Here is a 57,671-nt window from a genome sequence, read left to right on the forward strand (position 1 = left end):
GCGACCGGCTCCCTCGTCGCACCCCCGCGACGAGGACCGATACTCGACTTCACCGGGAACGCGCTTGGGGCGGTGGCGGGAACAGCGATCTCAGCGCTCCTCAATCTCACCGGCCTGATGCACTTCCGCCGGACGATCGCCCATCGGGCAGCCTGCTCGGGAGAGCGCGAGGCTAGCTGAGCGGGACGTCGGCGACGGCCTTGAGGTGGCTGAACGTCTCCAGGGAGTACCGGCCGTGGTAGCGGCCCAAGCCGCTTTCGCCGACGCCGCCGAAGGGCAGGCCGGGCATGAGCAGTTGCATCACCGGCTGGCCCCAGGCGACGCCGCCGGAGGACGTCTCCTTCACGAGGCGCGACTTGGTGGCCTCGGAGGTGGTGAAGGCGTAGAGGGCGAGGGGCTTGTCGCGTTCGTTGATGAAGGCGATGGCGGCATCGAGGTCTTCGACTTCGACGACGGGGAGGATCGGACCGAAGATCTCCTCCTGCATGACCGGTGATGCGGGGTCGACGTCGGTGAGCACCGTCGGGGCGATGTACAGGTCGTCGCGGTCGTGCCGGCCTCCCACCGCCGCCCGGCCGGAATCCAGCAGGCGGGTGAGCCGGTCGAAGTGCCGCTCATTGATGATCCGGCCGAAGCCGGCCGCGGTCTGCGGGGTGGAGCCGAACTGGGCGTCTACCGCCGCACGGAGGGCGGGGACCAGTGCGGCGGCGGTGGCCGGATCGGCCAGAACGTAGTCGGGGGCTATGCACTGCTGCCCCGCGTTGCCGAACTTGGCGCCGACCAGCCGCTTCGCGGTCTCGTCCACGTCGGCGTCGGGCGCCACGAAGACCGGCGACTTGCCCCCGAGCTCTAGCGTGACCGGGGTGAGGTTCTTGGCTGCCGCGGCCATGACGATCCGGCCGACCGTGCCATTGCCCGTGTAGAAGATCTGGTCGAAACGCTGCGCCAGCAGGGCCGTGGTCTCCTCGGCGCCTCCCTCGACCACGGTGAGCACATCGGCGTCGAAGTACTTACGCAGCAGGCGTGAAGCGAGGGCCGAGGTGTGCACCGACATCTCGCTCGGCTTGGCCACCACGGTGTTCCCGGCGGCCAGCGCGCCGATGATGGGGTCGATGAGAAGGTGCAGCGGGAAATTCCACGGGGCGATCACCAGGACGACGCCGAGCGGGTCGTACGTGGTGTAGGCCGTGGTCGTGGGACCGAAGTGGGCAGGAACCTGCACCGGGCGAGGCTGAAGCCAGTTCTCGAGGTTCGCCAGTGCCTCGTCGATGTCGGCGACGGTGAAGTCGATCTCCTGCGTTTTCGCCTCGGCGGCGTTCTTCCTCAGGTCCGCCCAGAGCGCATCGAGCAGCTCCTGCTCGTTCTCCACCAGCAGCGCCCGCAGCCGCTGCAACTGGTCGACTCGCCAGTCCAATGGGCGGGTGACACCGGTGTTGAACGTCGCACGAAGGCGGCCCACCACCTCCGCAGCCGTCTCACTCCGGTGCGTCCTCGACTCGATCCCCTGTGTCGCGCTCATGGGATGTACTCCGTTCCTGATCCAGGCCACGCCCCGGCCGTCTTCCGGTCGGGCACAGTGGCCAGCGTGCTGGACGATCCGGCATCCACCCAGGTCACGGCTTTGCGTACGCGCGCGATGCCTACCACTGGTTGGGTCAGGAAGGTGTGCGTGCGACCGTGGATACTCGAGACATGGACGAATACCCCGAACCGGTGCACGAGCTGGCCGCCGGCGCTCTGGACCCGCGTGCCGAGCTCAGTGAGTTCCTGCGCACCCGACGCGCCCGGCTGAAGCCGGAAGACGTGGGACTGCCGGACTACGGGCGGTACCGGCGGGTGCCGGGGCTGCGCCGCGAGGAGCTGGCGCAGCTGGCCGGGGTGTCGGTGGCCTACTACACACGGCTGGAACAGGGCAACGGACGGACCGTGTCGGCGGAGGTCCTCGACGCCATCGCCCGCGCGCTCAGGCTGAGCGACGCCGAGCACGCCCACCTCACGCACCTGGCGAAGCCGAAGCAGCAGAAGAAGAAGCCGGCCGGCCGCGCCCAGCAGGTGCGGGGCCCCCTGCGGACGCTGCTGGACACCATGGACGGCGTCCCGGCGATCCTCGTGGGGCGGCGCTCGGACATCCTCGTCTGGAACCGGATGGCCGCGGCGGTCTTCGGCGACTGGGCCGAGCTGCCGGCGAGGGAGCAGAACTGGGCACGGCTGGTGTTCCTGCGGCCCGATTACCGCGACCTGTTCGTGGACTGGGAGCGCAAAGCGAGCGACGTCGTCTCTCAGCTGCGCATGGACGCCGGCTCCCATCCGGACGACCCCCTGCTGTCCGCGCTGGTGGGCGAACTCTCCGTGAAGAGCGAGGAGTTCAGGCGGCTGTGGGCCACCCACGACGTCAAGGAGAGGTGCCACGGCATCCAGCGCCTGCACCACCCGCTCGTCGGCGAACTCGACCTCCGCCTCGAGTCGTTCCACCAGGCCGACGCCCACGAACAGATGCTGGTGACCTACCACGCCGAACCGAACTCCCCGTCGGCGGAGGCTCTGCGACTGCTGGCCAGCTGGGGCGCGGACGCCACCCGGGCGGGAACGGGCACGTCGTCGGCACGCACGGCTTGATCAACTCCCCCCCCTGATCACCGGTAGCCGGCTGGGCGCCACGACCAGCGACCTCATCCACACCAGGCACCTGCGAGGGGGTGTCCGATTCAGGACGGCCCGGCCGGCGCGAGCCTGCTGCGGTGGGGGCAGTAGAGGACCCCAGCGGTCAGGAACCCGAATGCATGCGATGACGAATAGATGATCAATAGACGAGTGCACTTGCCACGCCCCGCACAAGTGCTGAGCACCGGTCCTCCAGCAGCCGGGCGGTCTCCGACAGCAGACGGTCGGCCACCGCGTCGACGGTGCGGGCCTGCCAGGGTTCGAGGCTGGTGCCCTTGACCCACTGGTTGAAGGCTCCCATCGCCGGTCCGCAGTACACCAGGTAGTCCACCTTCCGGTCGGAGACGCCGGTGCGGGCCAGTTCGAATCCCTGGTTGAGGTAGGACCGGAAGGCGAGGGCGAGCCTGTCCTTGGTAGGCGCCTCCCGCTCTCCCTCCCCCGTCCTGGCCGCGGTATCACGCCATGCCTCTTCGAAGGAGCGTCGCATGAAAGTGTTCTCGATCTGACTCCGCGTCGCCGCGTCGATGTCGTCGAACGTGTCGTACATCCGCCACAGCTGGTAGAGCCGGTCGGCGCGGGCCGGGAAGAAGACGCCGCGCCGGACCACCCTGGCGCGGACTCCGAGTTCGAACCGCTCCTCCCACGGCGCCGGCTCGGTGTCGTGAATGTCGAGCCGCTGCAGCATGTCCTTGGCATCTGCGCTGGTCGCCGCCTCCACGGTGCACTGGTTCACCGACCCGGTGACCAGGAACTCCGCGCCGAGTACAAGGGCTGCCACCGCCGCCTCGGGCGTCCCCATACCACCTGCGGCGCCCACGTGAACCCGCGGCCAGGGTCCGGCGAGGGCGTCCCGTAGGCGCAGCACGGCGGGCAGCAGCATCGCCAGATCCGCAGTGTCCGTGTGCCAGCCACCGCCGGCCTCGACGCACAGGTCGTCCGCCATCGACAGGTCGGCGGCGCGCGCGGCCTCGTGCGGCGTCAGCTCACCGTTTTCAAGGAGGGCGCGCACCATGTCGTCCGGGGCGGGACGCAGGAACATCTCGGCCGCGTCCGTACGGGACACCTTGGCGATGACGCGCCCGCCTTTGAGGCGGTACTTCACCAGAGCCGGTGTGATCCGCAGGAAGCCCGAGGCCTCCACGGTATGCACGCCCAGGCTCAACAACAGGTCGACCAGTGCTCGTTCCGCCTCCGGGTGCGCGTGCCTGTGCAACAGGTTCACCCCGAACGGCCCGCTGGCGCCGAGCACGTTCTGGATGGCCCGCACCCTGGTCTCAACGTCCGTGAGCGACAGGCCCCCGGCACCGAGAATGCCCATCCCGCCGGCTTTGCCGAGCGCGATGACCAGGGCCTCGGAGGAGATGCCGCCGTACATCCCGCCTGCCAGGTAGGCGAGGCTCAGCCCGTAGCGGCTGCGGAAGCCCGGAGCGCCCAGGTCCCGGGGGGACAGTGCCTGACGTGCCATCAATGTCGGCGCAGGCGAGCGCGGCATGTCCCCTTCCGGCTCCGGCTCCTGTTCCCGCGCCGGTATCCGCGCTGATGTCCACTCCGGTATGCGCTGCGTCTCCGGCTCGGCCATGGGCCGCGAGTCCGTGAGTTCACGGATCTTCTCGACCGTCTTGGTCAGAGTCCGGCCGGGGCCCAGTTCCTCGAAATCCACTTCGCCCCGGGTCAGGAGGTAGCGGACGATGTCCACCCACCGCACGGGTCCGGCGATCTGACCGGCCAACGTCTCCCGCACGCGTTCCGGCCGGTACGGGAGTGCGTCCAGGTTCGCGATCACCGGGATCAGCGGCGGCCGGAACTCGGTGGCTTCCAGCAGTGGCCGGAAGTCCTCGGCCGCGTTCCGCATGTAGCGGGAATGGAAGGGGGCGCTGACGTTGAGGACCGCGACCCGTGCGCCCCGGTCCTCGAACACCGCGCGCGCCCGGTCGATGTCCGCCGTGGGACCGGCCAGTACGACCTGCTCCGGGGTGTTGTGGTTGGCGACGTCGACCGCGTCCAGCCGCGCCTGTGACAGCACAGACTCCACCGTGTCCAGGTCCAGGCCCAGCACGGCGGCCATGCCCCCTCCGGAGGCCTGTCCCATCAGCTCGCCCCGGCGCCGGACCAGCCGGAGCCCGGTGTCGAAGTCGAAGACGCCCGCGGCGAACAGCGCCGTGTACTCGCCGAGGCTGTGCCCGACGAGGAAGTCCGGTGGCCGCGGATCCTGCCGGTTGCGCCGCAGGTAGGTGAGGGCCTCGACCACGTACAGCGCGGGCTGGGTGAACTCGGTGCGCCGCAGGCGCCCTTCGGGGTTGTTCAGGCACAGGTCACGGATGGAGTACCCGAGGATCTCGTCCGCCTGCGACACCTGTTCGGGGAAATCGTCGAAGAGATCCGCGCCCATGCCCTTGGCCTGGGAGCCCTGACCGGGGAAACCGTAGACCTTCATGCGGGCGCCTTTCGCGACGGTCGGCGGGAGCTGCGGGTCGGCCCGGACGGCCGCCGCGTCGGAGGGGGTGGGTGGACCGCCAGCGCCCGCGCGGTCCCGTACCCGGGTGAACAGCCGGGTGTCCCGGGAGAACTGGTTGAGCAGCGGCATGGACCGCGAACGGGAGCCCGGCACGGTGGTCAGGAGAGCGCGGGCGAAGCTGTGCAGGGTGCCGGACGGCCCCGCGTCGAGGTAGAGGTGGGGGCCCTCCGCCTCCAGCGCCCTGACGGTCGCGCCGAACTCCATCGGCTGCCGCACGACCCGCCACAGGTGCTCCACGGTCACCGGTTCCACCCGGCCGGCGGTGACGCTGGAGACCAGCGGGATCTGTGGCGCTCGCAGGTCGACGTCGCTCCACAGTGCCTCGAAGGCCGGCCGGGAGGCGTCCATCAGCCGGGAGTGGAAGCCGTGGGAGACGGGGATCCGCTGGAACGGCACCTGTCGTCCGGACAGGAGAGCCTCGGCGCGGGCCAGGGCTTCGAGCGGGCCCGCGACCACGAAGTGGTCGTCGTAGTAGCGCGCCGCCAGGTCCAGGTCCCGGTGCAGGGCCGGTTCGCCGAGATACAGGGCGGGAGGGGCGAGTACGGCGAGCATGCCTCCGGGGACGTGCTCGGCGACCGATCGTGCCATCCCGACGAGGCGGCGCAGGCAGTCACCCTCGTCCACCACGCCGGCCAGCACCGACGCCGTGAACTCGCCCAGGCTCACGCCCAGCAGGAGATCGGGGGTGACGCCGTGGGAGATCAGCGTCTCGGCCAGCGCCAGCTCGACCATCACGATCGCCGGATTGGTGAAGAGGGTGTCGGTGAACGGCTGTGAGACAGGTCGCCCGGGATCGTACATGCGGGCGATGACGGAGTCGCCGGTCTCCGGCTCCACGAGGGCGTCCAGCCGGTGCAGCGTTTCCCGGAACACCGGTTCGGAATCGTAGAGTTCGCGGCCCATCTGGTGGTACTGGGAGCCCTGACCGGAGAACATGAAGACGGTTCTGGGCGTGTTCACCGTGCACCCTCCCCGGAGTCTCCAGCCGTCTCCCCGGAGTCGCCCGCCGTCTCGCCGGGTTCGCGCAGCTCGGCGAGGGTGGCGTCGGGATGCCGCACGATCCTCGCGAGGAGGCGTTCGTAGTCGCGGGCCATGCGCTCGGCAGTGGCCAGGGTGAACAGGTCGGTGCTGTACTCCAGGTAGCCGACGATGCCGTCGTCGGTCTCCCGGACCACCAGGCTCAGGTCGAAGCGAGCCGTGCCCGCGCCGTTCGGCAACTGGCTCACCGCAAGCTCGTCCGGACCGTCGCCGGGCGCCGTCTCCCGGACGGGGAGCAGGTTGAACGTCGTCTGGAACAGCGGGGAGTGAGCCGGGTCGGGCCGGGGCGTCAGAGTCCGTACGAGGTCCAGCAGGGGCACGTCCTTGTGGGCGTGGGCCTCGCTGGTGACATCCTTGGCCTGCGCCAGCAGTTCGGCGAAGGTCCGCTGCGGGGCCGCATCGAGGCGTATCGGCAGCGTGTTCACGAAGTAGCCGACGACGTCCTCGAGTTCGGTGCGGGGACGGTTGGCGATCGGGGTGCCGATGACCAGGTCGTGAGTGTCGGTGTGTGCGCCGAGCAGCACGGCGAAGGCGGACAGCAGAACCATGTAGGAGGTGGCCCGGCGGTCCTGACCGAGCCGCTGGAGTGCGGTGGCCACGTCGGCAGAGACGCTGATCTCCACCGAGGAGCCCTGATAGGTCTTCACCGGGCACCGTTCGTAGTCGGTGCGCAGTGGCAGACAGGCCGGCAGTCCACCGAGCTGTCGTTCCCAGTAGCCGCGCTGGCGGTCGATTTCGGCCGGCGGGACGGCTGTGCGCTGCCAGCGGGCGAAGTCGGCGTAGCTCATCGGCGGCGGCGTCAGTTCCGGTTCGCCGCCCGTGGCGAACGCCCGGTACAGGGCCATCTGTTCGGACAGGACGATGTTCACCGACCAGCCGTCGAAGACACCCCACGGACGGGTAAGGACAAAGATGTTCCGGCCGTCGGCCTGGTTGAGCAGGTGGGCGCGCAGAGCGCAGTGGTCCTCGGGGGCGAAGGGGCGCAGCCGTTCGGCACGCAGCCACGCGGCGAGACCCGTGTCGTCCTGCGGGGCCGGTGCGAGGGTCACCGTGAAGCCGGCGCTGTCGTTCACACGTTGGGTGACGGTGCCGCCGGGGCTGCGGTGGTAGCTGGTGCGGACGATGGGATGACGCTCCACCAGGGTGCGCAGGCCACGGGCGAAGGCGTCGATGTCGAGCGGCCCGTCGAGCAGGAAGGCGAGCTGGACGTTGTCGTGTGTGACGGCCAGGTGTTCGGGGCGGTCGAGGAACCACAGGTCACGCTGCTGGAGGGAGAGCGGTGCCTCCTCGCCGTCGGACGCGGCGGCCGGATCCGCGGGCTGGGTCGGGCTCTCCTGGGCGGTGGCCAGGTCGTCCACCGCTGCGGCGAGCTCGGCCAGACCGGGCGCCGTGAAGATGGCCTGGAGCGGCAGGTCCGCGTTCAGTTCCTTCTTCACGCGCAGCGAGAGCCGGGTGGCGAGCAGGGAGTGGCCGCCGAGGTCGAAGAAACTGTCGCTCAGGCCGACCCGGGTCACCCCGAGGACCTCTTCCACGATGCGGCACAGCACGCGCTGGGTGGAGGTACGTGGCGCGGTGTACTCCGCACGTGCCAGGTCGGCCTCGCTGGGCGTGGGCAGGGCGCCCCGGTCGACCTTGCCATTGCGGTTGACGGGCAGCTCGTCGAGGACGACGTACACGGTCGGCACCATGTAGTCGGGCAGCCGCGCGGACAGGTGCTCCTTCAGCGCACCGGCCGGCGAGGCGCCCGGGGCGGCCGTCTCGCGCCATCGCCGGGTCGGGCTGACGTAGGCGACGAGAACGCGCTCGGCGCCGGAGCCGTGCGGCAGGACGACGGCGCGGTGGACGGCCGGGTGACCGTGCAGGACGTTCTCGATCTCCCCGGGCTCGACCCGGAAGCCGCGGATCTTCACCTGGTCGTCGACGCGGCCGAGGTGTTCCATCTGCCCGTCGGGACGCCACCGGACCTGGTCGCCGGTGCGGTACATGCGCGTTCCGGGCTCGAAGGGGTTGGCCACGAACCGCTCCGCGGTCAGCCCCGGCCGGCCGAGGAAGCCGCGGGCCAGCTGGGACCCGGCGATGTACAGCTCGCCGGCCACGCCGACCGGCAGCGGGCGCAGCGCCGGGTCGAGGACGTACGCCTGGGTGTTGTACACGGGAGCACCGACGGGAACGCCGGTGGCGCCGGGCTCGGTGACGTACGGCGTGTACATGCCTAGGGCGCCGCCGACCTCGGTGGGACCGCACACGTTGTAGAGCCGTGTGTCGGGCAGGAGGCGTGTCATGCGTTCGGCCAGTTCCACGGGCAGCGGTTCGCCGGCGGCCTCCAGCCGGACCAGACCGGTGCACCGGGCGGCGGCCGGTTCGGAGAGGAACTCGGCGAGCATGGAGGGCACGAAGTCGATGTCGGTGACACCCTGTTCGCGGATCACGGAGGCCAGGTACTCGGGGTCCTTGTGGCCGCCGGGGTCGGCGATGACGATCGTGGCACCGACCTGGAGGGGCCAGAACAGTTCCTTGACGGAGACGTCGAAGCCGATCGAGGTCTTGAGCAGGACCCTGTCGCCCTCCTTGCCGCGGTAGACGCCCTGGTCCCAGGCGAGCCAGTTCAGGCCGGCACGGTGGGTGATGACGACGCCTTTGGGGCGCCCTGTGGTGCCGGAGGTGTACAGCACGTACGCCGGATTGTCCGGCAGCACCTCGACACCGGGATCGGTGGCGGGCAGGCCGGAGACGTCGGGCAGTTCCGTCAGGACGAGCAGCGGCCGGCCGTCGGAGACCATCTGCTCGCGGCGCTCGTCGGGCAGGTCGGGGTCCAGAGGCAGGTAGGCGGCGCCGGACCTGAGGATGCCGTAGATCGCGACGAGCAGGTCGAAGGAGCGCCTCATGCTGACGCCGACCAGTTGTTCTGGCCCGGCGCCGCGGTCGGCCAGCCAGTGCGCGAGCCGGGCGGCACGGGCGTCGAGTTCCGCGTACGACATGGTCTCGTCGCCGTGCACCAGCGCGGTCAGGTCGGGGGTCCGGGCGGCCTGGGCGGCGAAGGCGGCGGTGAGAGTGGGCGCCGGCATCTCGGTGTCCGTGTCGTTCCACTCGGTCAGCAGGCGCCGGCGCTCCGGTTCCGGCAGGACGTCGATGTCCAGGGCCTGTGTGCCCCTGCCGTCGTCGGCGGCGAGGGCGTCGCTCAGGCCGGCGAGGGCGGTGATGAGGTAGTCGGCGACGGCGTCCGCGGACAGGGTGTCGTCGACCTGGAGGTCCAGCGACAGTTCGCTGCCGAAGTCGTCGACGGACACGGACACCGGGTAGTTGATGCCGTCCACGGCGGCGAGGAACCGCACTCCGGCGTCGTCGATGCGGACTCCGGCCGCCTCGTCGTGGCCGGGTTCGAAGTGGCGGAAATTCCCGACCGCGCTGAACAGCGGCACGTTGCCGTCCACACCACCGCACCGCTGGGCGAGGCCGATGGGTGTGTGCTCGCGGGCGACCAGGCCCCGCAGTCCGGTGTCGACCTCGTCGATCAGCTCCCGGACCGTGCGGCCGGCCAGCCGGACCCGCAACGGGAGGGTGTTGATGAAGTTGCCGAGCATCCGCTCGACGCCGGGCACGTCCTGCAGCCGCCCGGACATCACGGAGCCGAGGACGATGTCGTCGCGGTTGCTGCACGCGGCCACCACCCGTGCCCAGGCTGCGTGGAACAGGCAGGCGGGGCTCAGCCGCAGCCGCTTGGCGTGGTCGCGCAGCCGCCGGGTGAGTTCCTCGGGCAGGGGGCGGCGCAGCTGGACCACCCGGCGGGCGTCACCGTGCACGTCGGCCAGTCCGAACGGGAGGGTCGGCTCGGTGACGTCGCCGAGGACGGCGCTGAAGTACTCCTCCGCGTCCCCCGAGGCCTGCGCGTGCAGGGTGTGGGCGACGAAGTCCCGGTACGGCGCCGGGGCCGGCAGCAGGTCGGCGCGGTCGGCCAGGTGCAGGGCCAGCTCCCCCACGGTCAGCCGCAGGGAGGTGGCGTCCTCGATGAGGTGGTGGGCGGTGAGGACGAGATAGCGGCGCTCGGACTGCGGATCCTCGGCGACGGTCAGCCGAAGGAGCGGGGCCCGGTCGAGGGGCAGGCGGGCGGGCCGGGACAGCAGCGCCCGTGCCTGCTGCTCGGCGTCGGAATCGGCGGACAGGAGGACGCGGTCCACCGGCAGGCGGGCGGCGCGGTGCACGACCTGTACGGGGTCGGGCAGGCCGGTGGTCAGGACGGCGGTGCGCATCGCGTCGTGGCGGTCGACGACACGCTGGAGCGCTGCGGTGAACCGGGCGCACGCCTCCTCGTCGTCGGCCACGTACAGGGTGGAGACGAGGTAGGGGTCGTGATCGGGGTCCATCAGGTGGTGGAAGAGGATGCCGTCCTGGGTGGACAGCAGTGGGTAGACGTCCTGGATGTTGGGCGCACCGCCGGGCACGGCGGCCGTGACGGTGTCGATCTGCTCCTGGTCGAGGCCGATCAGGGGCAGCATCCGCGGAGTGATGCGGGTGCATCCCTCGGGGATCAGGTTGGGCGGGACGCGGTACCTGTCCGTTCTGTCGGCGCCGTCGATCCGGGCGGCGAGGGCGGTGAGGCCGGGGGCGGTGAAGACGTCCTGCACGGTGACCGGCAGGCCGTGGTCCTTCAGCCGGGCCACCAGCACGGTGATCATCAGGGAGTGTCCGCCGAGGGCGAAGAAGTTGGCCTCGGCGCTGACACGGTCCGCGTCGAAACCCAGCAGTTCGGCCCACACCTCGGCCAGCAGCCGTTCGGTGTCCGTGCGCGGAGCGACATAGGCGCGCTGGCTGAACGCGTCGATGCCTGGGGCGGGCAGGGCCTTGCGGTCCAGCTTGCCGTGGGCGCTCACGGGCAGGACGTCCAGGGCGACGAAGGCGCTGGGCACCATGTACTCGGGCAGGACGCCCTCAAGGTGCCGGATGAGGTCGGGCCGGTGATCCTCCAGGGTGTGTTCCGGGGACAGGACCGTGTAGGCGACGAGCAGTTGACCGCCCGGTGGGTCCTCGCGGACGACGACGGCGCACGAGCGGACTGCGGGGTGCTCGACGAGGCGCTGCTCGATCTCCCCCGGCTCGATGCGGAAGCCGCGCAGCTTGACCTGGTCGTCGGCGCGGCCGATGAACTCCAGGTTGCCGTCGGGCAGCCACCGTACGAGGTCGCCGGTGCGGTACATGCTGGTGCCCGGCCCGGTGAACGGGTTCGGCACGAACCGCTCCCGGGTCAGCTCCGGCTGGTGCAGATAGCCTCGGGCGAGACCGGCGCCGGCGATGTACAGCTCGCCGACGCAGCCGACGCCCTGCGGCCGGTGGGCGCCGTCGAGGACGTACAGCCGGATGTTCTGGATGGGCCGGCCGATGGGCACCGTGCGTGGGGCGGGTCCGGCGGGGCAGGTCCAGTGGCTGACGTCGACGGCGGCCTCGGTGGGCCCGTAGAGGTTGTGCAGGGGTGCGGAGTGACGCTCGTAGTGGCGGGCGCAGAGGTCCGGGGGCAGGGCCTCGCCGCTGCAGAAGACCTGACGGACGCCGGTGCAGTCCGCCCAGCCGGGCTCCTCCACCATGCTGCGCAGCATGGACGGCACGAAGTGCAGGGTGGTCACACCGAGCTCGCGGATCGCCGAGACCAGGTAGGCCGGGTCGCGGTGGCCGTCGGGCCGGGCGACGGCGAGGCGGGCGCCGAACAGCAGGGGCCAGAAGAACTCCCACACCGACACGTCGAAGCTGTACGGGGTCTTCTGCAGGACGACGTCGTCCTCGGTGAGCCGGTACTCGTTCTGCATCCACTCGATGCGGTTGACGGCCGCCCGGTGTTCGATCATGACGCCCTTGGGGCGTCCGGTGGAGCCGGAGGTGTGGATGACGTAGGCGAGATGGTCGGCGCGCAGCCCGAGTTCACCGGTCGGCAGGTTCTCCTCACGGCCGCCCGTGACGTCCTGCCCGGTGCTGTCGCGGAGCGTGCCGTCGGGATGCAGTCGGAGCACATGGGCGGCGGCGCCGAGGGGTTCGGTGTCCAGCTGCGGCTGGGTGAGGACCACCTGGACTCCGGAGCCGGTGACCAGGTCGGTGCGGCGGGCGGCCGGGTGGGTCGGCTCGATGGGCATGTAGGCGCCGCCGGCCTTCAGGATGCCCAGGATGCCGGCGACCATCTCGGCGGAGCGCCGCAAGTGCAGGCCGACGACCGTGTCCGGTGCGACGCCGTGGTGGCGCAGGCCGTGGGCGATCCGGTTGGCCCAGGCGTTCAGCTCCGCGTACGTCCAGGAGCGGCCGGCGTCGACGAGGGCGGTGCGCCGCGGGTGCCGGGAGACCTCGTCCTCGAAGAGCTGGTGCAGACAGCGGTCGGCGGAGTAGGGCCGCTCCGTGTCGTTCCACACCTCGACCACCTGGCGCCGCTCGTCGGCGTCCACCATGGCCAGCGCGGACACGGGCAGGGACGGATCCGTCGCGACGGCCCGCAGCAGCCGTGTGTAGTGGCCGATGAAGCGGCCCACCGTGGCCCGGTCGTAGAGGTCGGTGTTGTACTCCACGGTGCCGGCCAGTCCGTCCGGGGTCTCCCGGAGGTCGACCGTGAGGTCGAACTTGGTGAATCCGAGCTGGACGGGGATCGGGGAGACGTCGAGGTCGCCGAGGGTGGCCGTGCGCTCCGTCTGCTCCTCCTGCAGCACGAACAGGGTCTGGAAGACGGACGAGTGGCTGAGGCTGCGCTCGCTGTCCAGGGCGTCCACCACGGCGTCGAAGGGGACCTCCTGGTGGTCGTAGGCCTCCAGAGCCGTTCTCTTCACCCGGGTGAGCAGCTCCGGGAAGGTGGGGTCGCCGGAAAGATCGGTGCGCATGACGAGTGTGTTGGCGAAGAAGCCGACCAGATCCTCCGCCTCGCGCCGGCCCCGGCCCGCGACGACCGTGCCCACGGCGATGTCGGTCTCGTGGGTGTAGCGGTTGAGGACGACCGTGTAGGCCGCCAGCAGGAGCATGTACAGGGTGACGTCGTGGAACTTGGCGACCTCGCGCAGCTCGCCGAGCAGATCGGCCGGGCAGTGGAAGGTCTCACCGGCTCCCGCGTAGGTCTTCACCCGGGGGCGTTCCCGGTCGGTGGGCAGGGTCATCCGGGGGTCGACCCCGGCCAGCTGCCGCTTCCAGTAGTCGAGCTGACGCTCCTGCACCTCGTCGGCGAGCCGCTGCCGCTGCCAGTGCGCGTAGTCGGCGTACTGGACGGGCAGTGGCTTCAGCGGCGTGGGCAGGCCCGCGCGGAACGCCTCGTAGAAGGCGACCAGGTCGCGGAAGAAGACGCCGACCGACCAGCCGTCGAAGACACTGTGGTGGGCCGTGACGAGCAGGTGGTGTTCCTGCTCGGCCTGTCGCAGCAGACGCATCCGGATGAGCGGGCCGCGTGCCAGGTCGAAGGGTGCGGCGGCCTCCGCGCGGCAGACCTCCGGCAGCAGCGAGGGGTCGGCGAGGTCCTCCTGCGCGACGGTGAAGTCTCCGATGTCCCCGACGATCTGGTGCGGTACGCCGTCGTGGTCGGCGAAGCGGGTGCGCAGCACCTCGTGCCGCTGGACGACGGCCCGCAGGGCACGCAGCAGCGCGGGCCGGTCCAGACGTCCGCGCAACCGCATCGCCATGGGGATGTTGTAGGCGGCGCCGGTGCCGTCGAGCTGGTCCAGGAACCACAGGCGCTGCTGGGTGAACGACAGCGGCAACGGCGAGCCATCGTCCCGGGGCAGGCGCGGGACGGTCCGCAGCTCGGCGAAGTCGATGCCCTGTTTGCGCAGAAGCGCGGTCAGCGCTCGCTGCCGTTGCGGCGGCAGTGAGCGGATCCTCCGCAGGAGATCCTGGTTGATGTCCTGGCTGTCGGTGCTCATCGCGTCCCCTCTGTCTCGGCTGCCGATGTCCGGGAGCCGGTCTTTCTTCCACTCGGCCTTTTCCTGGGTTTCACCTCGGCGGGCGCGCGTCGGAGCCGGACTCCATGGCCGTGCGGAGACTGCGCGGTCGCATGTCGGTCCAGTTCTTCTCGATGTAGTCGAGACATTCCATGCGGCTCGCACCGTCCAGTACGACGTCCCATCCCGGCGCCACGTCGAGATGTCCGGGCCACAGCGAGTGCTGCTCCTCGTCGTTGCGGAGCACTTTGTAGGCGCCGTCGGCCTCTTCGAAGGGATTGGACATACCGCACCTCGTTACGTCGAGTGGAATGCGAGCAGAATTTGAGTGGAATGACGAAGCTCAGTGGAATTCAGAATTCTCGTCCGCCAGCTTGTTCAGCTCTTCGTCGGTCAGGCCTTCGATGAAGCCGATGCTTTCCAGGATTGCGTCCACTTCGCTCGCGCCGGCGGCCACCGGTGCGCGGCGGTCGAGCGCGGCGGCCAGCTCACCGAGCCGCGGCGCGTCGAAGACGGCCTGGACGGTCAGTTCCACACCGGTGTACTGGCGCAGCAGGTTGATCAGGCGGGTCGCCAGCAGCGAGTTGCCGCCGAGCGAGAGGAAGCTGCTCGTCGCGTCCAGCCTGCCCGCGTCGACCCCCAGCAGCTCGGCCCAGACGGCCACCATCGTCCGCTCGGAGTCGGTGAGCCGAGCGTCCGGCGATAGGCCGGCGGCGGACATGGCCCGTCCCGGGGATGCTCCGGTCCCGGCCGGGACCGTGCCCCGTGCCCTGCGGCCGATCCAGTAGCTCCCCCGGTCGAAGGCGGTCGCCGGAAGCGGGACCAGTCGGCGGGATCCGCTGTGGAGCCCGCTCCACGGCACTCGGGCGCCCCGGACCCACAGCTCGGCGAGGCGTTCCAGGTCCCGGTCGGCGACGAGGGTGGCCAGGAACTCCTCCCCACGGGCGCCGGAGAGCACCGCGTCCATCACGCCGGCGTCGGTCTCGGCGTTGCCGAGATGGACGGGCACGACCGCGCCGGAACCGTGATCCGTCCCGAAACCGCTGTCGGGGCCGTGCGCTCGCAGGTAGTGGGTGAGGGCCTGGGTGAGCTCCTCCCGGGAGCCCGCCACCACGGCGAGTCGCTCGGGCAGTGCGTCACGCCCCAGCTGGGTGCTGTACGCCAGGTCCGCGAGCTCCGCCCGGTCGTCGCGCTCCAGGAAGTCGCGCAGTTGTCGCGCGGCCGTGACCAGCCGCTCGGAGTCCCCGGCGGACAGCACCACCAGCGAGGAGCCGGTGTCCTCGGCACTCGGCGCGACGGGTTCCGCGGCCGGGGGTGCCTCGACGACCAGGCTGACGTGACTTCCGCCGGCGGCAACCGAGTTGATGAGCGCGCGGCGCGGCACCGGCAGGCCTTCCGCGTCGGCCGTGGCCCGGGGTTCCCAGGCCGTCAGCCGTTCGCAGAGGCCGAGCGCCGTGCCGTCGAGGTCCAGGTTGGGATTGGGGGAACCGGCGTCGACCAGAGGCGCGAGTTCCTGGTGGCGCAGTTGCAGGACGACCTTGGTGAGCTGGGCGATGCCGGAGGCCGGTTCGGGGTGCCCGAGGTTCGACTTCACGGTGCCGACCGCCACCGGTTCGGCCACTGAGCCGAACACCTCGCGCAGGGCCCTGACCTCGACCTCGTCGGAGAGCGTCGTGCCGTTGGCCGCGGCCTCGACGTATCCGATGGAGCCCGCTTCGACGCCCGCGTGTTCCAGCGCCCGCCGCATGACGCGCACCTGGGCACGATGACTCGGTGTCATGAATCCGTTGGCCCGGCCGCCGTGCAGTGAGGCGGTGCCCTTGATGACGGCGTGGACCGTGTCGCCGTCGCGGACCGCCGCGCTCAGCGGCTTCAGCAGCACGGCGCCGACGGCTTCGGCGGGCAGGTAACCGTCCCCGTCACGGAAGCTGCGGCTGCCCGGGTGGCTGCCGAGAAGCCGCATCTCGGACAGTGCCACGTATTTTTCCGGGTGGACGGTCAGGTTCACCCCGCCGGCGATGGCCAGTTCGCTCTCCCCGCGCAGCAGGTCGGCGCAGGCGAGGTGGACAGCGGTGGCGGACGACGCGCACATGTTGTCCAGGGCCAGGCTGGGGCCTTCGAGGCCGAAGAAGTGGGAGACGCGGTTGGCGATCAGGTTGTAGGAGGCCGCCGAGGTCAGCGCCGCCAGGACGGGGTCCGACTCGTCCGCCCGGTACATCTGGTAGGCCGCTCCCACGTACACGCCCACGCGACGTCCGTAGCGCCGCTCGATGACGTCCTGGGTCACTCCGCTGTCCTCCAGCAGGTGCCACACGGTCTCCAGGAACAGCCGCTGCTGCGGGTCCATCGCCTCGGCCTCGCGGGGCGAGATACCGAAGTGCAGCGGGTCGAACCGGTCGATCCCGTCGAGGAACGCGCCCCACATGCCGCGCCTCGCGCCGTCCTCACCCGGTTCCGCGCCGTACAGGCGTTCCCAGCGGTCGGCGGGGATCTCGGTGACGCAGTCCTTGCCGGACCGGAGGTTGCTCCACAGTGCGTCGAGGTCATCGGCCTGCGGGTAGCGCCCGCCGATGCCGATGATCGCGATCTCCTCGCCACGGCCGGGTGGGGGCGTCCCCGGCTCGGTGCCCAGGTCGCGGATCGGCGTACGGAGGCTCGCGGCGGCCTCGCCGCCGGAGTCCGGGCGGGGTCGCTCGGGCATCGGGGCGTCGGCCGGGGTGGGCCGGGACGGGCCGTCGTCGGGCACGGGCGAGGGTGGCGCCTGCTGAGGCGCGGCGGGCTCACCGAGCAGGGCGCGCAGGGCCGGCGCGTGTTCCGTCGCGAAGTACCGTGCGAGTTCGCGCACCGTCTGCACCTCGAACAGCAGTGTCCGGGACAGCGGGCCGAAGGCGTCCTCCAACTCGGCGGTGACGCCGACCGCGATGACGGAGTCCATGCCATAGCGCTCCAGCGGCGTGTCGGGTCCCAGCCGCTCGGGGCCCAGCTTGAGTGCCGCCGCCAGTCGGCGCCGCAGGTGGCCCACAGCCCGGTCCTCCAGGCCACGCTCATCCTGACCGCGGTTCTCCTGACCGCGTTCCGCTGCGGCCTGGGACTGCGCCGTGCCGGGGCGCGAAGCCGCGTCCGCACCGGGATCCGCGTCGGTGGCCCCGGGTGCGGTGGGCGTGTTCTGGGCGAGGCCGGTGAGCCGGGGAAGCAGCGCGTCGCGCCGGCCCGCGAGGACGACGAGGCGGCCGTCCGACAGCCCGTTCTCCTCGGCGGCCCGGGCGCAGCGCAGTGCCCGCACTCCGCGGACGGTGTCCAGCGGCACGACCCCGGTGGCGCGCAGTCGTTCCCTGAGGGCGCCGTCCGTTCCCATGCCGCCCTCGTCCCACAGCGGCCAGCCGACGGACACCGTGGCGCCGCTGCGAAGACCGGCGGCGACGAGGCGGTTGCGGTAGGCGGCGTAGGCGTCCATGAACGCGTTGGCGGCGGCGTAGTCGGCCTGCCCGGGGTTACCGAAGGCTCCGCTGGTCGAGGAGAAGCACAGGAACGTCTCCAGCGGCTGGTCCCGGCTCAGTTCGTCGAGGTGGACGAGCCCGGCGACCTTGGGCGCCAGGACGCGTTCCAGCTCCTGGGGCGACTTGCGGACGATGAGCTTGTCGTCGGTGACTCCGGCGCTGTGCAGGATGCCCGTCAACGGCCCGTGCGTGCGCCGGACATGGTCCAGCAGGCGAGCGACGGCGACCCGGTCGGCCACGTCGGCACGCTGGTGGTCCACCGTCAGGCCGGTCGAGCGCAGCGCTTCGAGCGCCTCCTCCTGCGCCGGGTCCAGCGCCGACCGTCCGGTGAGGACGACGGTGGCCCGTTCCACGGAGGCGGCGATCTCCCTCGCCATGATCAGGCCGAGGCCGCCGGCGCCGCCGGTGATGAGGTAGACCCCGCTCTCCTTCCAGGGCCGGTCGGCGGGCCTGGCGGAGGCGATCTCCGCCAGCCGCGCCACGTACCGCCGGCCGTCGCGGTGCCGTACTTCCGGCTCCGGGTCGGCGGCGGCTTCGGCCACGAGACGAGCGGCGACCGTGGCCGGTGCGGCGCCGTCGAGGCACTCCAGGTAACGCGTGTGCAGGAGCGGGTTCTCCAGGCCTGCCGTCCTCAGCAGACCGGCGAGGCCGCCGAAGCAGGCGAGGCGCTCCCGCTCGGCAACCGTGGCCGGATCGCCGGCCAGCACGGCCTGGAGCAACGTCGGACGCCGCACACCGGCCGTGAGGAGGTCGCGCACCAGGGTGAACACCTGCCGGGTCACCTCGGTGTACTGGTGGTCCAGCGGGCCGTCCGGAATCTCTACGAACCGGCATACCGCGTTGGTGGACAGTCCGGTCCGAAGGGCCTCGCGCTCCTCGGGTGTGAGCCGGCCGACGACCACCACGTGGTGCTCGGCGAACCGCTCCGCCGGGGCCGCGTCGCGGGGCCGCGCGTCCTGGGCCGTCCATACGGGGCGCAGCAGCAGCACCTCGCCCGGTGCCGCCGTGCCCTCGGCCGGCCGGAGCGGCTGCGGCTGTGCCACCTGTGCGGCGGGCGGGACGAGCGGCTCGGGCGACACGACGCCCGAGCCGAGGTCCGGCCAGCAGCGTTCGCGGGCGAAGGGATAACCGGGCAGGCTGATCCGGCGCGCGGGCGGCCCGGCCGGGTGCAGCGTCTCCCAGTCCACTTCGGCTCCCACGGCCCACAGGCCCAGCAGCCTGTCGTACGTGCCTCGCGCGGACCATTCCGCCACGGCGGACGCCAGTTCGTCGTCGGTCCGTCGGCCGGCCGTCGCCTCCCGGTCGGGCTGGACGGCGCCCCGGACCCAGCCACCGGGCCGCCGCGGGCCGGCGGCGAACGACTCCAGTCGAGCCCTGGCGTCCGCCACCGAGGCAGCGGCGAAGGCCAGTCGCTCCTCCAGCGCGGTCCGCCCCGTCTGGAGCGTCCACGCGACGTCGGGGAGTTCGCTGTCGCTCAGCTCCGCCAGCCGGGCGTGGAGTCTGCGGGCCTGGTCCACGAGCTGCTCCTCGCTCCCCGCGGAGAGCACGAGCAGCGCCGGCCTGCCGTCGGCCGGGGTCCGGGCGGGGCGCGGGAGCGCGGGCTCGTACTCGGGGTCGTACTCGGAGATGACGATGTGCGCGTTCGAGCCGCCGGCGCCGAAACTGGAGACACCGGCGATCCTGGGCATCGTGCGGCGCTCTCCGTCCACCTCCAGCTCCGGGCGCCGCCACGGCTCCAGGTGCCGCTGCACCCGCAGCGGGATCCGGTCGAAGTCGATGTGCGGATTGAGGGTCTCGGCGTGCAGGGTCGGTACGAGCTCCCCGTGCCGCATCTGCAACAGCACCTTGGTGATGCCCGCGATACCGGCGGCGCTCTCGCTGTGCCCGATGTTCGACTTCACCGAGCCGATCGCGCAGTTCTCCGGCAGGCTTCCCGCGCTGCTCAGCCCCTTGACCAGCCCGGTCACCTCGATCGGGTCGCCCAGTGACGTTCCCGTGCCGTGCGCCTCGATATAGCTCAGGGTGCGCGGGTCGACGCGGGCGGCCCGCAGCGCGTCGGCGATGACCTCGCCCTGTGCCGCCGGGCTGGGCACCGAGTAGCCGGGGCTGCGCCCTCCGTGGTTCACCGCCGTTCCCTTGATCACGCCGTGGATGTGGTCCCCGTCGGCGACGGCCCGCTCAAGGGGCTTCAGCAGGACGGCCCCCACCCCTTCGCCGGGAACGTAACCGTCGCCGCCCGCGCCGAAGCTGCGGCAGCGTCCGTCGCTGGAGAGGAAGTTGCGCAGGCCCAGCAGCAGGTACTTGTTGGGGTGGGAGGTGAGGTTCACGCCGCCCGCGATCGCCGCGTGGCACTGACCGCTCCGGATGGCCTCACAGGCGAGGTGAATGGCCGTCAGCGAGCCCGAGCACATGGTGTCGATGGTCATGCTCGGCCCGGTGAAGTCGTAGAAGTACGACACCCGGTTGGCGATGGTGGACGCGCTCCCCGACAGGGCGAGCAGTCGGCCGCGCTCCTGGGCCTGCGCGCCGTGGAGTTGGAACTCCTGGTACATCGCGCCGACGTACACACCGACCCGGCCCGCCCGGGCCAGCCGCTCGCCCGTGTATCCGGCGTCTTCGAGCGTGTGGTGGGCGGTCTGCAGGAACAGGCGTTCCTGGGGGTCGAGGTGTTCGGCCTCCAGCATCGATATCTGGAAGAAGAGTGGGTCGAACAGGTCGATGCCGTCGAGGAAGCCGCCCCACCTGCCCGGCGTCCGGCCCGTGTCGGCGCCGTCGGTGTAGCGGCGGTGGTCCCAGCGTTCCGCCGGCACCTCCCGGACGCAGTCACGGCCCGAGCGCAGGTTGTCCCAGAACTCGTCGAGGTCGGCCGCCTCGGGGTAGCGCCCGGAGAGACCGACGATCGCTATGTCGCCGTCGGCCCGGCCGGGCACATGGGGCGCGGAACGCTCCACCGTGGTTTCGATCACGGCCGACGGCAGGTCCGGGAGGGTGCGCGTGCTCAGTCCGGTCAGGTTCGCGCACACCTGGCCGCGCTCGTCGAACACCGTGATGTCCAGCTTCGGCGACGCGCCGACGGGGCCGGTTCGCTGCTGTGGCCGGATCCAGGCGTACGCCCTGGCGGGGCTGGTGGCGGGGGCGTCCACGTGCTGGAGGGCGAACGGCAGGGCGGGGCCGCCCGGCCGGCCGGGTGACGCCGTGTCCGTCAGCCGCAGGCCGATGGTGGCCTGCAACGCGCCGTCGATGATGCTCGGGTGCAGCCGGAACCCGTCCAGCGGCTCCGCTGCCGCCGGAAGGCGCAGTTCGGCGAGCACCTGGGGCTGTCCCGCCTCGTCCGCGCCCACGTCCAGCCGCACCAGGGAGCGCTGCGCGGGGCCGTAGTCCAGCCCCGCGTCGGCGTACAGGCCGTAGATGTGCTCCGCGGAGAACTCCCCTCCCCGGCAGGCCTCGCGCAGTTCCGCCAGGCTCGGCAGGCCGAGGTCGGCGGTTTCCCGCAGGCTCGCCCGGCCTTGGCTGCACAGGGTGGGTCCGCCGTCACCGTCCACGTTGTGGATGTCGTACTCCCAGCCGCCCGTGGCGGCGGTGCGCACGCCGACCCGCAGTACGAGGCCGTCCGGGCCGCAGACCGCGGGCCGCAGCCACATGACGTCGTCCAGCCGGACCCGGCCCCTCGACCGCTCGCCCACCGCTCGCTCGACCGCCGCACGCGCCATCTCCAGTTGCGCGGCTCCCGGCAGGACGCGGCTGCCGCGCACCCGGTGGTCCCGCAGGCATGGCTCACTGCCGTCGAACCGTGTCTCGTAGGCGTGGCCGTCGTCGTCCCCCACCGTGCGTTGCAGCATCGGATGAGGGCGTGCGGGTCCCGCGGCGACCGGCGTCGGCGCCTGGGCGGCCGGGACGGGTCCGCCTTCGGCGGAGGCTAGGTAGTCGGCCATGGCTCGGACGGTGCGGTGTTCGCCGAAGGCGGCGGACACGAGTGTGAGGCCAAAGCGGTCGTTCACCCGGTCAGTCAGTCGGGCGAGGTCCACCGGGTCGAGGCCGAGCTCCTCGAACGTGTCGTCCGGGTGCACGTCCGCTGCGGGCACGCCGAGAAACGCGGACACCTCGCGGGTGAGCGTGGCGCAGACCGCGGGCTCCGGGTACGTCGCCGAAACGGGCGCGGCCGGGGGCTGCCGTTCGGCGAGCACCTCCTCCAGGTGGGCCGCCAGCTCGGTGACCGTCGGATACTCGAACATGATCGTCGGCGAGAGCGGGAGGGAGAGCCGGTCCTCCAGCTCGGCCTTCAGCGACAGCAGGTCCGCCGAGGCCAGTCCCAGTTCGTAGTAGCCGGCACCGGTGCGGATCCGTCCGGGCGCCCGCCCCAGCCGCGCCCCGATCAGGTCGCACAGAACGGCGACGACGTCCTGACTCCCGGCGGCGGAAGACTCTCCCTGCCCGGGCGTCACGGGCGCCGGGGCGAGGACGGTGTCCTCCCGGGGCTGGAGCGCCGTGGTGTCCCGGACCCGCTTGGCCACGTACTGGGCGACCTCTGCGACCTTCAGTCCCTCCGGGTCGTAGAACTCCATGGTCAGCCGTACGAGTTCGGCGTCGCCGCGCACCGACTCGGCCGGGATCCTGATGAAGCAGCGCCTGCCCAGGGGGGCCGTCGCCCGGAACGACTCGAAGACCAGCGGCAGATACAGGCCGAACTCCTGCGGCAGACGGGAGTCCGGGTTCTCCGCGCCCTCGTGCAACAGGCCGAAGGCCACTCCCCCGCACAGGAGCCCTGCCTCGAACAGGGCCGGCTGGAAGAGGAACGCGTCCGCGCTGCCGTGGTGTTCGGGCGCGAGTTCCACCTCGGCGACCCAGTCCGAGGGACGCCGGCGGAACACGCCGTCGGTTTTCATCAGGCCCGAGTGGACCAGCTCGTGCTCCCTGCACCAGGTGTAGATGTCGGCGAGCGGGGTGGTCCGGACCGCTCCGTCGAGCGGCAACGGCAGCCGCTCCTCGAAGGCGGGCGCGGCGCCGGTGTGCGCGGTCACGATCGCGTACGTCACGTCCGGGGCGTCCTGCCCGTGCCGGCCGCGGACTTCGATCCGCAGTCCGCCCGTCGGTGCGGGGCGCCCCTCCACCGTGGTCAGGACCTGCTCACCGGGCTGGACGGCGAGCGGCGCGAGAATGGTGAAGTCGCGCAGTTCGACGTCCCGGACGGCGTGACCGTGCCGCCCGAGGACGTGCAGGACCAGGTCCAGGTGCCCGACGGCGGGCATGAGGCTGCGTCCGCGTACCACATGCCCCTGGAGCAGCGGGTTGTCGTGGGTGAGCGTGAACGTCTCGGCGAAGATCGGTGATTCGGTCATCGGTATCCATCCAGGAACAGCGGCGAACCGGCGGCACGGTCGGGGCGGGAGAGGATCAGCTGGGACATGGCGGAGCGGCGCCGACGGCACGCAGCCGGTCGGTGATGTGCGCCGCCGCGCCTTCCATGAGGGTGTCGGCGATCGCCTCGACAGTGCGGACGCGCCAGGGTTGCAGGGTGGTGCCGGCGACAACCTGGTTGAACGCGCCCATCGCGGGGCCGCAGTGGACCAGATAGTCGACCGTGGACCGCGTGTCGCCTGTCACCGCGAGCCGGTGACCGCGCTCTGCATAGCCGCGGCACACGGCCGCCAGCTCCGCCCTCGGGTCAGCGGAGGGCCCGGCACCCGCGGGCGTCTCGCCGCCCAGATAGCGGTCGAGCAGCCGGGTTCTGGTGGCGTCGTCGAGGGGGGCCGGAGAGGCGTGTGCGCGCCAGAGGTCGTACAGCTTGCCGGCCCGGGCCGGGAAGAGCAGGCCGCGCCGCAGGTAGCGGGCCCGGGCGCCCAGGTCGAACATCTCGGCCCAGGGCGCGGTCGTCACGTCGTACTCGTGGGCCTCCTGGAGGATGTCCTTCACCGCGGAGCTGGTGGCGGCCTCCACCGAGCACTGGTTGACCGAACCGGTCAGGACGAACTCCGCGCCGAGCAGGAAGGCCACGGCGGCTGCCTCCGGGGTTCCCATGCCTCCGGCGCATCCGACGTGCACGCGCTGCCCGGGCAGGGCGGTCGCGTCCCGCAGCCGCAGCACGGCGGGGAGCAGGGTCGGCAGATCGGCCGTGCCGGTGAGCCAGCCGCCGTCCGCCTCGACGCACAGGTCGTCCGCCATGGGCCGGTCTTCGGCGGCACGGGCCTGCGCCTCGGTGATCTCCCCGGCGGCGAGCAGCCGCTCGACCAGGCGATGCGGTGCCGGGGAGAGGAACTCGGCGGCGATGTCGGTCCTGTTCACCTTGGCCAGGATCCGTCCGCCCCCGAGCCGGAACCGCACCAGCGCCGGGGTGATCAGGGGGAACCCGGAGGCCTCCACGACGTCCACCCCCCGCCGGAGGAACAGGTCGACCAGCGCGGACTCCTCGTCGGGTGCGCCATGCCGGTGCAGCAGGTTCGCCCCGAGGATGCCGTCCGGGCCCAGGTCGTCGGCGAGGTCGCGCAGTTGCCGGTCCACCTCGGGCAGGGTGAGACCGGCGGTCCCCAGGAACGCCAGGAAGCCCGCCTTGGCCGCCGCGCGGAGCATCGCCGGGCCCGAGATCCCGCCGTACATCGATCCCGCCAGGTAGGCGCGCCTCAACCCGTACCGCTCACGGAAGCTCCGGGCGCCCAGGCCGTCGGCCTCGACGGCGATCCCGGGAGATACCTCCGGGGCGGCGGTGCGGGGGGCCGGATCCGGACGGGACACGGGAGCCGGCAGCGGCTCGGCCCGCTGTCTGATCCGGGCGACCAGCTTGGTGAGCACCTCGCCGGGACCGAGTTCGACGAACTCGAAGTCGCCCTGCCCCATCAGGCTGCGCACGGTTTCCGTCCACCGCACCGGCGACACGATCTGTGCCGCCAGTGTCTCCTTGAGCGCTTCGGGACGGTACGGCCGCGCGTCCACGTTGGCCAGCACGGGGACGGCCGGCGGGCGCAGGGTGAACTCGTCCAGGAAGCGGGCGAACTCCTCGGCGGCGCCGCGCATGTACCGGGAGTGGAACGGCGCGCTGACATTGAGGCGGGCGGTGCGCGCGCCCATGGCTTCGAAGGCGGCGCAGGCGGCGTCGATCCGCTCCACCGGGCCGGAGAGCACGAACTGGTCCATGGCGTTGAGGTTGGCCAGGTCGAGGCCGTCGAGACCCGGCTCGGCGAGCACCCGTTCGACGGTCGCCTCGTCGGTCCCGACGACCGCGGCCATGGTGCCGCCGTCGGAGGCGGCCATCAGCTCACCGCGCCGTCGGACCAGCCTCAGTCCGGTCTCGAAGTCGTAGACGCCCGCGGCGAACAGCGCCGCGTACTCACCGAGACTGTGACCGACCAGGTAGTCCGGCGGCACCGGATCCGCAGCCACCCGGTCCAGATGGGCCAGGGCACTCACCACGTAGAGCGCCGGCTGGGTGAACTCGGTGCTGCCGAGCCGGCGTTCGGGGTCCTCCACACACAGTTCCCGGATCGAGTAGCCGAGGACCCGGTCGGCGATAGCCGTCTGTTCGGGAAACCTCTCGAACAGCTCCGCGCCCATCCCCCGCCGCTGCGAACCCTGGCCCGGGAAACCGTAGACCTTCATGCGCTGTGCCTTCCTCGGTGTCCTGCTTGTCTGGGGAGGGCGGGTGGCCAGCGTGCGGACCTTCGCCAGCACGGCGGGGTCGTGGCCGAACGGGCTGAGCAGGGACAGCGACCTGGACCGTGTCCCCGGCGGTGCGTTGCCGCGCACGAAGTTGTCGAGGGTGCCCGAGGGGCCGAGGTCGAGGTACAGGAAATCGCCCCGGTCGCGCATGGCGGCCATGGTCCGCTCGAACTCGATGGGCTCACGGACCACCCGCCGGAAGTGCTCGGCGCCCGGCCGCTCGACCAGGCGTCCGTCGACGCAGGACACCCAGGGGATGCGCGGCGGTGCGAACCTCGTCCGGTCGAGGGCGCCACGGCACTCAGCGAGCACGGGGGCCATCAGCGCGGAGTGGTAGCCGTACTCCACCGCCACCCGCTGGTGCGGTACATCGGCGGCACGCAGCGCGGACTCGGCCCGGACCACGGCCTCTTCCGTGCCCGAGACCACGAAGTGGCCCGGGTGGTTGCGGGCCGCGACCTCGCACTCGCGCAGTGCGGGCACCCGGTCCAGGACGTCCGGCCCGGCGAGCACGGCGAGCATGCCGCCGCGGGGGCCTCTGCGCAGGGCGGCGGCCTGTCCGACCAGCAACCCCATGCAGTCGCTCGCGTCGAGGCTGCCCGACAGGGTGGCCGCCGCGTACTCACCCAGGCTGCAGCCGATCAGGTAGTCGGGCTCGACGCCCGCCGCCCGCAGAGTCTCGGCCAGCGCGAGTTCGATCATGACGATCGCCGGATGGGTGAACCGGGTGTCGGTGAACGGCTCGCTCTTGCGCTTCGACGCGTCGAAGACCCGTGCGAGCACGGATTCGCCCAGTTCCTCGGCGACCATGGCGTCGTAGCGGCGCAGCGCCGCGCCGAACACCTCATCGCCTGCGAGGAGTTCCTCGCCCATCCGGTAGTACTGCGAGCCCTGGCCCGGGAACATGAAGACGACGGGCAGGGGTTGCGTGGGAGTGTCAACGGCCATGGCTCTGGGTCTCCCTGGTCGCAACGGCCCGGTAGTCGCTCCAGAAGGGCTGTGCGCCCGGCTCCGGCGCGCGGTGGTCGTGCCAGAAGAGCCCCGCATCGGGCACGGTGGGCTCAGCCGCCCCTCGGATGACGACCCTGCGGTCCCACTCGGGTCCCGGGAGCGGCGTCCGGGTGCCCCGGTGGCCTGCGGGAGCGGGGGCGAGCAGCAGGTGCGCGTTGGTGCCGCCGTCGGCGAAGCAGCTCACTGCGGCGGCCTCGGCCGAGGCCGGCCACGGCTCGGCCAGCCGCGGGAAGTACAGCGACGAGGCATCGAGGTCGAAGTGCTCCAGTGGTTGCTGCCCGGAGCCGAACGGCGCCTGCTGCCGGTGGTGCAGCATCAGGACGACCTTGATGAACGAGGCGATCCCCTCCGCGGCCAGGGGGTGGCCGATGTTCGGCTTGACCGAGCCGAGGGCCACCGGCTGCGCCGAGCCCGCCCGGTAGACCGTCTCCACCGCCTTGAGTTCCAGCAGGTCGGTGACGGCCGAGCCGGAGCCGTTGGCCTCGACCCATCCGACGTCCTGTGGGGACAGGCCGCTGCGCGTCAGCGCCTCGGTCATCACCTCCTTGTGCGCCTCCAGGTTGGGGGTGGCGGGGCCGGCGGTCCGGCCGTCGTTGTTGACGGCGATGCCCTTGAGGACCGCGAGCACCTGGTCTCCGTCCACCCGCGCCCTGTCGAGAGGTTTGAGGACGACGACGCCGATCCCCTCGCCGAGCACCAGGCCGGCGCCCCGACGGTCGAAGACATGGAACTCCGCACCGGGGTTGAGCAGTCCGCGCTGTCCGAACACCTGGTAGGGCCGGTCGTCGGTGAGCAGGCTGACCCCCGCGACCACTGCCGACTCGATGTCGCCCGAGCGCAGTGCCTGGGCGGCGGCGTCCATCGCCACGAGGGCGGAGGAACAGGCGGTGTCGACCACCAGGCTCGGCCCCCGGAAGTCGAAGAACTGGGAGACGTTGGCGGAGAGGTAGTTCTGGCCGGTGACCACCACCGGGTTCGCCGCCCGCTCCAGGCGCGCGGTGTCCGGGGTGTGCGTGGCCCTCCCGCCGACGTACACCCCGATCCGGCGGCCCTTCAGCTCGGCGGGCTCGTATCCGGCCTGGTGGACGGCGTTGCTCACCTCCTCCAGGAGCAGCAGCGCCTGCGGATCCATGGCCGCGACATCCGCCGGGGACAGCAGGAAGGACTCCGGGTCGAAGCCCAGCACGTCCGGCAGCAGGCCGGCGTGGTATCCGAGCGGCCTGCCGAAACGCCGGTCGGACACCGGGCCCAGTGCCGACCGGCCCTGCCGCAGCAGTTCCCAGTACTCCTCGGCGGACCGGGCCCCGGGGAACCGGCAGGACAGGCCGATCACCGCGATGTCCGCGGTGGTGCGGGCCGGCTGCGCGACAGTCGCCGCAGGGTGCGGGGCGGGGACCACGGCGGCCCGTGCGGCGGAGGTCGGCGTGTCCGCTGCGGCCGCACCGCCGAAGGCCGCCAGCAGGTTCTCCTCGTGCCTCTCGGCGAGGTACTCGGCGAACCCGTCGGCCGTCGGGTGTTCCAGGAGTGCCGACGGGTCGAGGGACACGTCGAGTCGCTTGGCGGCGGTCTGGACGAGCTGGGCGATCAGGATCGAGTCGATGCCGTAGTCCTGGATCGGCACATCGCCCGCCAACGCGGCCCGGTCGAACCGCAGTTCCGCCGCGAGCCGGTCCAGCAGCCAGGAGGCCGCCGACCCGACCGCTCCTCGAACCGCCTCGGCAGTGGGCCCGGGGTCTGCTCCGGAGCGCGTCGCGGATGCTGCGGTCTCCGGCGCCGCATCTGTGGTGGGCGGGCGGTGGTCCGTCAGCCGGCCCGGACGCCAGTCCGCGTCCGGACGCACCACCGCGGGCAGCACCACCCGGGCGCCGCTCGCGATCGCCCGTTCCAACAGGACGAGTCCCTGCTCGTCGGAGAGCGCGGCCAGTCCGGAGGACCGGTAGGCGGCGCTGCGCACCTCGCCCGCACCGGTGTCCTTCCAGCTCGGCCACTGCACGCTGACCAGTGGCAGCCCGTAGGGGCGTGCCTCGGCGACCGCGTCCAGGTAGGCGTTGGCCAGCGCGTAGTCGCTCTGGCCGACGGCGAGCGCGGGCACGGCAGCGGCGACCGAGGAGTACAGCACGAACAGGCTGAGCGGTTCGGCTCGGAAGCACTCCAAGAGCGCGTCGAGGCCGAACACCTTCGGGCCGATCACCCGGGCCATACCGGTCTGCGGCTTGCGTACGAAGGCGGGGTTGTCGAAGTCGGTGAATCCGGCGCTGTGGATCACCCCACCGATCGGCCCCAGTCTCAGCTTCACCTCCGCGAGGGTCTTGGCCAGGGTCTGCCTCTCCTCCAGCGGCACGGCGCAGACCTCCAGCTCGACCCCCTGGTCGGCCAGCTCGGCGAGCGGGCGCAGCCTCCGGCCGAGTGCGGTGTCCGCGGCGATGTGCGTGGCCCATTCGGCCTGCGGCGGCAGTTCCTCGCGGCCGGTGAGCACCAGCTTGCGGACGCCGTGCCGGGCGACGAAGTGCCGGGCGGTGAGCAGTCCGATCCCGCGCGTCCCACCGGTCACCCACAGCACGTGGCCGTCCGGGAAGCGCAGGGTGCCGGCCTGCTGGTCCGGCAGTTCGCGCAGCTCCGCGCGGTGCCGGACGCCGTCTCGGTAGGCGACGTCGGCCGGTAGCCCGGCGACGCCGAGTTCGTCGGTCACCCACCGGCACAGCTGTTCGTCCGAGGTGTGCCGCTCCACGTGGACATGACGGGAACGCACATGGCGGTACTCGCTCTGGAGCATCCGGTAGAGGCCGGCCCGGGCCGCGCCGCCGAGGCCGGGCGTGCCGGTTTCGGTGTCCCGGGAGACCAGCAGGGCGCACAGTCCGCCGCGGCCGTGGTCGACGAGGCGCTGCAACCAGCCCAGCCAGGGCGTCAGCCGCGCGTGGTCGGCATCGGGGTCGGGATCGGCGCAGCCTGCCAGGTCGACCACGGCGTCGAAGCGGTCCCAGCGGGTGGCCGGGTCGGCGAGGTCGGCGGCGAGCCGGTCGTGGGTGAGCACCTCGGCCCGCGGCAGGGCGGCAGCGAGACGGAGGGCCAGTTTCTCCGTACCCGGTGCGGCCAGCACCGCCGTCCGGGCCGGGAATGCGGTGCGGTCCACCGGGTCGGCGGGCACCCAGTGCCGGGTCAGCAGCGGACTCTTCGTGGTCCCGTCCGCGCCGAGGGCGGCCAGTTCTGCGTCTGCTGCGGCCAGCCGGACCCGATCTCCGCCGAAGGGGTAGCCGGGCATTGCCACCCGGCGCGGCCGGCCCGTGGGATGCAGGGCCGTCCAGTCCACCGGCCGGCCCGAAGTCCACGCGGCGGCGTATCCGGCGAGGTCGTCCGCCGGCGGGCCGGCCGCGAGCGGCCTGCGCAGGTCCGCCACTCCCGTCCAGCTGTCGGCCGGTTCGGCGCCGGCTGCGAACTCCTCCAGCCGCTCGGCCAGTTCCGCGAGGTCGTGGAAGACCACCGCGAGCCGGTGCTCCATGGCCTCACGGCCCCACTGCAGAGTCCACGCGACCTCCGCGGGCGCCGCCTGCGCACCCTCGGCGCGCAGGTGTACGGCCAGTCGGCGGGCCTGCGCGGTCAGCCGGTCGGCGTCGCGGGCGGAGAGCACGGCCAGCTGCGGACCGGCGGAGACGTCCTGGGGCCGCGGTTCGCCCAGGTACTCCTGCAGGACGAGACACGCGTTGGTACCACCCGCGCCGAAGGAGCTGACGCCTGCGGTCCTGGGCTGTGCCGTGCCGTCCGGGAGGACGCCACGAGGCCAGTCGGCGAGTTCGCGCTGGACACGGAACGGGGTTGCCGCGAAGTCGATGTCCGGGTTGAGCCGGTCCGCGTGCAGCGAGGGAACCAGCTCCCCGTGGCGCATCTGGAGCAGCACCTTGCTGACGCCCGCGATTCCGGCGGCGGCCTCGGCGTGCCCGATGTTGGACTTGACCGAGCCGATCGGCAACCGGTCGGGCAGGTCGTCGTGGAAGGCGCGCAGCATGCCGGAGACCTCGATCGGGTCGCCGAGCGCGGTGCCCGTGCCGTGGGCCTCCAGGTAGTCGAGGTCCGCGGGGCGCAGTCCGGCCCGGTCGAGCCCGGCCCGCAGCAGGTCGCCCTGTGCCCTCGGGCTGGGCGCGGTGAAACCCTTGGCCGCGCCCCCGTGGTTGACGGCGGAGCCCTTCACCACGGCCAGGATCCGGTCGCCGTCGGCGAGGGCCGCGTCGAGGCGCTTGAGGAGGACCGCGCCCGAGCCGTCGGCCGGGACGTATCCGGTGCCGCCCGCCCCGAAGCTCCGGCACCGGCCGTCCTCGGAGAGGAAACCGCGGGCCGCGAGCTGAAGGTATTTCACGGGGTGGCTGGAGATGTTGACACCGCCCGCGACCGCCGTGTCGCAGTCGCCGTTCCGGATGGCCAGGCAGGCCTGGTGGATGGCGACGAGCGAGGAGGAACACATGGTGTCCACGGCGACGCTGGGCCCGGTGAAGTCGAAGAAGTACGACACCCGGTTGGCCACCGACGCGTACGACGAGGTGGGCGCGAGGCCGTTGCCGCGCAGCGCGTCCTGGACCCCGTACAGCTGGTAGTGGCCGTAGGCCAGGCCCACGAAGACTCCGGTGCGGGTGCCGCTCAGCCGATCGCGGGTGCAGCCGGCGTCCTCCAGCAGATGCCAGACCGTTTCGAGGAAGACCCGCTCCTGGGGGTCGGTGTGCTCGGCGTCGAGCCGCGACATGCGGAAGAACAGCGGGTCGAAGCGGTCGGCGTCGCGGACGAAGCCTCCCCACTTGCCGTACGTCCTGCCGGTTGCCGACCTGTCTGCGTCGTAGAACCTGCTGTGGTCCCAGCGGTCTGCCGGTACCTCCTCGACGCTGTCCCGGCCGGCCCGCAGGTTCCGCCAGAACTCGTCGAGGTCGTCCGCCTCCGGGTAGCGGCCCGCGACACCGATGATCGCGATGTCGTCGCCGGGGCGGACCGCGGGAACCGCCTCCGTGGCCGGTTCGGCGGCGGCCGTGGCGGGTGACCCGGCCGCGGCGAACACGTCGGGGTGGTCGGCGGCCAGGTGGTCGGCCAGTTCCCGGACCGTCACGTACTCGAACAGCAGTGTCTTGGAGAGCGGGCCGACGTGTTCTTCGAGCTGCCGGATCAGGTTGAGGGTGATCAGGGAGTCCACGCCGTAGTCCCCGAAGGGCTCCGTGAGGGCGATCTCCCGTTCGGGGAGCTTCAGTTCGGCCGCCAGCAGGCGCAGGACCAGGTGCTCGGCCCGGTCCCGTACGTCACCGGCGGGCGCCTCGGCCGGCCGGGTGGCGGTCTTCGGGTGCGTGGACGTGCCATTGAGGGCAGTGAGAACGCGCTCCGGGGAACCGGGGGTGAGCAGCAGTCTCGGTGCGTCGCCCGCCAGGGCGCGTTCCAGGGCGTCCAGAGCCGGCCCGGTCGGCACGGGACGCATGCCGAGCGTCCGGGCCATGTGCTCCTGGGCCGAGGCGTCGATCCTCATGGCACCCTCGGCCCAGACCGGCCAGGCGGCGGCAAGGGTACGGCCCCGCCGGTCGCCTTGGCGGCGCTGCCGTTCCCGCTGCTCGGCGAAGTGGTCGAGGAACGCGTTGGCGAAGGCGTAGTCGGTCTGGCCGACGTTGCCGAAGACCGCCGCGGCCGAGGAGAACGCCACGAAGTAGTCGAGCGGTTCGTCGAGCGTCGCCTCGTCGAGCAGCACGGTGCCGCGCACCTTGGCGGCCAGCACCACCTCGGCGTCGGCGCGTTCCTTGCCCCGCAGCAGGCCGTCCCGGAGCACCCCGGCTGCGTGCACGACGCCGCTGACCGAGCCGTGGGACCGGCGGGCCCCGGCGATGAGCGCACGCACCTCGGCCGGGTCGCCGACATCGGCGCGCACGATGTCCGCGCCGATGGCGAGCGCACGGTCACGGGCCTCGGGGCCGGGAACGCTGCGGGCGGCCAGCACGATCCCGCCGTCGGACACGCCTGCGGTGTGGCGTACGGCGGCGATGTGCTCGGCGAGCAACAGGCCGAGGGCGCCGGTGCCGCCCGTGACAATGTGCGCACCGGAGCCGGTGAACGCCGATCCGGCACGGGCCGGCAGACTCACCTGCCGCCAGCCGCGGCGCATGCGGCCCTCGGCACCGACCCGGACCTCGGCCTCGCGCTCGGCCCCGAGTTCGGCGATCACCGCGTCGGTCAGGCGGCCCGACTCGACCGCCAGTACGCCGAAGTCCACCAGCGGATGCTCCAGGCGCACCGAGCGGCCGAAGGCGGCCATCGCTTGCTGGGCCGGGGAGGCGGCCGGGTCGGGGTGGACGAAGAGGTAGCCGAGCGGGCCGCGCCGCTCCCGCTGCCAGGCCTGCAGGAAGGCCGTGGCCGCGTGGAAGCCGTACTCCACCGCATCGTCCGATTCCGGGTGGTCGCCGGCCACATGCACCACGTGCACCGGGCCCGCCGGGAGGGCGCGGACAGCGGCCTCGGCGTCGAATCCGGCGGACACTTCGATGCGCCGGGCGGCCAGTCCGGCCGCCGCCAGTGCGGCGTTCAGGTCGGCGCCCCGCGAACCGGCGTCCAGTACCAGGACGGATGCCGGCTCAGCACGGCGGATCGCCGGGGCCGGCTGCCAGTCCGGTGCGAAGGCGGCCACCGGCTCCGCTGCGGGCGGCGCGGGGATCTCCGCTGCCGGCGGCCCGGGATGAGGCAGCGCGGCGACCGGCCCAGGGGTCGACGGGTCGGGCTCCGGAGCGATCCAGTGCCGGATCCTGGCGAAGGGATGGCCGGGGAGGTGCACACGGCGTACGGCCTCGCCCGCGTGCGGGACCGGCCGTTCGACCTCGGCGCCCCGGAGCCAGTCGGCCGCGACCGTGGCCAGGTCCTGCCGCGTGGCGGCCGGGCGCGCGGCGGGACTCCGCTCGGCCCGCCCGGTGCGTACGGCGGACGGGCGGCCGTCGAGGTACGCGTCGAGTTCGGCGTGCACCCCGGAGGTGCTGTCGGCGACGACAGCGAGGCGGTGGGTCATCGGGTCGCGGCCCGCCCAGAGGGTGTACGCGAGGTCGCCCGCCCGGATCTCGTGCTCCTGGAGGTGGTCGGCGAGCCGTCGGGCGGAGGACCGCAGCGCCTCGGGGGTGCGGGCGGAGAGGACGAACAGCCGTTCCCCCGTCAGCTCCTCGCGGGTGTCGGGTGCTTCCGGTTCCTCCAGTACGACGTGCGCGTTGGCGCCGCCGAAGCCGAAGGAGCTGACCCCGGCGCGGCGCGGCGCGGGCCGCCCCGCCGCGTCGACGGGGTGAGGCCACGGCGTGGTCTGCGAGGCGACGTACAGCGGCGAGCCGGCCAGTTCCAGATAGGGGTTCTGTTCCTGGAAGTGCAGGCTGGCGGGGATGGTGCGGTGGCGCATCGCCAGGACGGTCTTGATCAGGCCGGCGATGCCTGCCGCCGCCTCCAGATGGCCGATGTTGGTCTTCACCGAGCCGACCGCGCAGGTCGGCGACTCGGGTACCGGCAGGCCGGCCGAGCCGTACAGCTCGGCGAAGGCGTCGCGCAGACCGGCCGTCTCGATCGGGTCGCCGAGCGCGGTCCCCGTACCGTGTGCCTCGATGTATCCGACCGTGGCCGGGTCGATGCCGGCGCCGCGGTAGGCCTCGACGAGCAGCGCGGTCTGGGCACCGGGATTCGGGGAGGTCAGCGACGTGGTCCGGCCTCCGTGGTTGACGGCGGCGGCCTTGATCACCGCGTCCACCGGATCGGCGTCGCGGACGGCTTCGGTCAGCTTCTTCAGTACGACGACCCCGACACCCTCGCCCCGGACATAGCCGTTGGCACTCGCGTCGAAGGTCCGGCACCTGCCGTCGGGGCTGAGCATCTCGCTCTTGCTCAGCGCCACATAGAGGTTGGGGCTGAGGATGAGACTGACCCCGCCGGCGATGGCCAGGTCGCACTCGCCGTCCCGCAGTGCCCGGACTGCGTGGTGGACGGCGGTGAGCGAACCCGAGCAGGCGGTGTCCACCGCCATGCTGGGCCCGCGCAGGTCCAGCAGGTAGGACACGCGGTTGGGGATGACCGACAGTGCGGCGCCGGTGATCGTGTGGCCCTCGGTGGCCCGGCCCGCCGCGCGCTGGACGTCGACGTAGTCGGAGTTGGTGACGCCGATGAAGACACCGACCCTGCGGCCCGCCAGCGTCGACGGCGGGATTGCCGCGTTCTCGAGGGCCGCCCACACCGTCTCCAGCAGCAACCGCTGCTGCGGGTCCATCAGTTCGGCCTCGCGTGGCGAGATGCCGAAGAAGGCGGCGTCGAACTTGTCGACGTCCAGTACGAACCCTCCCCAGCGCGAGCGGGACTTCTCCTGCGTGCCGGAGTCACCGTCGTACGCCCGCCAGTCCCACCGCTCGGCCGGGATCTCCTCGATCAGATCGTGGCCGGCGAGGAGATGAGCCCAGTAGGCGTCCAGGTCGGCCGACTGCGGCAGTCTCGCGGCCATGCCGACGACGGCCACGTCCGTGGAGCGGGGGACGGCCGGGGCGGCCCCGGCAGCCGGGGCCGCCGTGACGGTTTCCGGCCGCCGGTCCGTCTCCCGGTCGGCGTCGGCGTGTCCGGCCGGTGTGGAAGCGGCAGGTGTGGGAGCGGCCGGTGCCGGGTCGTCACCGCCGTACCGGGCTCCCAGGGCGGCGCCGTGGTTGTCGGCAAGATGGCGGAGCAGCCGGGACAGGGTCGGGAAGCGGTAGAACGCCGTGGGGAGGACCTCGGCACCCACCAGGTCGGACAGCTCCAGGCTCAGTTCCGTGAACCGGATGGAGTCGAGCTTGAACTGGCCGAACGGGATGTCCGGGTCGATCTGTTCCGGCGTCAGGCCCGCGGCACGGGCGACCATCGCGGCCACTTCCTCGGCCAGCCTTTCCGCGACCTCGCCGGAAGGGGCCTCGCCGGAGGGCACCTCGCCTGCCACCTGGACCGGATCCGGGACGGAGGGCGTCACCGGGCTCGGTGTGCGCGGGGTCCGATCGGTCCGGGCCGCCGGGCCGCCGGACAGGCCGGCCAGTGCCTGGCGGTCCAGGCCGCCGTCCGCGGCGCGGGGAAAGTCGTCGACCAGGACGATCTCGTCGAGGTGCAGGTGGGCCGGCAGCAGCTGCCGGACCAGTTCCGGCAGGGACGCGTCCGGGGGCATGCCCGGGTCTGCCTGGTAGAACCCCCGGAGAATCGTGCCGTCCTCGCCCTCACCTGCGACGACCACCATCCGCCGTATCCCCGGCAGCCGGGCCAGGTTCGCCTCCACCTGACCGATCAGCGCCTCGTCGGCCCCGGTCCGGGGCATCGTCGGCCGCCGGACCCGCAGTTGGGCGAGACTGCCCGCAACCGGCCGGCCTGCCGGCCTGGATGACCCGGCCGAGGCGACGGGCCGGTCCGGGTCCTCGATCAGCCCGGTGAGAACCGTGACGAACCGGTCGGCGATGGCGGCGGCCGTGCTCGGTTCGAACAGCTCCCGGTCGTACTTGACCGTGAACAGGAAGTCGCCCTCCCCCTCGACGATCTCCAGCGTGAGGTCGAACTCGCCTTCCTGGTGGACGCCGCCGACCATCCCGTGGACAAGCCCCGCGTGCTCCTGCGGCCGTACCCAGTTCTGGTAGTAGAAGGCTGCCCGGAAGAGGTCGGGGCCGGTGAGCCGGCCCGCCTGCCGAAGCTGCTCGATCAGCGTGATCAGCGGATACTCGCCGTGTTGCAGAGCGGCGAGGGTGTCCCGGTGCACCTCGGCGACCACCGATCGGAACGCGTGGTCCAGCGGCACACGGCCGTCGATGACGACCATGTTCATGAAGCAGCCGAGCGTGTCGTCGAACCGGTCTCCGGGGCGTCCGGCCGTCGGGGTGCCGACGAGTATCCGGTCCTGGTCGCCGTAGTGACGCAGGACCGCGTAGTAGCCGGCGAGCATGACGCTGAACAGCGACACCCGTTCCGCTGCGGCGAACGCCCTGGCTCGGGCGACCAGCGCCGCGTCGATCCGCCCTTCGACGCTGCCCCCGAGGTAGCGGGGCTCCGTCGGCCGGGGCCGGTCCGTGGGCAGGGACAGCTCGGGCACCGGCCCGGCCACCCGGTTCAGCCAGTAGTCGCGCAGGCGGACTCCTTCCGGGCCCGCCAGCAGGTTCCGCTGCCACGCCACGAAATCGGCGAAACCGGCGGCGGGCGGGCTCGGCGTCCAGTCCCTGCCCGCGGCCCGGGCACGGTAGGCGTCCTCCAACTCCCGCAGGACCACACCGATGGAGACACCGTCGAAGACGATGTGGTGGACGACGGCCAGCAGTGCGCGCCGGCCGTCGGGCAGGCTGTAGAGCGTCACCCGCAGCAGGGGTCCGCCCGCCAGGTCGAACGGACGGGCGCGCTCGGCGCGCATCCGCTCACGCAGCGCCTCCTCGTCGGCGCTGTCGAGGCGTTCGTGCCTGAGGTCCGCCTCCTGACGCACTGCCACGTGCTGCGCCGGCTGCCGGTTCTCGACCGTCACCGTCGTGCGCAGCGCCTCGTGCCGGTCGACCAGGTCCTGCAGTGTGCCACGCAGTACCTCGGCGTCGACCTGCGGATCGAGCCAGAGCGCCAGGGGGACGTTGTAGGCGGCGTTGTCCGGCGCGACGCGGTTCACGATCCACAGCGCGCGCTGCCCCTCGGACAGCGGACCACCGATCGCACGAGCGGGTGTCGGTCGGGGGCCGGGTGCGACGGTGGGAGGCGGCTCGGGGGCGGCGTCCGGTACGGGGCCGAACATCTCCTGGTCCGTGTAGTGCCGGGACAGCTCGCGCAGGGTCGGGTGCTCGTAGAAGTCACCGAGCGACACCGTGACGCCGAACTCCTCGGTGATTCCGGAGACGATCTTCATGCCGGTGAGTGAGTCGAACCCGTAGTCGGCCAGCGCGCGGTCGGGATCCGGGGCCTCGTCGAGCTTCAGGGCCCGCGCCACGATCGAGGCCAGTCGGGCCGTCAGCGCCTCGGTGGGGGCCTGCTCCGTCCGGGCCGGTTCCGGCACGGGAGCGGAGGACACCGGCGCCGCACCGGCCTGCGGTACGGCGGCCTCCTCTGCGCCGAGCCGGCCGCCGTTCTCCGCGACGATGACGTGCTGGCCTCGCGGCCGGCTGTCCGGGCCACGGCCGTCCGCCACCACGACCTGCTCGAAGCCGCCCTCACGCAGCAGCCGCTGCCAGGTGGCCGGAACGGTCAGGGGCGAGTCCGGCAGGCGCAGTTCCCCGTCGTCGAAGAGCCACCAGCCGTCCAGCACCCCGCCCACGACCGTGGTGTGGTCCCAGACCTCCGTGAGTTCGTTGAGGACGAGCCAGCCGTCCGGCCTCAGCAGCGCCTTCGCCTTCGCGAGCGTGGCCCGCAGGTCGCGCGTCGCGTGCACCACGTTGGTGGCGAGCACCATGTCGTACGACCCCGGGGTGAACCCCTGTGCCTCGATGCCCTTCTCCAGGTCGAGCACCTGGTACTCCAGGATGCCCAGGTCGCCGAAGACTCCGGTCAGGCGTTCCTCCGCGTTCTCCAGGAACCGCGGCGAGATGTCGGTGAAGCAGTAGGTGACCTGGCCGGCGTGGGGTGCCAGCACCGGCAGGACCGTCTCCGTGGTGGCCCCGGTGCCGGCGCCGAGTTCGACTACGCGCAGCCGCTCGCCGGGCGCGAGCCGTGCCAGTCGCTGACCGAGGTAGGACCGCACGGCGGCGCCGACCAGTTCGTTGAACGAGTCGGAGAGCGCGTTGGCCTTGTAGAAGCTCTCCACCAGTGCCATGGACGAGCCGGGGAACATGATCTCGGTGGCACGGATCTCGCCGCGCAGGATCTGTGGGTACGAGCGCAGGAACAGCCGGGTCAGAGTGACCGTGGCGGCCAGTTCGGGATGGTCCGCGGCGATCCGGTCGAACTCCGGGTCCAGTGCCTCGGGGCTGGGGTTCTGTGTGGGGGCGCCGGGCAGGAGACGGCACCGTTCACCGTCGAACTCCACGTAGCCCGCGTTGCTCAGGATGTTCAGCAGCGCGCCGTACAGGCGCTGGTACTTCGGCTGGATGCCGAGGCTGCTCGGCAGTTCCCGGCGGTCGAAGCCTTCCCCGGGGTCGAGCAGCACACCCATCCGGCGGAAGACACCGAGCACGGCGGGGCGGCACAGGGCCGCGAGCCGGTGGTGACCGGTGAGAACGCTGTCCACGTCGTCGGCGCGTCCGGCGCGGGAACGCTCCAGTTCACCCGCCACGCGCGCCAGGGACGGGCCGTCGGCCGGCGCCGCGGGCGGTGCAGAGACGGTGCCCAGTGCCGCCAGAGCGAAGTCGCGGGCGCTGATCGGCATCACCTGCGCCAGCGGGTTGCCCAGGATCCGGTGGAAGGCCGACAGCCCGTCGGCCACGGACAGTTCGCCGATGCCCAGGCCGTGGAAGATCTCGCGCAGACCGGGCCGGGCGCCCGAGCCGATTCCGCCCCAGTAGCCCCAGTTGACGACCCGTACGGGGTACCCGCGCCGTCCGCCCAGGTGCAGGGCGTAGGCGTCCTGCAGGGCGGCGGCACAGCTGTAGGCGCCGTTGCCGGCGGTGCCGGCGAACGCGCCCACCGAGGAGAAGAACGCGAGGAAGTCGAGCGGCTGGTCCCCGAAGACCTGGTCGATCGCCACGCTGCCATCGGTCTTCACCATGAGCGCGGCGCGGAACGCCTCGTCGTCGAGTGCCGAAAGCGGGCTCGGCGCAAAGGTCATACCCGCGTGGATGACGCCGTGGACCGCGCCGAAGCGGGCGCTCACCTCGGCGGCGGCTGCTCGCAGCGCCTCGGTGTCGCAGCAGTCGGCCCTCAGGTGGAGCACCTCGCCGCCGAGCCGGCGCGCCCGGTCGGCGCAGGCGCGCTGGTCGGCGTCGAGCGCGTTGCGGCTGATCCACACGACCCGGGCCCGGTAGCGCTCCGCGAGGTGGAGGGTGAGTTCCCGGCCGATGCCGCCGGCGCCGCCGACGATCACGTACACACCGCGGTCCCGGAAGGGCGGCAGCTGTGGCTCGGGCAGGTCGACCGGTTCCAGCGCGGTGGTGTAGCGGGTCCCGTAGCGCAGGAGCACCGTCCGCCCGGAGGAGTCGCACGGCTCGGCCAGCACGGTGGCCAGCAGCCGGTCCCATGCGGCGTCGTCGGCCGTCTCGCGCTGCGCGAAGTCGAGGCAGACGGTCTTGAGTTCGGGGGTTTCCTTGGGCAGCACCCGAGCCAGTCCGTGCAGACCGGCGGCGAACGGGTTGGTGACCGGCGCGTCGAACGCTCCCACGGCGTCGTTGGTCACGACCTTCAGCCGTACTCGGCGCCCGTCACCGGCGGCCAGGTGCCCGGCGGTCCGGAACAGGGCGAGGATTCCGCGCCGGTAGCCGTCCTCCAGCGATCCGGCACCGCCACTGGCCGAGAGCCGGATGCCGCCGAGGTGGTAGACCCGGTCGACGGGGCCCGCCTGGGCCAGTTCCGCGACCAGGTCGTCGCGGTCCAGGTCGACGAGCCGCACGTCGTCGTCGCGGTGGTGTCCGGCGATGCCGTCGGCCAGCCGCGCGGCGTCGGCCGAGCTGAGGATCAGCACCCTGAGAGGGCCCGCGGTGGGCTCGTCACGAGCGATGGCGGGTCGCTGCGCGGGCACCCAGGTCGGGCGGTAGCAGACCATGGGCGACGGTTCGGCGCCCGTCCGCGCCGATGTGATCGGCGCAAGGTCGGAGGGCAGGCGTTCGGGGCGCGGCGGTATCTCCGGCAGCCAGTAACGCTTCCGGGCGAAGGGGTAGGTGGGCAGGCCGATGCGGCGGGCGGTGTCCTCGGCGCGCAGCTCGGACCAGTCGACCTCGGCGCCCTGCGTCCAGTGCTCGGCCAGCGTGCGCAGATCCCGCTGCCGCTGGGCCCGGCTCACCCGCTCCCGGTCCTCCTCCGAAGGCCGGTAGCGGGCCGCAACCCGGCCGGTGGTCGCTCCCGCCGCCGAACCCTCGGCACCGAACGCACGCAACAGCGCTCCGGCCTCGGCCAGGTCGCCGGCGGGGAACGCCAGCCTGGCGGCCATCGGCGTACGACCGGTCTGCAGGGTGTGGGCGACGTCGCGAAGCAGGATCCGCGACGGCTCGGCCTCGGGGCCGGAGTCGGCCAGCAGCACACTGAGAGCCCGCACCGTCGTGCCGCCGGTCAGCAGACCCGGGGTCGGCCCCCTGCCGAACTCCGCTTCGAGCTTCTCGGCGAGGACCGTCAGCTCGGCCGCGCGGAATCCGTACTCGCCCAGCGGCGTGACCGGGTCGAGGTCGTCGGCGCCGACCTGGAGCGCCTCGGCGGCCAGCCGCAGGCACGCGGCCTCGACCCGCGTGTCCCGCACGGCCGGCCCGCCCGGGGGCGGCGCGGCGGTGCCGGCCGTGTCCAGGAAGTCGGCGAGCCGGGCGGCCGACTCACGGAGCCGGACCTCGTCCCGTGCGGACAGGACGATCAGTTCCGGACCGGCCCCGCTCCGCGGCGGGAGCGGCGCGGCCTCGTCCGCCGCGAGGTACTCCTCCACGATCAGGTGTGCGTTGGCGCCGCCGCCGCCGAAGGAGCTGATTCCGGCCCGCCGGGGCAGTTCGACGCGCTGTCCGTCGGCGCGGACGACGACCGGACGCTCCCAGGGCTCCGGCTCCTGCGGGACGTAGAACGGCCCGTCGGCGAAGTCGATGTCGGGGTTGAGCTCGGCCGAGTGCAGCGACGGCGCGATCGTCCGGTGCCTGAGCTGCATCAGCACCTTGGTCAGGCCCGCGATGCCCGCGGCGGACTCCAGGTGACCGATGTTCGACTTCACCGAGCCGACCGCGCACCGCGCGAGCCCCTGCTCAAGGCCGTCGTCGATCCGCGTGCGGAACGCCTTGACCAGGCCGGAGATCTCGATCGGGTCGCCCAGCGGCGTGCCGGTCCCGTGCGCCTCGACACAGCCGACGGTCCGTGGGTCGATGCCGGCCCGGCGCAGTCCGGCCGTGATCACCTCCGCCTGGGCCTGCTGGCTGGGCACCGTGTAGCCCCCGGTCTTGCCTCCGGAGTTGACGGCGGAGGCCCGGATGACGCCGTGGATCCGGTCGCCGTCGGCCACCGCGCGCGACAGCGGCTTGAGCAGTACGGCGCCCACGCCTTCGCCGTCCACGAAACCGTCCGCGCCCAGGCCGAAGCTGCGGCAGCTGTCCCCCGGTGAGGTCATTCCGGCGTCGGAGAGGGTCCGCAGGTGCGAGGTGTCCAGGATCAGGTTCACGCCGCCGACGATCGCTGTCGAGCAGTCCCCGGCACGCAGGCTCTCGCAGGCCAGATGGACGGCGGTGAGGGAGGACGAGCACGCCGTGTTGACGGTGAGGCTGGGGCCACGCAGGTCCAGGATGTAGGAGACCCGGTTGGCGATGGACCAGTGGCTGGAGCGGGCGCTGTTGGCCACGCCGAGACCGGCGGCGCGTCCGCCCATCCACTCGTAGTCGCTGTGCATCACCCCGACGAACACACCGACCGGGTTGCTCTGCTCGGCGAGCCGGCCCGGCGGCCAGCCCGCGTCCTCCAGCGTCGCCCACACGGTCTCCAGGAAGACCCGTTCCTGCGGGTCCATGCTCTCGGCCTCCACGGGGGCGATACCGAAGAACAGCGGGTCGAACGCGTCCGCGTCGTCGATCAGCCCCGCCCACCAGCGGCGGTCCGGCAGATCGGCGCCGGTCTCCGGCTGTCCGTGCCCGCGTCCGGGCAGGAACTCCCCGATGCAGTTCTCGCCGCCGTGCACGCGGGTCCACAGCTCTTCGGGGGTCGCGGCGCCGGGATACCGGCCTGCCAGCCCGATGACCGCGATCCCCTCCGGAGCCTGGGGTGCGCCACCCGCCTCCCGCAGGAGTCGCAGCAGTTCCTTGCGCTTGTCATCCATGACGTTCCTCCCGCATGCCGCACGGCACACGCCGTGTCCCCAGCCCCGCCGGGCGTTCCGTTCCGGCCTTCCGCATGGTCATTCCGCCGTCACCCGGCCGTTCGCGGCCCCATGACCGAGCAGCCGCAGCAGGGCGTCGACCTCCGCGTCGGGCAGAGCCGAGACCATTCGGTCCAGCTCGTTCCCGGCCAGGGCGGGCGCCACCGCGCCGGAGCGCGGTTCGGGCCCCGGTCCGACCGGCCGGACCGCGGGTGCCCTATCCGGCGAGCGCGCTTCCCGCGGTCCGCCCACCGCCGCCCCGGTCGGCCCCGTGTCGGGCGTCGTCCCGGGCAGGACGCGGGCCAGGGCGTCCGGCCGCTCGGCGAGCAGCCAGCGGGCGAGCCGGCCCATGGTGATCTGCTCGAACAGCAGGGTCGCCGGGACCCGGCCCACGTGCTGCTCGATGGCCTTGTTCAGCTGGAGCACCACGAGGGAGTCGACACCGTAGTTCTCGAAGGTGGCGTCCGGGTCGAGCTGCTCCGGGGACATCTCCAGCACCTCGCCGAACACCCGGCGTACGAACTCCTCGGCCGCGGCGTACCGGTCCGCGGCATCCTCACCGTCCCCGGCTCGCACGCTCTCCCCCACCATGGACCGAGCCACCGGGTCGGCTGTGCCGGGCGCCGCGGAAACGGCGGGCACGGCCGCGGCGTCGACCAGCACCCCGTCGCTCTCGGCGACGATCAGGCTCTGGCTGACCTCTCCCTCCTGCGGCAGCCCGTGGGTGACGACCCCGCGGAAGCCGCAGTCGTGCAGGACGTCCCGCCACGACCGTTCGCCGAGCATCGGCGTGCCGGGGATCCGGTGCTCCGGGTCCTCGTACGCCCACCACCCGTCGGTCAGGCCGAAGACGAGGGTCAGCACGTGGTCGGCCCGGACGCCCTCGTTGACCAGCAGCAGGCCGTCCGGCCGGAGCAGCCGCTTGACCCGGTTCAGGGTGTCGTGGATCCGCCGGGTGGCGTGGAGGACGTTCGTGCCGAGCACGATGTCGTAGCTCTGCGAGGGGAACCCCTGTTCATCGAGGTCACCCTCGATGTCCAGGACCCGGAAGTCGGTGAACGGGTGGGTGTCACCGAACGTCTGCCGTCCGTGCCGAACAAAGCCGGCCGATATATCCGTGTACGTGTACTGCACCTGTCCGGCGAGGGACGCAAGCGCCGCCAGTACCTCACGGGTGGTGCTTCCCGTGCCCGCGCCGACCTCCAGCACCCGGATCCGCGCCGTCGGGTCGGCGGCCAGCCGCCGCTCGGCGTACCGTCGTACCGTCGCGGCCAGATGCGCGTTGAGCCGGTCGGTGACGGGGTTGCCCTGGTAGACCTTGGTCACCGCGTCCAGGGACCCACCGGGGAAGAGCACCTCGGTCGCGGCGGTCGTTCCGGCCAGCACCCCGCCCAGCTCGCGCGTGCAGCGCAGCAGCAGACCGGCCACGGCCGCCGTCCACGGCTGTCCGGCGGGCAGTTCGGCGCACGCGGCCTCCGGGTCGGCGAGAACCCGCCGGGCCTCCTCCCCCTCCACCGGGGGCAGCGCGAGCACCTCGTCGCCGTCGCGCCGCACCAGGCCGCCGAGTTCGAGCACGTGCAGCAGGACTTCGTACAGGCGGTGGTGCCGGGAGACCACGCCGAGTCCGCGGCGCATCTCCGGCACGGAGCGGCGTTCGCCGGCACGGCACAGCAGGCCCGCCCGCTGGAACGTACCCAGCAGCAGAAGCTGCCCGAGGCGCTCCAGGGCGTCGGACGCGACGGTCTGTCGCCCGATCCTTTCCGACTCCTCGGCGCCGGTCCGCAGGGGCTGTGCGCCGACGTCGGCGACAGCGGCCGACGGGTCGGCGCGGTGTGGTCTGACCAGGACGGACGGGTCGACGCCGAGCGCCTCCAGGATCGGCCCGGAGGCACGGGTGGCCAGGATCTGCGGCAGACCGGACGCCAGGAAGCGCGCCACGGTCTCCATGCCCTCCTGGGCACCGATCGGCCGGATTCCGGCGGCGACGAGCCGGCGCAGCACCGCCTCGCGGTCCTCGTCGCCGCCCGCGTGCCAGTAGCCCCAGTTGAGGGTGCGGACGGGGAAGCTGGCCGTGCGGGCCAGATGACGGGCCAGGGAGTCGGCGAACGCGCAGCCTGCCGCGTACCCGGCCTGGCCGGCGTTGCCTGCGACGGCGGTGCCGGAGGAGTACAGGAGGAGGAAGTCCAGCGGCTCGTCCCATACCGCGCGGGCCAGGTTCCACGTGGTGTCGACCTTGGCGGTGAGGACCGTGCGCAGGGTCTCCTCGTCGAGTTCGCGGACGGGTGCGGCATCCAGCAGCATCGCCGAGTGGATGACGCCGTGCAGTGTTCCGAACCGCTGCTTGGCGCGGGAAACGGCGTCTTCGAGGGCCGCCGGGTCGGCCGCGTCGCAGGCCAGGTACAGCACCTCCGCGCCGGCCCGTTCGATCTCGGCGAGCCGTGCCCTGCGGCGCTCGTCGGGTTCGGTGCGGCCCACCAGGACCAGCTTGGCCCGGTGGGCGCGCGCCAGGTGCAGGGCGGTGTCGTGGCCGACCGCGCCGAGACCTCCGAGCAGGAGGTACACCCCGTTGTCCCGGAAGCGGACGTGGCCGCTCTCGTCCGCCGGGGGGAGTTCGACTGGCTCCAGGCGCAGCGTGCGGCGCACTCCGCCGCGCAACGACACCGCCCGTGCCCGGACCGGGAACGGTTCGGCCACCAGCCGGGTGACCGTGTCGCCGCTCTCCTCGCCCCTGACGTCCACGAGGACGGTCCTGAGCGCGGGGAACTCCTTGTCCAGGACCGAGCAGTAGCCCCACAGTCCGGCGGACCAGGGCCGGGACCCCTCGTCGTCGCAGAACGGGAAGGCGTCCGTGGTGACCACCTTCAGCCGCACCGCTCCGGACCCGGCGTCTCCGGCGCCTCGGCCCAGCAGGCGGCGTGCCAGCCGGTGCAGGGCGACGACCTCGTCCTGGGCCGTGCGGGCCTCGGTGCCCGCGGAGGCGTCCTGGGCGCCGCCGAGGAAGTACACGAGACCGGGCGGGGTTCCCTGGGCCAGGGCGTCTTCGGCGCTCCTTTCGAATGTGCTGTCCATCGCGAGCCAGAGGTGGCGGACTTCGTCGCCGCGGCCGAGGTGCTCGTGCCCGAGGGCCAGGGCGAGAGTGCGGGCCGACTCCGGTGCCGCGACCAGAACGGTCTCCCGGCCCGTTGCGCTGTCCGCACCGGGGGCCGGGGCGGGTACCCAGCGGGGCCGGTAGCCGAACTGCTCGTATCCGCCGTGCTCCTGACCGGACGGCTCGCGCGCGGGCCGGCAGGCCAGGTCGTCGAACCGCACGCACACCCGGCCCGCGTCGTCGAGCAGCTCGATGTCGTACCGGTGCCCGCCGCGCGCCCGCACATGCGACCAGCCCGTGGCCGGGACCGGTCGCAGCAGTTCGATCCGCTCGGCGGCGAAGGGCAGGAGCGCACCCGCACCGGGGTCGAGCAGGGCGGCGAGGGTGTGCAGCGCGGCGTCCGCCATGCCCGGGTGCAGGGTGTGCCGGTCGGTTCCCTCGTGCTGCCCGGCGGGCAGCACGAGGCGGGCCAGCGCCTCCCCGTCGCCCGTCCACACCTGTTCCACGGCCCGGAAGTACGGCCCGTACCGAAGCCCCTGACCGGCCAGCCGCTCGTACAGTTCGCCGCCCGTACGGACGGTGAGGCAGCGGGACCGGACCTCCTCGACGGACACGGCGTCGGCGCCGGACCACGGTTCGGCGTCCGCCAGAAGCCCCTGGGAGTACAGGACGGCCATGTCGTCCTCACCGCCGCGGATCTCGTAGCGGACGGCGCCGCCCGGTCCGCCGGTGTCCGGCACGGTACGTACGACCAGTTCGGCGAACCCGGCGTCCGCGTCGACGGGTTTCGTCCAGCGCACATCCCGCAGGACACGCGGTCGGCCCGCAGGGGCGGGCAGCGCGGTGAGCACCAGGTCCAGGTGGGCGACCCCGGGCAGGATGCTGCGGCCCAGCACCAGATGGTCGCGCAACACCGGTTCGGTGGCAGCCAGCCGCCTCGGGGTATGGGCCGGCGACGGCCCTGCGGGGGCGGTGCCCGCCGGGCGCCGTACGATCCAGTGCCGTTCCTGGGCGAAGGGATACGTCGGCAGCGACACTCTGCGGGCCGGGCGGGGCCGGATCTGCTGGAGCACCTCCGCGTCCAGCGCCAGGCCGGAGGCCCAGAGCCGGCCGAGCCGGTCGAAGTCCCCCGCCGCCGCCAGCGCGAGCGCCAGGTCCCGGCCCTCCCGCACTGCGGTGAGCAGATCGCCCACTGCCTCGTTCGCCCGTGCGCTGGAACGGATCACGCGGTCCCCGGCCTCGCCTCGGACGAACGCCTCCAGCAGCTCCGCCGCCTCGTCGATTCCGTGGACCACCGCCGCCAGGCGCTCCGTCATGGCCTCCCGGCCGGCGTGGAGCGTGTGCGCGACGTCTGCGAGGGCGGGCGGGCGGCCAGCGGCGCTCTCGCGGCGCAGGAACCTGGCCAACTGCTCCGCCTGGGCGCGCAACCGGTCGTCGGTGCGCGCGGATAGCGTCAGCAACTCCGGTCCCGGCGCGCCCGGTGCGGAGGGAGTGTGCCCCTCCGGCGCGCCGAGGTACTCCTCGATGATGACGTGCGCGTTGGTGCCGCCCGCGCCGAAGGAGCTGACGGCGGCTCGGCGTGGCGCGGGCCCGGCGGGACCGGACGGGGGCCGCCAGTCGGCGAGTTCGCGCTGGACCCGGAAGGGGGACCGCTCGAAGTCGATGACCGGGTTGAGCCGGTCCGCGTGCAGCGACGGGGCCAGTTGCCCGTGCCGCAGTTGCAGGACTGCCTTGGTGACGCCGGCGATGCCCGCGGCGCCCTCCAGGTGGCCGATCGCCGACTTCGCCGAACCGAGGGCGCAGAAGCCCAGGTCGTCGGTGTAACGGCGGAAGGCGCGTTCCAGGGCGGTGTGCTCGATGGGGTCGCCCAGTTCGGTGCCGGTGCCGTGGGCCTCGACGTAGCCGATGGTCCGCGGGTCGATGCCCGCCCGGGCCAGGGTCTCCTCGACCAGAGCCTGCTGGGCACGGGGGTTGGGCACGGTCGGGCCGCTGGTGTGGCCGCCCTGGTTGACAGCGCTCGCCCTGATCACCGCGTGGATGCGGTCGCCGTCCGCCTCGGCCTGCGACAGCCGCTTCAGCAGGACCGCGCCCACGCCCTCGCCTGGCACGTAGCCGGTTCCGCCGGCGCCGAACGAGCGGCAACGGCCGTCCTTGGCAAGCATGTTCAGCCGGCTGAGGTGGACGTATCTGGCCGGGTGCGCGGCGATGTTGACGCCGCCCGCGATGGCGTATCCGCACTCGCCGCGACGAATGCTCTCGCAGGCGAGGTGGAGCGCGACCAGGGACGAGGAGCAGGCGGTGTCCACCACCATGCTGGGGCCCCGGAAGTCCCCGAAGTACGAGACGTGGTTGGCGATGGAGGAACGGTTGGTCAGGACGGTGACGGGGTTGCCGCGGAAGGACTCCTCCGCGGCGAGGACCGCGTAGTCGCCCCACATCACGCCGGCGAACACGCCGACGTCGCGGCCCTCGGCCGAGAAGCGCGGCCGGGGAAGGGCGTCGAGGGGGTATCCGGCGTCCTCCAGCGCGGCCCAAGCGGTCTCCAGGAACAGTCGCTCCTGCGGGTCCATGGTCTTGGCCTGCATCGGGGAGATCCGGAAGAACAGCGAGTCGAAGGCGTCGACGTCGTCGAGGAAACCGCCCCACCGGCTGTAGCTGCGGCCCGCCGCGGAGGGGTCCGGGTCGAACACCTCCCCGGCGTCCCAGCGGTCGGCGGGCACCTCGGTGACGCAGTCCCGTCCGGCCCGCAGGTTCTCCCAGAACTCGTCCAGGTCGCGGGCCTTGGGGTATCGCCCGCTGATCCCGATGATCGCGATGTCGTCCTCGGCGCCGGCGCCGACGACCGCCGTCGGGGTGACGGGGACCGTGACCGTCGGCGGCCGGTACGGGGTGTGCGCCGCCGGTTCGCTCCCGACCGGCGCCGGGTCCGCCGCGGGCACCGGCCCGGCCTGCGCCGGCGCCTTCTCCTGGCCGAACAGCCGCACCACGGCGTCGGAGTGCTCCAGGAGCAGGTAGTCCGCCACCTCCGCCACCGTGCGGTACTCGAAGAACAGGGTTCCGGGCAGGCCGGGGAAGTCCCGGCCGAGGAGGGAGTTGGCCTCCATCACCAGCACGGAGTCCATCCCGTACGAATCCAGCGTGCTGCGACTGTCCAGCCTGGCCGGCGGGAGCTTCAGCACCTCGGCCAGCCGCTGTCTGACATGCTCCAGGAGTCGTGGGCGCAGTTGGGCGGCCGGCTCTTGCCCGGAGACCGGCGCGGGCGCCACGACCGGCCGCGCCGCCGGACCGGAGGCCGCCGCGACCCCCAGCACGCGATCGATCACGGCCCGGTCACCGACGGCCGGTATCAGGACTGGCGACGTGTGGACCCAGGCGCGTCGGAACATCCGCAGTCCGTCGTCCGCGGTCACCGGCCGCATGCCGGTAGTGGTCCGGTAGCGGGTCAACTCGGCGTCCCCGAGTGCGGAATCCACACCGCCGACCGTCCACAACGGCCAGTCGAGCGACAGGGTGCGTCCGTGGCGGCGGCCTTCGGCGACCCACTGGTCGCGTCGCTCCGCGTAGCCGTCCAGGAAGCGGTTGGCCGCGGCGTAGCTGCCCGCGCCGAAGTCGCCGAGGGCGGCGGAGACGGACGAGAAGAGCACGAAGAGGTCGAGCGGCTCGTCGCGGGTCAGCACGTCGAGGTTGACGGTCCCGCGGGTCTTGGCGGCCAGCACCCGTGCGAACCGCTCACGGTCCGCCTGCGGCAACGGCGTCGGGTCGAACACACCGGCGGCGTGGAACACTCCGTCGAGCCGCCCGAAGCGGTCCCTGAGCCGGGCCAGGGCCCGCCGTACGTCGTCGGGTACCGCGACATCGCCCTGGACCGCCAGTACGTCGGCGCCCAGTGCCGTCAGCCGGTCCACCTCGGCCCGGGCCGCCTCGCCCAGCGGTGACCGGGCGAAGAGCACCAGCCGGGCGCGGTACCGCTCGGCCAGGTACCGCGCGAACACCAGCCCGATTCCGCTGAGGCCACCGGTGATCAGGTACACGCCTCTGTCCCGCAACGGAACGTCGGCCGACGATGAGGGCGGCATGGCAGCACGCACGACGCGGACCAGGCGCCGCCCGGACTCGTCGTAGCGGATCTCCGCGGTGCGCGGGGCGGACCCTGGCGGGACGGCGAACTCGTCCAGCAGTGTGCGGGCGAGCCGCTCGGCGTCCGGGGCGGGGCCGTCGTAACGGACGGAACGCAGCCATGACCCCGGCCGTAGGGCCTCGACGACACGGGACAGGCCGGACGTGGCCTCCCGTGCGGGTACCGCCCGGCCCGCCGGTGCGGTGTGTCCGTACAGCAGCCGGAGCCTGCCGTGACCGGGCCGCGCGGCCTGCGCCAGGTACAGCATCGGGAGGAGTCCGGTGTCCAGCGCCGCGTCCAGCAGGGCGAGTTCCCCGGCCGGTTCACCGTCGTCGGGTCGCGGGGCGCCGTCGGGCGTCAGGTCCCACAGATGGAGGACGTCCAGCGCGGACCGGGCGTCGCCGTCGGTGACCTCGGCCAGCAGCCGCCGGTAGTGACCGGTGTCCAGCGGGTCGACGGTGTACTCGTCCCGGCCTTCGGCGTGGAACCGGTCGCCGGCCACGACCCGCACCACGCGGGACCACCGGCCGGATCGGGCCAGCAGCCGTGCCGCCTGCGGTGCGGCAGCCAGGACGAGCAGCGTCCCCGGGCCTGGGTCGGCCGGCCCGGCGGGCTCGGGGGCGCTCTGCGGCTCCCAGCCGTACTCGTAGAACAGTGCTTCGGCGACGGTCTCTCCCGTCGTGGGCTGTTCGGGCTCGGCCGGGGCGCTCAGCACACGCCCGGCGAAGTCCCGCAGCCGGACGAGTTCGGTGCCCTGTTCGTCGACGACGAGCACGTCGAAGCGCTGGACGGCCGCCTGGCGTGGGCCGGAGCCGCTGGAAGGCACCGCGTGGGCGAAGCAGACCGGCGGCAGTGGCCGCAGAATCTCGATCGTCCCGAGGGAGAACGGCACCACCAGGTCGTCGGCGCCGGGCGTGGTGTGGCGGTTCATCCAGTGGACGGACCTCAGCAGGCCGTCCAGCAGGGCGGGGTGCAGGGTGAAGCCGTTCGTGGCCGTGGCCGCCGGCCGTTCGGGCAGCCGTACTTCCACCAGGACCTCGTCCGCGCCGATCCGCACCTCCTGGATCACCTGGAAGGACGGGCCGTAGTGGAAGCCGGCCTGCCGGTAGTCGCGGTAGACCTCGGTGCCGACGCGTGCCGTGGCGCAGCGGCTCCGCACCGCCGCGAGGTCGAGCGGAGGCCCGGCCGGCTGCTCCGGGCCGGTGGTGGCGTTGCCGCGTACATGGGTGACGCGGTCCTGCCCGGCCTCGCTGAACACCTCGAACGCGACGGTGCCGGCAGGGTCCACGCCCTGCGCACCGTCCGCGCGCAGGGCGACGAACACGTCGAGGGTGTCGCCCGTCACCTCGACCGGGCGTCCCCACATCACGTCGCGCAGTGCGGTCGGCGCGCTGCCCGCTGCCCGCTCGACCGCGGCCCTGACCATTTCCAGCAGGGCGGTGCCGGCCAGCAGCCTGTGCCCGGCCACCTGGTGGTCCTCCAGCAGCGCGTCGTCGCGGCGCAGTGTGGTGCGGAACCGGGTCTCCGAAAGGGTCGAATCGTTGGCGTCGAGCAGCGGGTGGAGAGCCGCGGCGCCCACGCCGGCCGGCGTCTCGTCGAGGCCGCCCAGCCAGTAGCGTTCCCGGGCGAAGGGGTAGCCGGGCAGCGGGACGCGGCGCGGCGGGCGGCCGGCGGCGTTCGGGGCGGGGGTGGGGAACGCCACCTCGTCGACCGGATCCGCTCCGGCCAGCCACCGGTGTGCCGCGGCCTGCGGGCCGACGCCCACGGTGTCCGGTGAGGGGTCCGGCACGGGGCCGGTTCCGGCGCGGCCGTGCCACAGCCCGGCCGGGGCGTCGGCGCCCTCGGAGAACGCGAGCAGTGCCTCGGCCACAGCCTCCCCGTCGTCGCCGACCACGGCCAGCCGCTCGGCCATGGGCTCACGCCCGTACCGGAGGGTGTGGGCGACATCGGCGAGGTCCACGCGCTCGGTGCGCAGGAACCGGCCGAGCCGTCCGGCGTACTCGCGCAGCCGTTCCTCGTCCCGTGCGGACAGGACGTACAGCAGCGGTTCGGGAGTGCGCTGCCCGGCGGCAGGGAGGGCCGGGGCGGGCTCGGGGCGTGGTTCCTCGGCGAGCACCAGGTGGGCGTTGGAACCGCCGGCGCCGAACGAACTCAGGGCGGCTCGCCGCGCGCCGCCGTACGGCCGCGGCCAGTCGGCGAGTTCCCGCTGCACGCGGAACGGGGAAGCGGCGAAGTCGATGTTCGGGTTGAGCTCTTCGGAGTGCAGGGACGGGACGAGACGGCCGTGCCGGAACTGCAGCAGCACCTTGGTCAGGCCGGCCACTCCCGCCGCCGCCTCCAGATGGCCGATGTTCGACTTCAGCGACCCGACGGGGCAGTACTGCCGTTCCCCTTCGGCGTCCGCCGGGTCGCCGACCTGGCCGAACGCCTTGCGCAGCCCGGTGATCTCGATCGGGTCCCCGAGCGAGGTACCGGTGCCGTGGGCCTCGACGTAGCCGATGTCGCGGGGCGCGGTGCGGGCCCGCTGCAGGGCCCGCTCGATCACTTTCTGCTGGGCGTTGGGGTTGGGCACGGTGTAGCCGTTGGTCCGGCCGCCGTGATTGACGGCGTCGCCGAGGATGACGCCGTGGATGTGGTCGCCGTCGGCCAGGGCCCGCCGCACCGGCTTGAGCAGGACCGCGCCGACGCCCTCTCCGGGTACGTATCCGGTGCCGCCGGCGCCGAAGGACCGGCACCGGCCGTCGGCTGACACGAAGCGCCCCTGGCTGAGGTAGACATACTTGTGCGGGTGGAGCGAGAGGTTTACCCCTCCGGCGATGGCCAGTTCGCTCTCGCCGTCGCTCAGGCTCCGGCAGGCCAGGTGGATGGCGGTGAGAGAGGAGGAGCACATCGTGTCGACCGCGAGACTCGGTCCGGCCAGGTTCAGCACGTACGACACCCGGTTGGCGATGGACGCCTGGAGGGAGCCGGGGACAGGTCCTTCGCCGCGCAGGACCCGGTCGGCGCCGTAGAGCTGGTATTCGGCGTACATGGCGCCGACGAAGACCCCGACCGGCCGGCCGGCGAGTTCCGCGGGACGGTACCCGGCGTCCTCCACGGCGTGCCACGCGGTCTGGAGGAACAGCCGCTCCTGGGGATCCATCAGCTCCGCCTCGCGCGGCGATATCCCGAAGAACAGAGGATCGAACCGGTCGACGTCGTCGAGGAATCCACCCCACTTGGCGTAGGCCCGGCCGGGGACCGGCGGCCCGTCCTGGAAGAACCGGTCGTGGTCCCAGCGCTCCCGGGGTATCTCGGTGACGCAGTCCCGGCCCTCCACCAGGTTCTGCCAGAACTCCGCCAGGTCGGCGGCCCCCGGGTAGCGACCGCTCAGCCCGATCACCGCGATCGCGTCGTCCGGGAGGTCGAGGTCGTCCTGTCGGTGGTGGGCGTCCCGGTCGACGGCGGCAGTTCGGGCAGATGATGCGGCGGGTGCCACCGTCGGCACCGGCACGGCCTCCGGTGCCGGCCGCGCCGCTCCGCTGAGCTCGCGAAGCCGTTCCGCGTGGTGGTCGGCGAAGTAGTCGGCGAGGTCGGCGAGGGTCGTGTACTCGAAGAAGAGGGTCTTGGACGATTCACCGAACCGCTCCTCCACCGCGCTGTTGAGCTTGACGATCAGGAGGGAGTCGATTCCGTAACGCTCCAGCGGAGCCTGCGGGTCGATGGTGGCGGCGTCCAGTCTGGTCTCCGCCGCGAGGATCTCCCGCAGGAGCCCCTCGGCCACCGACCGCAGGTCCGGGCCGGGCTCGGCGCCCGTCCGCACCCGATGGCCCGGGTCCGGCTCGTCCGGCCGCGCCGTGGGCAGTGCGGAAGGCGGTGCGGAAGGCGTCAAAGCGGCCTGTACGGTCTCGGGATCGCCGAGTGCGACCAGGACCGGCCCGCCCGGCAGTCCGAGAGCGGTCTCGAACGCCGCGAGGCCGGCCTGGGCGGGCAGCGCGGCGGAGCCCTGGCGCCGCTCGAGGAGGGCCTCCGATGCCTCGTCGGCCGTCATCCCGCCGTCCCGCCACAGCGGCCAGGCGATCGACACGGAGGTGCCACTGCGCCGGCCGGCTGCCACCAACCGCTGGCGGTGAGCCATGGCGCCGTCCATGAAGGCGTTGGCGAAGGCGTAGTCGGCCTGGCCCGCGTTGCCCAACGGCGCCACGACCGACGAGAAGGTCGCGAAGAAGTCCAGGGAGTGATGTGCCGTCAGCCGGTCTAGGTGGACCGTGCCGTGCACCTTGGGAGCGAGGACCGCCGCCAGATCCTCCGGGGTCTTGGTGAGCAGGAAGGAGTCGCGCAGGACGCCCGCGGAGTGGATCACGCCGTGCAGCGTCTCGTGCTCGGCCTCCACCGCCGCCAGGACGGCGCGGACGTCGTCCTCCCTGGAGACGTCCCCCCGCAGGTAGCGGACCGTCCCGCCGCCCGTGGCCGGCGTCTCGGTCCGTGCCCGGATGCGCTCGTCCGGAGCGGAGCGGCCGACCAGGAAAACCTGAGCCCGGTACCGGGCGACCAGATGGTCGGCGAGCAGCAGTCCGAGACCGCCCGCCCCGCCGGTGATCAGGTAGACGCCGCCGGCCCGCAGCCCCACGCCAGCGCCGACCCCGGGACGGGGGAAACCCGCCGTGTCGATCACCTGGTAGCGGCGGGCCAGCCGGAGGGCGTCCCGCTCGTACCGGACCTCGGTCTCCCGGTCGGTGGCCGCGCCGAACTCCTTCAGCAGCAGAGGCAGCCGCTCGGTGAAGCCGCCCGCGGCCACGCCCACGACCCGGTAGGCCAGCGCCGGGTTCTCCAGCCGTGCGGTCCGTGCGAACGCGGCGACCGCCTCGTGGACGGGCAGTCCCTCGTCCGGGCCGAGCGGGCGGGCGTCGAGCGGGTGGACGAACAGCAGCTGTGTCCGCTCCACCGGCCGCCGCGCCAGCAGCGCCCGGGTGAGGTCGAACAGCGATCCCACGCCCATGTCGAGCAGGTCGGCGCCGAACTCGTCGGACGGCTGTGCGGTCAGGGTCCAGGCGTGCAGGATCCGGCGGGGTGAGATCCGGTCGGCGTCCAGTGCCGCCAACAGTTCGGCGAAGGCTCCCGGCCGCCCTGGAGCAACCTCGTAGGTGCGGTCGTCGGTACGACGGAAACCGGACCCCGGCGTCACCAGGACCACGGGAGTGTCGTGCTCACCGGCGTCCCGCAGCGCCCGTCGCAGTGCCTGGCGCGATCCCTCGCCGTCCGCGAGCAGCAGGAACGGGCCGCTGCCCGTGCCCGCCGCCGCGCCGACGGCGGCCACGGGCGACCAGTGGCCGCGCAGGAAGACCGGGGCCTGCCCCGTCCTGCCGCTGGGTTCGACACCGGACGGCACTCGGCGCAACACGAGGTCGGACAGCCGGACGGCGACAGCGCCGTCCTGGCCCACCAGAACCAGGTCGAGTCGCACCAACTGGTCACCGCCGCCCCGGGGCGCACCGGCGGATCGCGTCACATGCACCGTGCACGGGCCGTCCAGCGACTTGTGCAGGCGGAGTTCACCGAGCCGCATGGGCAGATAGGTGGCTCCGCGGTCCTCGCCCGACACGGCCAGCAGGCACACCGCTGTCTGCAGGGCGCCGTCCAGCAGCGCCGGGTGCAGCACCGAGGTGTCCGGTCCGCCGAAGTCCGGTGCGGCCGGCCCGGCCGCACTCTGCGGCACATCCAGCACGGCCACCGCCTCCTGGCCGCCGCGGTGCCTGAACTCCCGCAGGGCGCGCAGGCTGGTGCCGTGCGCCACGCCGCGCTCGCCGAGCAGGTCGTAGCAGGTGAAGGGCTCGACGCGGGTCGTGCAGCGGCGCCGTACGGTGTCGAGGTCCACCCGCTCGGGCACGGGTGCCGGTGCGGCGGCACTGTCCGCCACCTCGACTTCGCCGCGCGAGTAGACCTGCTCGCCGCCGCCGTCGGACTCCGTTCCGTCCGCGGTCACGGTGAACCGCAGGATTCTGCCGCCCCGGGGCTCGCAGCGGACCCGCAGGGTACGGGCGCCGGACCGGAAGGAGAGCATCTGTTCGAAACCGGTGTCCCGGATCGCCTCGACGGCACTTCCAGCGGACACCAGTTCCGCCGCGGCCCGCGCCAGTTCCAGGTGCACGGCCGCGGGCAGCACGGCCGCGCCCCCGATGAGATGGTCCGCCAGGTACGGTTCCCCACCGGTGAGGGTGACCGTCGGGCAGCTCCGCCGCGCGTCCGCGGGGTCCGCGAGCCCGCGCAGCGGCGGCTCCGCGGGGGCAGGCACCGGCGCGGCGGACTCCAGCCAGTGCCGTCGCCCTTCGAACGGGTACGTCGGCAGCGGCACCCGGCTGCGCCGCTGGCCCCGGTGGAAGCGGGCCCAGTCGACGTCCGCGCCGGCCAGCCAGGCCTCCCGCACCGCGTGCAGCGGTGACTCCGCCCGGGCCGTCAGGACCACCTGCCCCTCCCGGGAGGCTTCGGCCATGGGCAGGACGCGCAGCCGCGGTTCCCGTCCCGGCGGCAGCACGCCCGCCCCGGCGAGCGCGTCGGCCGCCTCGTCCAGCCGGAGTGCACCGGCCAGACAGGCCGCGACCAGTTCCCCGTCGCCTTCGGCGAACAGCGTCTCGGGGTGCAGTCCCCAGTCCTGCCAGAGTCCGGCCAGGGCGTATCCGAACGCGAACGCCCTGCCGCGCGCGCCCTCGCGCAGGACACCGGCCGCGAGGCACTCCTCGTACCGTTCCGCGAAGACGGGTTCGGCGGCGGCCAGTACGGCTGCCGACCGGCCGTCGGCGTCCGCGCCGGAGCCGGGAAAGGCGAAGGCCACGGAAGGCGGGACGTAGCCGGCTGTCGCGGCGGCGCCCCCCGGACCGGCCGGGTCCTCCAGGAGCCGTACGGCCTCTTCGGTGTCCGTGCACAGCAGTGCCCGGCGGTATCGGTGGGCTGCCCGCCCGACCGCGAGGGTGTGGGCGACATCCGCCAGCGGCACGTCGGGGTGGCGCCGCAGATGCGCGGCGAGCCGCGCGCCGATCCGGTCGAGCGCGGACGGGGTTGCCGCCGACAACACCAGCAACTGGTCCGCGCGGGACGGGCCGGAGGGTTCCTGCGGGGGCGCCTCCTCCAGGACGGCGTGGGCGTTGGTGCCGCCGACACCGAAGGAACTGACTCCGGCACGGCGTGGATGTCCTTGCGCCGTCCATGGGGTGAGCTCGGCGGCGACGCGGAACGGGGTGTTCTCGAAGTCGATGGCCGGGTTGGGGCGGCGGTAGTTGATGCTCGGCGCAATGGTTCGGTGCTGCATCATCAGCACCACTTTGATCACACCGGCCACACCTGCCGCCGCGTCCAGGTGACCGATGTTCGGCTTGACCGAACCGATGGCGCAGTAGCCCTTCTCCGTGGTGGTGCGCCGGAACGCCTGGTCCAGTGCCGCCACTTCGACGGGGTCGCCCAGCCGGGTCCCCGTGGCGTGCGCCTCCAGGTAGGTGATCGTCCCGGCATCGACCCCGGCGGCCTGCTGGGCCATGGCGATGACCGCGGCCTGCCCGTCACGGGCCGGCGCCGCGTAACTGACCTTGTCGGCGCCGTCGTTGTTGGTCGCGGTCCCCAGGATCACCGCGTGGATCGTGTCGCCGTCGGCGATGGCGTCGGACAGCCGTTTCAGGGCCACAACGCCCACTCCGCTGCCGAACACGGTGCCGCTGGCGTCGGCGTCGAAGGCGCGGACGCGCCCGTCGGCCGAGAGGATCGAGCCCTCCTCGTAGAGGTGACCCTTGGTCTGGGGAACGCGTACCGACACCCCGCCCGCCAGCGCGAGGTCGCAGTCGCCGACCCGCAGTGCCTGCCGGGCCACATGGATGGCCACCAGTGATGTCGAGCAGGCGGTCTGGACGGTGTACCCGGGACCCTTGAGGTTCAGTTTGTAGGCGACGCGGGTGGCCAGGTAGTCCTTGTCGTTGGCAAACATCACCCTGAAGTACTCGGACGGCGCCGTCCGGTCGGTGCCGGGCAGCACGTTCTCCTGCAGATACGTGTTGTTCGCGGCGCCGCCGAAGACACCGATCGCCCCGGGGTGGCGTGCGGGGTCGCATCCGGCGTGTTCCAGGGCCGCGTGGCAGGTCTGGAGGAACAACCGCTGCTGGGGGTCGGTGACCTCTGCCTCGGCCGGCGTCAGTCCGAAGAAGGCGGCGTCGAACAGTTCCGCGTCCGGCAGCGCGCCGAACGCCTTCACATAGCGCGGGTCGTGGACGAGTCCCTCCGGGACCCCCGCGGCGAGCAGTTCCTCGTCGGTGAAGCGCGCTATCGCCTCCCGGCCGCCGCTCAGCAGGT

9 protein-coding genes (1 of these 9 cut by a window edge) are annotated in these 57,671 nt (G+C 72.6%); 1 reads left to right on the forward strand and 8 read right to left on the reverse strand.

Going from position 1 to position 57,671, the window contains the following annotated elements:
* Window positions 1-172 precede the first annotated feature (172 nt).
* On the reverse strand, window positions 173-1,519 hold the full coding sequence (locus OHN74_RS00705) for an aldehyde dehydrogenase family protein (RefSeq protein ID WP_327692515.1): 1,347 nt from the start codon (window positions 1,517-1,519) through the stop codon (window positions 173-175).
* A gap of 173 nt (window positions 1,520-1,692) precedes the next feature.
* Between OHN74_RS00705 and OHN74_RS00710 the strand changes: the two genes are divergently transcribed.
* On the forward strand, window positions 1,693-2,616 hold the full coding sequence (locus OHN74_RS00710) for a helix-turn-helix domain-containing protein (RefSeq protein WP_327692516.1): 924 nt from the start codon (window positions 1,693-1,695) through the stop codon (window positions 2,614-2,616).
* 184 nt (window positions 2,617-2,800) lie between these two features.
* Here the strand turns inward: OHN74_RS00710 and fabD (OHN74_RS00715) are convergent, their stop codons facing one another.
* The 7 genes from fabD (OHN74_RS00715) to OHN74_RS00745 form a co-directional block, all read right to left on the reverse strand.
* On the reverse strand, window positions 2,801-6,136 hold the full coding sequence (gene fabD / locus OHN74_RS00715) for an ACP S-malonyltransferase (RefSeq protein ID WP_327692517.1): 3,336 nt from the start codon (window positions 6,134-6,136) through the stop codon (window positions 2,801-2,803).
* Window positions 6,133-14,085, reverse strand: a complete 7,953-nt coding sequence (locus OHN74_RS00720; RefSeq protein ID WP_327692518.1) for a non-ribosomal peptide synthetase — start codon at window positions 14,083-14,085, stop codon at window positions 6,133-6,135. The genes fabD (OHN74_RS00715) and OHN74_RS00720 overlap by 4 nt, the downstream gene beginning before the upstream one ends.
* Before the next feature lie 70 nt (window positions 14,086-14,155).
* The gene (locus OHN74_RS00725; protein ID WP_327692519.1) at window positions 14,156-14,389 is read right to left on the reverse strand and encodes an MbtH family protein; all 234 of its coding nucleotides are present in this window, start codon (window positions 14,387-14,389) and stop codon (window positions 14,156-14,158) included.
* Between the two features lie 57 nt (window positions 14,390-14,446).
* Window positions 14,447-22,936 (reverse strand): SDR family NAD(P)-dependent oxidoreductase, encoded by an 8,490-nt coding sequence (locus tag OHN74_RS00730; protein WP_327692520.1) that lies wholly within the window; start codon window positions 22,934-22,936, stop codon window positions 14,447-14,449.
* Window positions 22,937-22,991: 55 nt separating this feature from the next.
* The gene (gene fabD / locus OHN74_RS00735) at window positions 22,992-26,195 is read right to left on the reverse strand and encodes an ACP S-malonyltransferase (RefSeq protein ID WP_327692521.1); all 3,204 of its coding nucleotides are present in this window, start codon (window positions 26,193-26,195) and stop codon (window positions 22,992-22,994) included.
* Complete coding sequence (locus OHN74_RS00740; RefSeq protein WP_327692522.1) at window positions 26,185-42,117, reverse strand: SDR family NAD(P)-dependent oxidoreductase; 15,933 nt, start codon at window positions 42,115-42,117, stop codon at window positions 26,185-26,187. The genes fabD (OHN74_RS00735) and OHN74_RS00740 overlap by 11 nt, the downstream gene beginning before the upstream one ends.
* 78 nt (window positions 42,118-42,195) lie before the next feature.
* Window positions 42,196-57,671, reverse strand: partial view of an SDR family NAD(P)-dependent oxidoreductase gene (locus tag OHN74_RS00745; protein WP_327692523.1) — the 3' portion only. Its footprint extends 2,662 nt past the window's final position; 15,476 of the gene's 18,138 nt are visible here — the last part of the coding sequence; its start codon lies off the right edge, out of view; it ends in the stop codon at window positions 42,196-42,198.

Source organism: Streptomyces sp. NBC_00459 (assembly GCF_036013955.1).
Lineage (GTDB): Bacteria > Actinomycetota > Actinomycetes > Streptomycetales > Streptomycetaceae > Streptomyces.

Excerpts from the sequence above, each read along its gene's own strand:
- fabD (WP_327692521.1), bottom strand. The coding sequence starts at position 26,195 with ATGGCCGTTGACACTCCCACGCAACCCCTGCCCGTCGTCTTCATGTTC.
- OHN74_RS00705 (WP_327692515.1), bottom strand. The coding sequence starts at position 1,519 with ATGAGCGCGACACAGGGGATCGAGTCGAGGACGCACCGGAGTGAGACG.
- OHN74_RS00720 (WP_327692518.1), bottom strand. The coding sequence starts at position 14,085 with ATGAGCACCGACAGCCAGGACATCAACCAGGATCTCCTGCGGAGGATC.
- OHN74_RS00710 (WP_327692516.1), top strand. The coding sequence starts at position 1,693 with ATGGACGAATACCCCGAACCGGTGCACGAGCTGGCCGCCGGCGCTCTG.
- OHN74_RS00740 (WP_327692522.1), bottom strand. The coding sequence starts at position 42,117 with ATGGATGACAAGCGCAAGGAACTGCTGCGACTCCTGCGGGAGGCGGGT.
- OHN74_RS00725 (WP_327692519.1), bottom strand. The coding sequence starts at position 14,389 with ATGTCCAATCCCTTCGAAGAGGCCGACGGCGCCTACAAAGTGCTCCGC.
- OHN74_RS00730 (WP_327692520.1), bottom strand. The coding sequence starts at position 22,936 with ATGACCGAATCACCGATCTTCGCCGAGACGTTCACGCTCACCCACGAC.